Source organism: Pseudomonas putida, from assembly GCF_001941965.1.
Classification (GTDB): Bacteria; Pseudomonadota; Gammaproteobacteria; order Pseudomonadales; family Pseudomonadaceae; genus Aquipseudomonas; species Aquipseudomonas putida_L.
Window position 1 is genome coordinate 57672 of the sequence record NZ_MKZO01000002.1, and the last position, 56365, is coordinate 114036.

Consider the following 56365-nt stretch of genomic DNA (forward strand, 5'->3'; position numbering starts at 1 on the left):
CATGTGGAAACCCGCGACATGATCGAGGAAATGGGGCTCTACTATTTCCTCGGCAACCCGCAGCAGGCACTGGTGGACGAGTTGCTGCTGCGCTTCAAGCCCAACCTGATGGACCCGTTGCCGCTGTACATCCTGCTGCTGCTCGGCCTGCCGCTGGTGCTGCCGTTGCTGATGAGGAAGGCGGAGTACGTGGTCGGGGTGTCGGCGGCGCTGTACCTGATGGCGCCGATGTTCCAGTGGAACCTGGCGGCCCAGGAAGGCGGGGTGTGGTTCTTCAATCCGCTGGCCTGGCAGTTGCTGTTCATCCTCGGCGGTGCGGTGGCGATTAACGGGCAGCGCGCGCAGGCGCCGGAGTTACGGCCATTGCTGCGTCAGCCGTTGTTCGTGGTCTCGGCGGTCTACGTAGCGGTCTGTGCGGCGATCGCCCTGTCGTGGCGTTGGCCCGAGGTGCATGACGCGGTGATGCCGAAGGTGCTGGCGGAGTGGTTGTACCCGATCAGCAAGACCAACCTGTCGCCGGCGCGCTTGCTGCATTTCCTCGCCTTGGCGTACTGCACGGCGAAGCTGCTGCCGAGCGGGCCCTGGGTGGAAACCTGGCTGGCGCGGCAGAGCTGCCGGATGGGACGGTATTCGCTGGAGGTGTTCTGCTTCGGCGTGCTGCTGGCACCGTTGGCGGATATGGGCAATGCGCTGGCGGGTGATCATTGGGCGATGCAGGTACTGACCGCATTGCTGGGGCTTGGGTTGATGATGGGGCTGGCTTTGTGGCTGGACTGGAACAAGCAACTGACCCGAGTCGTGCCAGCCAGGGCGGTGTGAGCCTTTTGGGGCCGCTTTGCGGCCCTTCGCGGGCAAGCCACGCTCCTACTTTGGAACGCGATCTCCTGTAGGAGCGTGGCTTGCCCGCGAAGGACCGCAAAGCGGTCCCCATCAAATCTTCAGCCAGTGATAAATACCCGCCAACCCCAGCAAAAAAACCGGCCCCACATACAGCGCCACCCGCAGATCCCCGAAATACCCCATCACCCCCAGCACCAGCCCGAGAAACCCCAGGGCCAGGTACGAACTCCACGGCCACAGCCACATCGGATAGCCCAGCCGCCCGCGTTCTTCCGGGCTCAACCCGGCACGGAACCTGAGCTGCGCCAGCAGAATCACCGCCCAGGTCCAGATCGCACCAAAGGTGACGATGGCTGTGGCCCAGAGAAACACCTGCTCCGGCACCAGGTAATTGCCCAACACGCCCAGCAGCAACACGGCAAGCGACAGCAGCAAGGCATTGCGCGGCACGCCATTCGCGGTGGTGCGCCCAAGCAACGCCGGTGCCTGGCCCTTCTCCGCCAGCGCACAGAGCATTCTCCCGGTACTGAAGATCGCCGCATTGCACGCCGACAACGCCGCGGTGATCACCACGAAATTGATCAGCCCCGCCGCCGTGCGGATCCCCAGGCGCTCGAAGGTCAGCACGAACGGGCTGCCACCACTGCCAATGCCGTGCCAGGGATAGATCGACAGGATCACCAGCAGCGCGCCGACATAGAACAGCAGCACCCGCCAGAACATTGAGCCGATGGCCCGGGGAATGGTGGTTTCCGGCTGTTTCGTCTCTCCGGCAGCCAGGCCGACCAACTCAGTGCCGAAGTAGGCGAACATCACCAGTTGCAGCGACATCAGCACCCCGCCCCAGCCATTGGGCATGAAGCCGTCATGCCGCCAGAGGTTGGCGATCCCCGTGGCCACGCCGTCGTTGCCCAGACCAAAGGCGATGATGCCAATCCCGCCGAGGATCAGGGCGATGATGGTGACCACCTTGATCAGCGCGAACCAGAACTCGAATTCACCGAAGGCGCGCACCGCCAGCAGGTTGATCGCGCCCATGCTGCCCAGCGCCGCCAGGGCCCAGAGCCAGCGCGCTGTATCGGGGAACCAGACGCCCATGTAGATGGCCACCGCGCTGATTTCCGCGACGCAGATCACCATCAGGGCGAACCAGTAGTTCCAGCCGGTGAGAAAGCCCGCCAGCGGGCCAAGGTAGTCGTGGGCATAACGGCTGAACGAACCGGCCACGGGGTTGTGCACCGCCAGTTCGCCAAGGGCGCGCATGATCACCAGGATCACCAGGCCGCCGGCGAGGTAAGCCAGGAGAATTGCCGGCCCGGCCATTTCGATGGCCTTGGCCGAGCCGAGAAAAAGACCGACGCCGATACAGGCACCGAGGGCGATCAGGCGCACATGGCGCTCGCCCAGTTCACGCTTCAGGGTGGACATTAGGGAATCCTCGCTGTTCAGGACAGGAACCAGCCCACCACCCTAGTCAGACGAGGCGCGTGCAAACGATCAACCATCAGAACAGGACATTTCCCACCACGTTTTGGGAAATGCCCGACGATCCCCAACAATTTTTTCCCGCCCCCCGGCCAGCGTCTAAGCTTCAGCCAAAGCAAGAGAAATAACGAAATCAGGCTTAAGACTATGGGCGCACAGTGGCACTCGGATAACGGCAGTAACCTGGCAGCCGCTGAACAATCGGAAGTACCGCCGTCCCCACCGCCACCGCCGCGCCGCTCCCGGTTGCGTTTCCTGTGGTGGCTGATCCTGTTGATCGTGCTGATCACCCTGGGCCTGCTGGCCTACGCGGCGAGCAAGGAAATGCAGACCTCGGCTATCCAGTCCCGAGAATTCAGCCGCTTTGCCGCGACCCTGAGCTATTCGATGCACAAGGGCCCGAGCGACGCCATGGTCTATCCCGGCGACGGCCCCTTCGACAAACGCCTGGGCTACAGCGCCCTTGGCGAATTCATCCCGCGCCTGTTGAAGCGGGACTACGTGGTGGTGGAACAGACGCGCTTTTCCCCGGCGCTGATGAACTACGTCGATCACGGCTTTTTCGTGCCCTATACCGAGAAAATCCAGAGCGGCCTGAGCATCACCGACTGCAAGGGCAGCGTGCTCTACCAGTACCAGTACCCGCAGCACCTGTATCCGGACTTCGCCTCGATCCCGCCGGTGATGGTGCACAGCCTGCTGTTCATCGAGAACCGCGACCTGCTCGACCCCAACGATCCCAAGGGCAATCCGGCGGTGGACTGGCCGCGTTTCGCCAAGGCCGCCTATACCCAGGTCGCCAAGTACCTGGCCCTGCCCGGCCAGTCGGCCGGCGGCAGCACCCTGGCGACCCAGTTGGAAAAATATCGCCATTCACCGGACGGCCTGACCGTCTCCGGCGCCGAGAAGATCCGCCAGATGATCTCCGCCAGCGTGCGCGCCTACCAGGACGGGCCGCAGACCCTGGAAGCGCGCCAGCGCATCGTCCGCGACTACCTCAACAGCGTGCCGCTGTCGGCGGTGCCGGGGCATGGCGAAGTGCATGGCATGGCCGAGGGCCTGCGGGTCTGGTACGGCGCCGACTTCGCCGAGGTCAACCGCCTGCTGGCGTCCACCGCCACCGACCCGGACACCCTTGCCGCCCGCGGCCTGGCCTTGCGCCAGGTGCTCTCGCTGATGATCGCCCAGCGCCGGCCTTCGCACTTCCTGTCCAAGGGCCGCAACGAGCTGGCGACCCTGACCGACAGCCATATCCGCCTGCTCGCGGCCAACAACATCATCGACAAACCGCTGTCTGACGCCGCCCTGGCAAGCAAGGCGATCTACCGCGACTGGGTGGCCCAGCCGACCATCGTGCCGATCGTCACCAACAAGGGCATCAGCGTGGCCCGCAGCCGCCTGTCGAGCATGCTCAACCGGCCGCTGTACGACCTCGACCGCCTCGACCTGTCGGCCACCAGCACCTTGCAATCGGATTTGCAGGAACAGATCAGCCAGTACCTGCGTGACCTCGCCAACCCCGAGTTCGCGGCGAAAATGGGCCTGTTCGGCGAGCGCCTGCTGACCCCCACCAGTACCACCCAGGTGCGCTACAGCTTCACCCTGATGGAGCGCACCCCGGACGGTTCGCGGGTGCGGGTGCAGACCGACAGCACCGACCAGCCCTTCGATATCAACGAAGGCAGCAAGCTGGAACTGGGCTCCACCGCCAAGCTTCGGGTGCTGACCAGCTACCTGGAGATCATCTCCGAGCTGCATGACCGCTACGGCAAGATGTCGGTGCCGGAGTTGAAGAAGGTCGAGGTCGCCGATGTCGACTTCATCACTCGCTGGGCCATCGACTGGCTGATCCAGAACAAGGACCGCGATATCAGCGCGATGCTCGACGCTGCCCTGGAACGCAAGTATTCCGCCAGCCCCGGCGAGGCCTTCTTCACCGGCGGCGGCCTGCATGTATTCAACAACTTCCGCAAGGAAGACAACGGGCGCATCCCGACGCTCAAGGACGCCTTGCGCGAGTCGATCAACCTGCCGTTCATCCGTCTGATGCGCGACCTGGTGCGCTACAGCACCTACCAGGCGCCGGGCAACAGCGCGGCCTTGCTGAAAGACGATGCCGAACCGCGGCGCCAGGAGTACCTGGCCCGTTTCGCCGACCGCGAAGGCACAGATTTCCTGCGCCGCTTCTGGAAAAAGTACCAGCGCAAGACCTCGCAGGAACGCCTGGATACCTTCCTCGATGGCCTGCGGGTCACGCCGATCCGCCTCGCCGCCGTGCATCGCTACCTGTTCCCGGAAGCCGACCAGACCACCTTCAACGCCTTCGTCCGCGCCCATATGAAAAAAGAGGGCGTGGTCGCCAAGCCGGCCGGCGGCAAGAAGGATCCGCTCAGCGACGAGCGCCTGGAAACCCTCTACGCTTCCTACGGCCCGGGCAAGTACGACCTGCCGGACCAGGGCTTTATCGCCAAGTCGCATCCGCTGGACCTGTGGCTGGTCGGCTACCTGCTCAAGCACCCCAGCGCCAGCTTCCAGGAAGCGACGATGGCCAGCCATTTCGAGCGCCAGGAAGTCTACGGCTGGCTGTTCAAGAGCAAGCACAAGGGCGCGCGCGACAGTCGTATCCGCACCCTGGTGGAGGTGGAGGCGTTCCTCGATATCCATCAGCGCTGGAAGCGTGTCGGTTATCCCTTCGATCACCTGGTGCCCTCGCTGGCCACCGCCATCGGCAGCTCCGGCGACCGTCCGGCGGCCCTGGCCGAGCTGATCGGGATCATCCAGAACGATGGCGTACGTTTGCCGGTGTTGCGCATCGATACCCTGCATTTCGCTGCGAGTACGCCGTATGAAGTGAGCCTCGCCGGGGACCCGGATCGGGGCGAGCGGGTGCTGTCCGTGGACGTGGCCCGGGCGTTGCGCGGCGCGCTGTCGCAGGTGGTGGATGCCGGTACGGCGCGCCGGGTGTCGGGGACCTTCAAGCTGGATGACGGCACCGTGCTGACCATGGGCGGCAAGACCGGGACCGGGGATAACCGGATCGAAAGCTTTGGTGCGGGAGGCCGGCTGATCGGCTCGCGCTCGCTGAACCGCACGGCGACCTTCGTGTTCTATCTCGGCGACAACCACTTCGGCACCCTGACCGCATTCGTACCGGGGCGGGCGGCGGAGTCGTTCAAATTCACCTCGGCGCTGCCGGTGCAGGTGCTCAAGGGCATGGCGCCGATGCTGCTGCCGTATCTCAAGCCGGGCGGCAATACCCAGTGCTCGGTGCCGTTGACGGCGGAGCCCGGGTCGAGTGTTACCCAGGCACATTAATCTTTGTTGTTCTTGAGGGCCTCATCGCTGGCAAGCCAGCTCCCACAGGGTTCAGCAGCGCTGCGGACACTGTGGGAGCTGGCTTGCCGGCGATGAGGCCCTTTGCTTCAACACACCTTTCAGCCCTTGAGCTTGCAATAAGATATATCTTGAGTAATATCTTGAGACATATCGTAAGCAACCCGGAGCCCCTCCCATGCGCGATCACCCTCACTCCCACCGCGAACCCGAAGGCCTCGAACGCCGTCGTGAGCGCGGCGACCGTGGCCCGCGGGTCTTCGCCCCGGGCGATCTGAAACTGCTGTTGCTGGCCATGCTGGCCGAGCAGCCGTGCCACGGCTACGACCTGATCCGCCAGATCGAATCCCTGTTCGACGGCAACTACAGCCCGAGCCCCGGGGTCATCTATCCGACCCTGACCTTCCTGGAAGAAAGCGAGCTGATCACGGGCGAAGTCCATGGCAGCAAGAAGCTGTACCAGGCCACCGAGGCCGGTCGTGAATCCCTCAAGGAGCAGGCCGTCGCCCTCGACGGCGTGCGCACCCGCATCGAAGTGAGCAAGCGCTCGCTGCGCGGCCACGACCGTCCGCCGGAGATCCACGAGGCCGTGCATAACCTGCGCCATGCCCTGCAGATGCACAGCGGGCGCTGGAACCCACAAGAAATAGAGCGGGTACGCACCCTGCTCAATGAAACCGCGAAAGCCATCGTTGCCGGACCTGTCACCTCCCCTTCCCAGGAGCTTTCCGAATGACTTCGAGCGAAAACACCATCCACCGCGTCATGCACGAGATCAAGCACCGTCAGCTGACGGTACTCAAGGTGGTCGACCTGACCCCGCGCATGCGCCGCATCACCCTCGGCGGCGCGCAACTGCAAGGCTTCATCAGCCTGGGCAGCGACGACCACGTCAAGCTGCTGTTCGCCAACAACCCCGCCGAACAGGCCGCCATGGACGCCCTCGACCTGCCCAAGGAAGGCGTCAAGCCGACCATGCGCGAGTACACCCCGCGGCGCATCGACCTGGTCAACAATGAACTGGACCTGGATTTCGTCCTGCATGGCGACGGCCCTGCCTCGACCTGGGCAGCCCAGGCCAAACCCGGTCACACCCTGAATATCGCCGGGCCACGGGGCTCGCTGGTGGTCCCGGATATCTTCGACAGCTACCTGCTGGTGGGCGATGAAACCGCGATTCCGGCCATCGGCCGGCGCCTCGAAGAACTCTCCGCCGGGCGCAAGGTGCTGGCGGTGATCGAGATCGAGGACGCGCAAGAGCGCCAGCCGCTGCCGAGCAAGGCCGATGTGCATGTGATCTGGGTCGAGCGGCACGCGCAGTCGGTGCTGGAGGTGCTGGCCGGCCTGCAACTGCCGGCCGGCGAACTGTATGCCTGGGTCGCCCTGGAAAAGGCCCTGACCCGCAAGGCCAAGGCGCTGCTGCTGGAGGAGAAAGGCGTCGCCGATGACCGGCTCAAGGCCGCTGCCTACTGGCGCCTCGATCCGCACGACGACGAGTGATAACTGCTGTCAGGGACGCGTCCTGGCCTTGGCCAGGCGTCGGCCCTGCCAGCGGTCCAGGCCGATGACAGCCAGCCCGAGCAGCATGAACGCGGCGAACATCACCAGCGCATTGAGCACCACCCGCCCGTAGCCGAGCGCGGCTACGTCGATGAACGGATAGGGATAGAACCCGATTATCTGCCCGCGCAACAGCGCATAGCCGAAATACACCAGCGGATACACCGACCAGGCCAGCACATGGCCAATCCGCAAGGTGCCCTTCTCCACACGCCACCACCAATACAGCGCGAACAGCAGCGGCATCACGTTGTGCAGCAGGTTGTCGGCGATCCATTGCCAGCCTTGCGGCTGCCAGAGATGGCGCAGCAGCAGGTTGTAGGCGATGCCCACGAAGAGAATGCTCGCCAGCACCCCGGACGCCACCCAGGGCGCCTGCCAGAAACGCCGGGCCGCCGACTCGCGGCCGAACGCATCGGAGGTGAGCACGGTGGCGACGAGGATATTGCTGAGCACGGTGAAGAAGCCGAAGAAATTCACCAGCCCGCCCAGCAGGCTGGCGTCGTCCTGCCAGCGGGCGAGCAGGATCAGGTACAGCTGCACCGTCAGGCCGAACCAGCCAAGCACTGCAGCGGCGGCGGTCATCGGTTTACTGCTCGCGCTTGATATCACGCAGCATCTTCAGATACAGGCTTTCCACCTTCTCCCTTGCCCACGGCGTCTTGCGCAGGAAGGTCAGGCTCGACTTGATGCTCGGGTCGCTCTTGAAGCAGCGGATATCGATGCGCTGCGCCAGCCCGGGCCATTCGTAGCGGGCCACCAGGGCAGTGAGGATCTGTTCCAGGGTCATGCCATGCAGCGGGTTCTTGTCAGTGGCGGTCATGCCAGTGCTCCAGCCAAACGAAGGTGCGCACCTTAGGTCCCTTTTGACATCAGGGCAAATGCTTCCAGCAGTCTAGTTCGCGGGATGGCCTTCACGGCGGATTGCAATTTGATTTCATTGCAATGTTATAGTGTAACCAAACATAACCTCTGCCAAGGACCCCGCATGCGTTACCTGTCCCTTCCCCTCTCCCCCCTCGCCGTCGCGCTCTGGCTGGCCTCCTCGCCCAGCCAGGCGCTGGAACTCGAGCCCCAGGTGATCACCGCCAACCCGCTGGGCAACGCACAACTGGCGACCCCGAGCAGCGTGCTCGAAGGCGATCAACTGCTGCTGCAACAGAAAGGCAGCCTCGGCGAAACCCTGAATGGCGAGCCAGGCGTGTCGTCCACCTGGTTTGGTCCGGGCGCCAGCCGCCCGATCATTCGCGGCCTGGATGGTGATCGGATTCGTCTCCTGCGCAATGGCGTCGGCGCCCTGGACGCGTCGTCGCTGTCCTACGACCACGCCGTGCCGCTGGACCCGGTGAACGTCGAGCGCGTGGAAATCGTCCGCGGCCCGGCGGCCCTGCTCTATGGCGGCAGCGCCATTGGCGGGGTGGTCAACACCTTCGATAACCGCATCCCGACCGAGGCCATCGAGGGCATCCACGGTGCCGGCGAGCTGCGCTACGGCGGCGCCGACACCACCCGCAGCGCGGCGGGCAAGCTGGAAGCCGGCAACGGCCAGTTCGCCCTGCACCTGGATGCCAACAGCCGCCAGTTCAACGACCTGCGCATTCCCGGTTACGCGAAAAGCTCGAAGGTCCGCGACGCCGACGAGCCGGGCAGCCGCCATCGCCTGGAAAACAGCGACGGTCGCCAGGACGGCGGCGCCATCGGCGGTTCCTACACCTGGGAGCACGGCTACACCGGCGTGTCCTACAGCCGCTACGACGGCAACTACGGCTCGGTGGCCGAGTCCGGCGTACGCCTGGCCATGGAGCAGGACCACTACGGTTTCGCTTCGGAAATCCGTGATCTGGAAGGGCCGTTCAGTTCGGTCAAGGTCGACCTCGGCTACACCGACTACAAGCACAGCGAGCTGGAGGAAGGCGAGGTCCACACCACCTTCAAGAACAAGGGCTACGAGGCCCGGGTCGAAGCCCGTCACCAGCCGCTAGGGCCGGTGGAAGGGGTGATCGGCGCGCAGGTCAACCGCAACGAATTCTCCGCCCTCGGCGAAGAAGCCTTCGTACCGCAGACCGATACCGACAGCGTCGCCCTGTTCGTCCTCGAACAATGGCAGGCCACCGACCGCCTGGCCCTGAGCCTGGGCGGGCGCCTGGAACACACCAAGGTCGATCCGGACGCGAAAGGCAACGAACGCTTCGCCGAAGCCGACAGTTCCAGCAGCTTCACCGCCGCCAGCCTGTCGTCCGGTGCGGTCTACCAGTTGACGCCGATCTGGTCGCTGGCCGCCAGCCTCGGCTACACCGAGCGCGCGCCGACCTTCTACGAGCTGTACGCCAACGGCGCCCACGTCGCCACCGGGGCCTACGAAGTGGGCGATCCGAACCTGTCGAAGGAAAAGGCGATCTCCGGCGACCTCGCCCTGCGCTTCGACAACGGCACGCACAAGGGCAGCGTGGGCGTGTTCTACAGCCACTTCCGCAACTACATCGGCCTGCTGTCCAGCGGCGAACTGCGCGAAGGGCATGACCATGGCGACGACGATCATGACCACGACCATGATCATGATCACGACGGCGGCGATATTCCCGAGTACTTGTACAGCGGCGTGCGTGCGCGCTTCTACGGGATCGAGGCGCAGGACCGCTGGCAGTTGCTGGAAAACCGCTACGGCAGCTTCGCCCTGGAGCTGTCCGGCGACTACACCCGGGCCAAGAAACTGGATACCGGCGAGGACCTGCCGCGCATTGCGCCGCTGCGCCTGAACAGCGGGCTGGTGTGGAACCTGGATCGCTGGCAGGCGCGGGTCGACGTGCAGCATGCCGCGTCGCAACACCGCAAGCCGGCCAACGAGACCAGCACCGATGGCTACACCACCCTGGGGGCCAGTGTCGGGTATCGGTTCAATGTGGGTGAAAGCGAGTGGCTGGCGTTTGTCCGCGGTGAAAACCTGACTGACCAGACTGTGCGCTATGCCAGCTCGATCCTGCGGGATGTGGCGCCGGCTGCGGGGCGGAGTGTGGAGGTGGGGCTGCGTACGACCTTCTGATCCGGGGCGCCCCCAATCGCTGGCAAGCCAGCTCCCACAAGGTCTTGCACTGCTCTCGAGGGCAGCGGTGAACCTGTGGGAGCTGGCTTGCCAGCGATGAGGCCCTGATGATCACCACAGGATTATTACCAATCCCACAAAACACCCCGACAACCTCCAACCTTTCCAACCCCATCAATCCTCTATATCCTCCCCGCCCCAAGCTGAAACGCTTAATCACCCCGAATTTACCGAAGAATCCTGGCGAACTCCCCCCGCCGGGATATCTGCCGTTTTCTTCAACAATCAAAAGATAGCGCTATCTCATGCCCTGCCACACTGCTTCCCGTCTCCTCGTTGCGCCGCTGTTATGCGCCCTGGCCGCCACCAGCCAGGCCACCCCGATGTTCGACGCCGACTCCCCCTGGATGCTCGGCGACTGGAACGGCACCCGCAGCGACCTGGCCGAACGCGGCTACGATTTCAGCCTCGACTACACCGGCGAGATGGGCAGCAACCTGCACGGCGGCTACGACCATGACCGCACCGCACGCTACAGCGACCAGTTCGCCTTCGGCAGCCATCTGGACCTGGAGAAGATCCTCGGCTGGAACGCCACCGAGTTCCAGCTGACCGTCACCGAGCGTCATGGCAACAACATCAGCAACGACCGCATCAACGACCCGCGGGTCGGCGGCTTCACCTCGGCCCAGGAAGTCTGGGGCCGCGGCCAGACCTGGCGGCTGACGCAACTGTGGATCAAGCAGAAGTACTTCGACGGCGCCCTCGACGTGAAACTCGGCCGCTTCGGCGAAGGCGAGGACTTCAACAGCTTCCCCTGCGACTTCCAGAACCTGGCCTTCTGCGGCTCCCAGGTCGGCAACTGGGTCGGCGACAGCTGGTACAACTGGCCGGTCAGCCAGTGGGCGGCACGGGTGCGCTACAACCTCACGCCCGAGCTCTACGCCCAGGTCGGCGCCTTCGAGCAGAACCCGTCCAACCTGGAGCGCAACAATGGCTTCAAACTCAGCGGCAGCGGCACCCAGGGCGCCATGTTCCCGGTTGAACTGGTCTGGAGCCCGGCAATCAGAGGCCTTAAAGGGGAATATCGGGCGGGCTACTACTACAGTAATGCCAATGCCAAGGATGTTTACCGCGACGACAACGACCAGTCCGCCGCACTGAGCGGCCAGAACTACCGCAGCCGTTCGAGCAAGCACGGGTTCTGGCTGGGGGCACAGCAGCAGGTGACGTCGTTGGCCAGCGATCATTCCCGTGGCCTGAGCGTTTTCGCCAATGCCACGCTGCACGACAAGAAGACCAATGCCATCGACAACTACGTTCAGGCAGGTGTGGTGTACAGGGGGCCGTTCGACGCCAGGGCGCAGGACGATATCGGTTTCGCCGTGGCCCGCGTGCACGTCAACCCCGCCTTCCGCAAGAACGCCCAGGCGCACAACCGCGCCGCCGGCCTCGACGATTTCGACGATCCCGCCTTCCTGCCGGTCCAGGACACCGAATACAGCGCCGAGCTGTATTACGGCATCCACCTGGCCAACTGGCTCACCCTGCGCCCGAACCTGCAGTACATCCGCCATCCGGGCGGGGTACAGGCGGTGGACGATGCGCTGGTCGGCGGTTTGAAGATCCAGAGCCACTTTTAACCGGCCCGCGGGCCTGACGATTTCAACACTGATGGAGAACCTTCAATGAGCGCAGACGGAACCCGCTGGCTACCGAGACTGCTCGGTGTGCTGCTGTTGCTGATGGGCATGGCCCTGGTCGCCGGCGGCATCAAGCTGATGCAACTGGGCGGCTCGCTGTATTACCTGATCGCCGGCATCGGCTTCGCCGTGTCCGGGATCATGCTCCTGGCCCTGCGCAAGCACGCCCTCGGCCTGTACGGCCTGGTGCTGCTGGCCAGCACGGCATGGGCCCTGTGGGAAGTGGGCCTGGACTGGTGGCAACTGGTGCCGCGCCTGTCCCTGTGGTTCGCCCTCGGCGTGGTCCTGCTGCTGCCCTGGGCGCGGCGTCCGCTGCGCGGCCTGGCCGGCCAGCCGGCGCGTATCAACCTGGCGATCCTCGGTGTCGCCGTGATCGCCTCCGGCGCCACCGCCATTGGCAGCCAGTTCACCCACCCGGGCGAGATCAAGGGCGAGCTGGGGCGTGACACCACCACCCTGTTCAACACCGCCCCGGACATGCCTGCCGGCGACTGGCAGGCCTATGGTCGCACCGAGTACGGTGACCGCTATTCGCCACTGCGGCAGATCACCCCGACCAACATCTACCAGTTGGAAGAAGCCTGGCGCATCCGCACCGGCGACATGCCCAGCGCGGATGACCCGGTCGAGCTGACCAACCAGAACACCCCGCTCAAGGTCAACGGCAAGCTCTACGCCTGCACCGCGCACAGCAAGGTGCTGGCCCTGGACCCGGACACCGGTGCGGAAATCTGGCGCTTCGACCCGCAGGTCAAGAGCCCGACCGGCAGCTTCAAGGGCTTCGCCCACATGACTTGCCGCGGCGTTTCCTATTACGACGAGAACAGCTACGTCAACGCCGACGGCAGCCCCGCGCCGAAGATCAGCGAAGCCGGTCAGGCCGTGGCCCGCGCTTGCCCGCGCCGCCTCTACCTGCCGACCGCCGACGCCCGCCTGATCGTGCTCAACGCCGACAACGGCAAGGTCTGCGAAGGCTTCGCCAACCAGGGCACCATCGACCTGACCCAGGGCATCGGCCCGTTCACCGCCGGCGGCTACTACTCCACCTCGCCGGCGGCGATTACCCGCAGCCTGGTGATCATCGGTGGCCACGTCACCGACAACGAATCGACCAACGAGCCGTCCGGCGTGATCCGCGCCTATGACGTGCACGACGGCCACCTGGTGTGGAACTGGGACAGCAACAACCCGGACGACACCAAGCCGCTGGCCCCGGGCAAGACCTACAGCCGCAACTCGGCGAACATGTGGTCGCTGGCCAGCGTCGACGAGAACCTCGGCATGGTCTACCTGCCCCTGGGCAACCAGACCCCGGACCAGTGGGGCGCCGACCGCACCCCAGGCGCGGAGAAATTCAGCGCCGGTATCGTCGCCCTGGATCTGGCCACCGGCAAGGTGCGCTGGAACTACCAGTTCACCCACCACGACCTGTGGGACATGGACGTCGGCAGCCAGCCGACCCTGCTCGACCTGAAGACCGCCGATGGCGTCAAGCCGGCGCTGATCGCCCCGACCAAGCAAGGCAGCCTGTACGTGCTTGATCGTCGCGACGGCACCGCCATCGTGCCGATCCACGAGATCCCGACGCCGCAAGGCGCGGTGCCGGGCGACCACACCTCGCCGACCCAGGCCCGTTCCGACCTCAACCTGCTCGGCCCGGACCTGACCGAACAGGCCATGTGGGGCGCCAGCCCGTTCGACCAGATGCTCTGCCGCATCCAGTTCCGCCAGTTGCGCTACGAAGGCCAGTACACCCCGCCGTCGGAGCAGGGCTCGCTGGTCTATCCGGGTAACGTCGGGGTGTTCAACTGGGGCAGCGTGTCGGTGGATCCGGTGCGCCAGTTGCTGTTCACCAGCCCGAACTACATGGCCTTCGTCTCGAAGATGGTGCCGCGTGCCGAGGTGGCCGAGGGCAGCAAGCGCGAGAGCGAGACCAGCGGCGTGCAGCCCAATACCGGTGCGCCGTATGCGGTGACCATGCACCCGTTCATGTCGCCGCTGGGCGTGCCCTGCCAGGCCCCGGCCTGGGGCTATGTGGCGGGCATCGACCTGCTCAGCAACAAGGTGGTGTGGAAGCACAAGAACGGCACCAGCCGCGACAGCTCGCCGATCCCGATTGGCCTGCCGATCGGCGTGCCGAGCATGGGCGGCTCGATCGTCACCGCCAGTGGCCTGGGCTTCCTCAGCGGGACCCTGGACCAGTATCTGCGGGCGTATGACGTGAATACCGGCAAGGAACTGTGGAAATCGCGACTGCCGGCGGGTGGGCAGGCGACGCCGATGACCTATACCGGGAAGGACGGGAAGCAGTACGTGTTGGTGACTGCCGGCGGGCATGGCTCGCTGGGGACCAAAATGGGCGACTACATCATCGCTTACAAATTGCCTAACTGATTGCTCTTGAGGGCCTCATCGCTGGCAAGCCAGCTCCCACAGGGACCGCGTGCACCGCGAAACCTGTGGGAGCTGGCTTGCCAGCGATAGGGCCCTCAAACCCACTGCAAATCTACATGGCAAACGTCCGGGTCCACTCCCGCGCCGTCTTGTCGAACTGCGCCCGCACCCGCTGATACTCCCCGGCCGCCTCCAGATTCAGCGCCCCCCGCGGCTCCGGATCCGCCAGCAGCGCCTGCACGCTCAACAGCACCTTCGACAAGGTCAACGCCGGGCTCCAGTTCTCGTCGAGCACCTCCAGCCCGATCTCTCCGTTCTCACCGATATTCGGATGCCAGACCCGGGTCTCGAAGGCCAGCTTCAGCGGCTTGAACGGATAGTCCTTGGGAAACTGCACATCGAGAAAAAACACCCCGCCCTCGTAGGGCGTGTTCATCGGCCCCATCATCGTGGCCTTCCAGTGAAACAGGCTTTCGCCTTGGGGCCCTGCCGAGCAATTGGCCGGCGGATCCTTGCTGATGTCCTGCAGTTCCCGCGTGATGCGCTTCAGTGCAGCTTCCATTGGCGACTCCTTTGGCCCGACACGGGCGACAGACGCCAACAGTAGCACTTCGCGATCAACTCTCCGTACATGCACTAAGCTCCTTGTTTCCTTCGGCCTTCCCGACAAAAGCCGTCAGGCATTGAAACCACCCTTCTACCGCCCCATCTAAGCACCATAGTCATTCACGCAGGTGCCCCATGAGCGACCAGCAGGATCTCCCGGAACATCCCGACGAATACGCCGAAGTCGAGCATCTCGACGACACCGACCCGACCGGCCGCACCCTCGCCCTGCCCGGCCAGCAACTGCCGGACAAGGTCTATGTGATCCCGATCCACAACCGCCCGTTCTTCCCCGCGCAGGTGCTGCCGGTGATCGTCAACGAAGAACCCTGGGCGGAAACCCTCGATCTGGTGGCCAAGACCCCGCACCACAGCCTGGCCCTGTTCTTCATGGACGAGCCGCTGCAGGACCACCGGCATTTCGACACCTCGGCGCTGCCGCTGTATGGCACCCTGGTCAAGGTGCACCACGCCAGCCGCGAGAACGGCAAGCTGCAGTTCGTCGCCCAGGGCCTGACGCGGGTGCGCATCCGCACCTGGCTCAAGCACCATCGCCCACCGTACCTGGTGGAAGTCGAATACCCGCACCAGAGCCCCGAGCCCACCGACGAGGTGAAGGCCTACGGCATGGCGCTGATCAATGCGATCAAGGAACTGCTGCCGCTCAACCCGCTGTACAGTGAAGAGCTGAAGAACTACCTCAACCGCTTCAGTCCCAACGACCCGTCGCCGCTGAGCGATTTCGCCGCCGCGCTGACCTCGGCCACCGGCCAGCAACTGCAGGAAGTGCTGGACTGCGTGCCGATCCTCAAGCGCATGGAAAAAGTCCTGCCGATGCTGCGCAAGGAAGTCGAAGTCGCGCGCCTGCAGAACGAGATTTCCGCCGAGGTGAACCGGCAGATCGGCGAGCACCAGCGCGAGTTCTTCCTCAAGGAACAGCTCAAGGTCATCCAGCAGGAGCTGGGCCTGACCAAGGACGACCGCAGCGCCGACCTCGAACAGTTCAAGCAGCGCCTCGACGGCAAGACCCTGCCGGCCGCCGCGCAGAAGCGCATCGACGAAGAGATGGGCAAGCTGGCGATCCTCGAGACCGGCTCGCCGGAGTACGCCGTCACCCGCAACTACCTGGAATGGGCCACCGCCCTGCCCTGGGGCGTGTATGGCGAAGACAAGCTGAGCCTCAAGCACGCGCGCAAGGTCCTCGACCAGCACCATTCCGGGCTGGATGACGTCAAGGACCGCATCCTCGAATTCCTCGCGGTCGGCGCCTACAAGGGCGAGATCAGCGGCTCCATCGTGTTGCTGGTGGGCCCGCCGGGGGTGGGCAAGACCAGCATCGGCAAGTCCATCGCCGAGTCCCTGGGCCGGCCGTTCTACCGCTTCAGCGTCGGCGGCATGCGCGACGAGGCCGAGATCAAGGGCCACCGCCGCACCTACATCGGCGCCCAGCCGGGCAAGCTGGTGCAGGCGCTCAAGGACGTGGAGGTGATGAACCCGGTGATCATGCTCGACGAGATCGACAAGATGGGCCAGAGCTACCAGGGCGACCCGGCCTCGGCGCTGCTGGAAACCCTCGATCCGGAGCAGAACGTCGATTTCCTCGACCACTACCTGGACCTGCGCCTGGACCTGTCCAAGGTGCTGTTCGTGTGTACCGCCAACACCCTCGACTCGATTCCCGGCCCGTTGCTTGATCGGATGGAAGTGATTCGCCTGTCCGGTTATATCACCGAGGAAAAACTGGCGATCGCCAAGCGCCACCTGTGGCCCAAGCAGTTGCAGAAGGCCGGCGTGGCCAAGACCAGCCTGAGCATCAGCGATGCCGCGCTGCGCACGGTGATCGAGGGCTATGCCCGCGAGGCCGGGGTACGCCAGTTGGAGAAACAGTTGGGCAAGCTGGTGCGCAAGGCGGTGGTGCGCTTGCTCGACGAGCCGGACGCGAACATCAAGATCGGCCCCAAGGACCTCGAAGCGGCCCTCGGCATGCCGGTGTTCCGCAGCGAGCAGGTGCTGGCCGGCAAGGGCGTGATCACCGGGCTGGCCTGGACCAGCATGGGTGGCGCCACGTTGCCGATCGAAGCGACGCGGATCCACACGCTGAACCGCGGCTTCAAGCTCACCGGGCAACTGGGTGACGTGATGAAGGAATCAGCGGAAATTGCCTATAGCTACATCAGCTCGCACCTGAAGCAGTTCGGCGGCGATCCGACCTTCTTCAACGAAGCCTTCGTCCACCTGCATGTACCGGAAGGAGCGACGCCGAAGGATGGCCCGAGTGCCGGCGTGACCATGGCCAGCGCGCTGCTGTCGCTGGCCCGGGACCAGGTGCCGAAGAAAGGCGTGGCGATGACCGGCGAAATGACCCTGACCGGGGCGGTCCTGCCGATTGGCGGGGTACGCGAGAAGGTGATCGCGGCGCGGCGGCAGAAGATCTTCGAGCTGATCCTGCCGGAAGCGAACCGGGGTGATTTCCTGGAGTTGCCGGAGTACCTGAAGGACGGGCTGACAGTGCATTTCGCCAAGCGCTTCGGGGATGTGGCAAAGGTCTTGTTCAGCTGAGTTTTTGAGGGCCTCATCGCTGGCAAGCCAGCTCCCACAGGGATCGCATGCACCGCGGACCCTGTGGGAGCTGGCTTGCCAGCGATAGGGCCCTCGAAGTCACCCGATCACTTCGGGTAGAACCCGACAACCCATCCGGTTTAAGCTCCGGAGCCGATACCAAAGCCCATCGCGCTCCGGAGTGCTGCATGACGATCCGCCGTACCGCCCTGCTGTCGGGCCTCACCCTGCTCGCCGCCTGCTCCCACGACACCACCCGCACCGAACCGGTGGTGGTGGAAAAGCAGAGCCAGTGCCCGATCGACCTGAACATCGGCCAGGCCCTGACCCTCACCCTGCCCAGCAACCCCAGCACCGGCTATCGCTGGCAGTTGCAGGACTCCGCGTCAGCGCTACTCGGCGCCCTGGGCCCGGAGGTCTATCGCAGCAACGACAGCGACGGCATGGTCGGCAGCGACGGCCTGTCCACCTGGCGCTTCCGGGCCAAGGCCGCCGGCGAGGGCCATCTGGTCCTGGTCTACCAGCAACCCTGGGCCCCGGAAGAAGCACCAGCGCGCCATCTCGACTGCGTGATAAAGGTGCGTTAGAGCTCTTCGTAGCGCCGCCGTACCGCCAGCAGCCACGTCTCCATTACGCACAGGGCGTCGGCCATGGCCTGCAGTTCGGTCTGCTCGCCAACCGCCTCGACCCGCTCGGTCCAGCCCCGGGTCAAGGTCCCGGCCTGTTCCAGCCACTGGTCACGCACGCCGCCCAGGGCCGCGACCTTGGGCAGTTGCCCCAGTTCGCACTCCAGCGCCGCACGGCGGGCAATCCAGTCACAGACTTCGTCGGTCAGTACCCCGCGCTCGTGCACCTTGCGCGTGCGCAGCCTGATCACCTCGCTCAGCTTGCGCCCTTCGAGCAGCCCGGCCACCTTGTCGACGAAGATCCGCGCCGCCGCGACCAGGTTGTCCGGGTCCACGCCCTTGAGCAGCAGTTTCTGTACCAGGGCGATTTCCGCCTCGGTCGGGATCATGCTCTTGAAGATCCTTTGCACGTCCGGCACCTCGAAGGCGCGGATCACTTCGCTCATGGCATCGATCTGTACCGTGAAGTCGTCGATCCGCGCTTCCTGGTTGGCGATCGAGGCACTCAGCGCGTCGCGCTGTTCGGCGAGCGAGTCGCTGCGCTCATCCACCACAGGAAGCCGGGTCTTGCCCAGCAGCGCCAGGGCCTCGGCGATTTCCTCGCCCTTGGCTTGCAGGCGCTGCCTGTCGCGCAGGGCATCCTGCTCCAGCACCTGGGCCTGCCCGGGATTCTGCGCGAGGACCAGCGCCAGGTCGGCCCATTTGTGGTTGCCGACCAGCACCAGGCCGCTGAGCACCCGTTCGGACAGCAGGCGATCGGTGTCGAGCAGCCGAGTGGACAGGCCGTTCAACTGCTCACGCAGCGACGGCAGCAGGGCCCCGTTGGTGCTGTAGAGCTGCTTGAGAAAATCTTCCTTCAGGTCGTTCATCCGGCTGATATCGGGCAACGACTGGGCGTTCGGCTGGTTCATGAGAAGGTTCCTTCCTTGCTGATCTCGTCCACGGTTTCATTGAAGAGCTTCGACAGTTGCGAAGAGATGTCACGGATGTTCTGCCACGGGCGCAGGACCCGCTCGAAGCGCAGGATGAAGGTCGCCAGTTCGACGTCGGTGCCGATCAGGCCCAGCTCTTCGCCGGACTGTTCGACATACACGCCCAGCATGCTCCAGACATCCTCGAGGTTCTTCGCGGCGGTCTGCACTTCGGTCAGGCGGAATTTCAGGTCGGCGATCTGCAGGGTGGTGGTTTCGAATACCCCGACCATCGGGCTGATCGCCTTGATCTGCTGCACCAGCCATTCGCGCTCGAGGCGCAGGCGCTTGTTGGTCGAACGTGCCGCCTCGGCCTGGGCGCCGTAGATGCCGCCGGTGATCGCCACGCCGATGGGGCCGAAGACCAGCCCGGTGAAGGCCAGGCCGACGAGCTTCTGGTAGGCGATATCCATCTCCTCGATTTCCTTGTCCAGCGGGGCGAGTTGCTGGCGCAGTTCATCGATGACCCTTTCCGGGCTGATGTCCTTGATCTGGCGGGTCAGCGCATCGGTTTCCGGGCGCAACTGACGGACCACGGCATCGGTGAACCATTGCGCGCGGTCCTTGACCGCGGTGATATCCCGGCGCACTTCGGCAATGTCCTCGCTGATGAACTGGAGGTGGTTGCCGAAGCTGGCGACCTGCCGGCGCTCTTCCTCGCCGAGACGCCGATAGGTCACCCCGGCCAGGGCGGCTTCGTCGACCGCATCGCGCACACGGGCCTTGAGCGTGCGATACGCCTCGGTGGTGGCGAGCTTGTCGATCAGTTTCCGGCCATCCTCGATAAAGGACTCGGCGAACAGACCGAGGCGGGTGCCGAGGTCCTTGGTTTCCCGTTCCAGCACGCCCCAGGCGCCGACATGGGTACGCAGGTTGGTGTAGAGCCGGTGCACCTGCTCGGCATCGATGCCGAGCAAGGACAGGTCATGGGCGCCGTTGATCGCCTCGACGCTGTTGGGCAGGCGTAGCACATAGTGGGCGTAGCGCTTGATGCTTCTCAGGTTGTCGGCGGTGAAGATCAGCGCCGGCTGCATGCGGTTGTTGTCGACGCTCCTGGAAATGACGTCGAAATACTGCTTGGGCACGAATTCGGCACGCTGCTGGGCATCGAGGGCCTGCAACGACTCGTTTTCCTTGGTGGTCATGGTCTGGTCCTTGGCAAAAATGGCTGCCCTGTTGCACAAGGCAGGTGGACCACCCTAGGCGCCGCCGGGTCGGGCCGAAGCCGGCGGGATTCGCCGCACAAGGCGGGAAAGCTCCGGCAAACCCGGGCGAAGCCGGGCATCCGTCCGGCAACGCATAGGCACGGCTTCCCCACTTGGCTAGAATGTCGCCCCGTTTTCGACCATCCCGTGTACAGACCGTGAGCCAAGAACCCGATCGTCTATTCTCCGCCGCGCTGGATCAGGTGCCCGACTTCACCTTCAACGAAGATGTAGTGCGGGTGTTCCCCGACATGATCAAGCGCTCGGTGCCCGGCTACCCGACCATCGTCGAGAACATCGGCGTGCTCGCCGCGCAGTTCGCCCAGCCCGACACCCTGCTCTACGACCTCGGCAGTTCCCTTGGCGCGGTGACCCAGGCCCTGCGTCGGCATGTGCGCAGCGAAGGCTGCCGGGTGCTGGCCGTGGACAACTCGGCGGCCATGGTCGAACGCTGCGCGGAATACCTGAAGGCCCAGGACGCCATGTACCAGGAGGTGCTCCCGGTGCAGGTACTGAAAGCCGATATCACCGCGCTGGAGCTGCAACCGGCCTCGGTGGTGGCGATGAACTTCACCCTGCAGTTCATCGAGCCGGCCGCGCGCCTGGCCTTGCTCGGCAAGATCCGCCAGGCCCTGGTGCCGGGCGGCGCGCTGATCCTCTCGGAAAAACTGCGCTTCGAAGACGAAGGCGAGCATGCCCTGCTCACCGACCTGCATATCGCCTTCAAGCGCGCCAACGGCTACAGCGAACTGGAAATCGCCCAGAAACGCAGTGCCATCGAAAACGTGATGAAACCCGACAGCCTCGAAGAACACCGCGCGCGCCTTGAAGCCGCCGGGTTCTCCAAGGTGGTGCCGTGGTTCCAGTGCCTGAACTTCGCCTCCCTGATTGCCCTGCCATGATCGATCTTTCTCCTCTGGTCCGCCGCCTGGCGGGTACTCCTCTGGCCCAATGGTCGCAAGGCCTGCAAGCGCAACTCGATGCCAAGCTGGAAAAAGGCCATGGCGACCTGGAGCGCTGGCAAAGCGCGCTGGATCGGCTGCCGGCGCTGATGCCGACTGAAGTCGACCTGGTCAACGGCCTGCGCCTGGACTTCGCCTGCGATGACGCCACCCGCGAGCAGGCCCGTACCGCGCTGATGGGCCTGTCGCCGTGGCGCAAAGGGCCGTTCGACCTGTTTGGCGTGCATGTGGACACCGAATGGCGTTCGGACTGGAAATGGTCGCGGGTCGCCCCGCACCTCGACCTGCGTGGCAAGCGCGTGCTGGATGTCGGCTGCGGCAATGGCTACTACCAGTGGCGCATGCTCGGCGCCGGTGCCGACAGCGTGATCGGCGTCGACCCCAACTGGCTGTTCTTCTGCCAGTTCCAGGCGGTGCAACGCTACCTGCCGGACCTGCCGGCCTGGCACCTGCCCTTCGCCCTGGAAGACCTGCCGGCGGCGCTGGAAGGCTTCGACACGGTGTTCTCCATGGGCGTGTTCTATCACCGACGTTCGCCGATCGAGCACTTGCTGGCACTCAAGGACTGCCTGGTCAAGGGCGGTGAACTGGTGCTGGAAACCCTGGTGATCGAGGGTGACGAGAACCAGGTGCTGGTGCCGGAAGACCGTTATGCGCAGATGCGCAACGTCTGGTTCCTGCCGTCGGTGCCGGCGCTGGAGCGCTGGCTGCGGCGGGCCGGGTTCAGCGATGTGCGTTGCGTGGATGTGAGCACCACCAGCGTGGAAGAGCAGCGCAGTACCGAGTGGATGAAGTATCAGTCGCTGGGGGACTTCCTCGATCCGCAGGATCACAGCCGGACCATCGAAGGCTTGCCGGCGCCTCGGCGGGCGGTGCTGGTAGCCCGCAAGTAAGGTTGCCAGTTCCGGCCTCATCGCTGGCAAGCCAGCTCCCACAGGTCCGGCGGTGCACGCGGTCACTGTGGGAGCTGGCTTGCCAGCGATGAGGCCCGAGAGAACACCTAACCCCTAAATGGCTGCAACATTACAAATCCGTAACCTTCCCCCTCTCTGCAACACCCTGTCATACCATACCCCTCCCCTCGCTTGACTCTGAAGCTACTTCAGGCTCGAGAATCGCCGCCTTTCCCCTGCCAGAGCCTGCCATGCGCCTACTGATCATCGAGGACGAAGTCCGCACTGCCGATTACCTGCAACAGGGCCTGAGCGAAAACGGTTATGTGGTGGACTGCGCCCGCACCGGCGCCGACGGGCTGCATCTGGCCCGGCAACAGGCCTACGACCTGGTGATCCTCGACGTCAACCTGCCGGAACTGGACGGCTGGACCGTGCTGCAGCGCCTGCGCGCGCAGTCGGCGACGCGGATCATGATGTTGACCGCCCACGGCCGCCTGTCCGACCGGGTCAAGGGCCTCGACCTGGGGGCCGACGATTACCTGCTCAAGCCCTTCGAATTCCCCGAACTGCTGGCCCGGGTGCGCAGCCTGCTGCGCCGCAGCGAACAACCCTTGCAACCCACCACCCTGAAAGTCGCCGATCTGGAGCTCGACCCCGGCCGCCACCGCGCCTGGCGCAACGGCCAGCGCATCGACCTGACCGCCAAGGAGTTCTCCCTGCTGCACCTGCTGATGCGCCAGAGCGGCGAGGTGCTGTCGCGCACGCAGATCATCTCGCTGGTCTGGGACATGAACTTCGACTGCGACACCAATGTGGTGGAAGTCTCGATCCGCCGCCTGCGGGCGAAGATCGATGATCCCTTCGAGAACAAGCTGATCCACACTCTGCGCGGCGTCGGCTACGTGCTGGAAGCCCGCGAATGAAACCGGCGCGGCTGTCCCTGCGCCTGGGCCTGAGCGTGATCCTGATGGGCGCGGCGCTGGTTTTGCTGCTGGCAGCACTGGCGGTGTTCGCCCTGGACCGCGAGCTGGACCAGCGCGCCCGCGACCATCTGGAACGCAAGATGGAGCAGATCGAGCACAGCCTGAATATCGACCTCAAGGTCAGCGACCTCAGCGCCCGCGCCCATCCGCTGCTGGATGTGGTGATGGGCCATGACAACCTCAGCCTCAGCGTGGTCGAGCATAGCGCCCGGCACCCGGCGCGCCTCAGTCTGGGGCCGATACTGGAGGCCCCCGTCGAAGCAATCATCGTGGGACCGCGCCTTGGCTTCAGCGAATGGCGCGACAGCCAGAACAACCAGCTGCTCACCGCCGCCCGCAGCATGCGCCTGCAGGACGGCACGGCGGTGCAGGTATTGCTGACGGTCAACCGCAGCGAAGACCTCGACCTGCTCCACGCCTACCTGCGCTCTACCCTGTACGCCCTGCCTTTGCTGCTGTTGCTGATCGGCGTCTGCGCCTGGCGCCTGGTACAGGGCGGGCTGGCGCCGCTGCGGCGTTTCCGGCGGATTGCCGAGCAAGTGTCGGCCCAGGAACTGAACCATCGCCTGCCGGAAGACGGCCTGCCGCTGGAGCTGCAAACCCTGGCGCGGAGCATCAACGTCATGCTCGATCGCCTGGAAAACGGCGTCGGCCAGCTCGCGCAGTTCTCCGACGATCTCGCCCACGAGTTGCGCACGCCGATCAGCAACCTGATGGGCAAGGCCCAGGTGACCCTGAGCCGCGCACGGCCGCCGGAGGACTACAAGGTCGCGCTGGAGGACAGCATCGAGGAACTGACCCGGCTGACCCGGATCATCACCGACATGCTGTTTCTCGCCCAGGTAGAGCAGCCGTCGACCCGGGTGCCGTTGAATCCGGTGGCGCTGGGCGAGGAGGTGCGACGGGTGGTGGAGTTGTTCGAGCTGAGTGCGCAGAGCAAGGGTATCGAACTGAAGGTGCGCGGCTGGGGCACGGTGCGTGGGGATCGGTTGATGATCCAGCGGGCGCTGTCGAACCTGCTGAGCAATGCCATCCGGCATGGCGCCGAGGGACAAGCGGTGCGGATCGGGATAGAGCCGCAGGAAGCCGGGCTGAGCTGCTGGGTCGAGAATCAGGGACCGGGAATTGCGGCGGAGCACGTACCGCATCTGTTCGAGCGGTTTTACCGGGTGGGCTGCGGTCGTTCGCGGCTGGACGGGGGAACCGGGCTGGGGCTGGCGATCGTCAGGTCGATCATGCAGGTGCACGGCGGACGGGTCGAGGTGATCAGTGCGGTGAATGGGCCGACCCGGTTCAGCCTGGTTTTTCCTGAATGAATTTCAGGGCCCTATCGCTGGCAAGCCAGCTCCCACAGGTTCAGCGGTGCACGCGGTCCCTGTGGGAGCTGGCTTGCCAGCGATGAGGCCCGAAAGATCAACCCCGGCTGGCAGCCAGGATCAGAGCCTTCATTTCCGCCACAGCACCCTTGAACCCAACGAAGAGCGCATGGGCCACCAGCGCGTGGCCGATGTTCAATTCATTGATCCCCTTGATCGCCGCCACCGCCTCGACGTTATGGTAATGCAGGCCATGCCCGGCATTGACGATCAACCCCTGGCTCAAGCCGAACGCCACACCATCGGCAATGCGCTTCAGCTCATCGGCTTCTTCCGCCGGGGTATGCGCATCGGCATAACGCCCGGTATGCAACTCGATAGCCGGCGCACCCACCCGGCGCGACGCCTCGATCTGCCGCTCGTCGGCATCGATGAACAGCGACACCTCCGAACCCAGCTTCGACAGGCGCTCCACCGCCGCCTTGATCCGCGCTTCCTGCCCCGCCACATCCAGGCCACCCTCGGTGGTCAGCTCCTGACGGGTCTCGGGCACCAGGCAGATATGCGCCGGACGGATGCGCTCGGCGAAAGCCATCATCTCTTCGGTGACACCCATCTCGAAGTTCATCCGCGTCTGCAGCACGTCCTTGAGCACCAGCACGTCGCGCTCCTGGATGTGCCGGCGGTCTTCGCGCAGGTGCACGGTGATGCCGTCGGCACCCGCCTCTTCGGCGTCCAGCGCGGCCTTGACCGGGTCGGGGTATCGGGTGCCACGGGCCTGGCGCAGGGTCGCCACGTGGTCGATGTTGACGCCGAGAAGGATGCGGTTGCTGTGGGTCACGAAGAAGCTCTCCTGAAAGTTGAGCCCGACAGCATACGTCGTGCTCAGCGCTTGCGAAACAGTTCGCGGCTGACCAGCGGACGACCGCCCAGGTGCACCGCCAGCGCCTGGCGCATCAGGCGCTTGGCCGCAGCCAGCGCACCCGGTGCGTCCCAGTCGGCCTCGGCCATGGCCGCCAGGTCGCGGCCGCTGAACAGCCCCGGTTGCAGCAGGTAGACCCGCTCCAGCCCGGCATCCACCAGCAGGCGGTACCAGCCGTCCGGCTCCAGGACGTCGCCGTTGACGTCCTGGTCGAGGGCGAAGGCGTAGCCCAGTTCGTCCAGCAGGCGCCATTCGAAACTGCGCAGCAGCGGCTCGAGGGGGCGCCCTTCGGCGAGAGCCTGCAAGGTCGCGGCGTAGTGGGCGAACAAGGCGGGATGCGGGTCTTCGGCCGGCAGCAGGCGGATCAGCAGTTCATTCAGGTAGAGCCCGCTGAACAGCGCATCGCCATTCAGCCAGGCGGCCACGCCGACACTGTCCAGGCGCCCGACGTTCTTCAGCTCGCCGCGCCCGCGCAGCTCGACCTCGAGCGGCAGAAACGGTCGCGCCAGGCTGCCGCCCTTGCCCCGGGCCCGGCGCATGACCGCACGAAAGCGCCCCTGCGGCGTGAGGAAATCCACCAGGGCACTGGTTTCGCGATAGGCACGGTTATGCAGAACGTAGGCCGGCAGGGCCTCTGGCTGTTCCATGATGGCGTTCGCAGGAAAGTCGGCCCGCTACCGGACGGTAGCGGGCCCGGGGGATTACAGGTCGCCGTAGCCCAGGGAACGCAGGGCGCGTTCGTCGTCGGACCAGCCGCCCTTGACCTTGACCCAGAGGTTGAGCATGACCTTGGCGTCGAACAGCACTTCCATATCCTTGCGCGCTTCGGAACCGATGCGCTTGATGCGCTCACCCTTGTCGCCAATGATGATCTTCTTCTGCCCGTCACGTTCGACGAGGATCAGCGCATGGATGTGCAGGACATGACCCTGCTGCTTGAATTCCTCGATTTCCACGGTGATCTGGTACGGCAGCTCGGCACCGAGCTGGCGCATGATCTTCTCGCGCACCAGCTCGGCGGCGAGGAAGCGGCTGCTGCGGTCGGTGATCTGGTCTTCCGGGAAGAAGTGCTCGTTCTCCGGCAGGTGCTTGGCGATCAGCGCTTCGAGGGATTCGAGGTTGTGCCCCTGCTGCGCGGAAATCGGCACGATCTCGGCGTTCGGCAGTTGCTCCTGCAGCCACTGCAGGTGCGGGATCAGGTCGGCTTTCTCTTCGATGCGGTCGGTCTTGTTGATCGCCAGGATCACCGGGCCCTGCACGTACTGCACGCGTTCGAGAACCAGCTGGTCCTCGTCGGTCCAGCGGGTGCGGTCGACCACGAAGATCACCACGTCGACGTCCTTCAACGCCGCCGAGGCGGTCTTGTTCATGTAGCGGTTGAGCGCCTTTTCGTTGCTCTTGTGCATGCCCGGGGTATCGACGTAGATCGCCTGGACATCACCCTCGGTCTTGATCCCGAGCATGTTGTGCCGTGTGGTCTGCGGCTTGCGCGAGGTGATCGCCAGCTTCTGCCCGAGGATATGGTTGAGCAGCGTCGACTTGCCCACGTTGGGACGGCCGACGATGGCGACGTAGCCGCAACGGGTAGTGTTCTGTTCAGTCATTGCCATTCTCCACGCCCAGGGCGATCAGTGCCGAAGCGGCAGCAACCTGCTCGGCGATACGCCGGCTGACACCCTGCCCCCGGCTTTTTTCGGTCAACAGGGTCACTTCGCACTCGACGAAGAACGTCCGGCAGTGCGGTTCGCCCTGGATATCCACCACTTCATAGCGGGGCAGTTCGCAGGCCCGGGATTGCAGAAATTCCTGCAGGCGGGTTTTCGGGTCCTTGTTGGTGTCCACCAGGGTCAGGCTGTCGAACTCGCCCGCCAGCCAGGACAGCACGCGCTCGCGGGCGGTCTGCATGTCGGCGTCGAGGTAGATCGCACCGATCAGCGCCTCGAGGGCGTCGGCAAGGATCGACTCGCGACGGAAACCGCCACTCTTCAACTCGCCGGAACCCAGGCGCAGGTAGTCGCCGAGTTCGAAACCGCGGGCCAGCAGGGCCAGGGTCTCACCCTTGACCAGGCGCGCACGCAGGCGCGACAGCTGGCCTTCGCGGGCTTGCGGGAAGCGCTCGAAGAGGGCTTCGCCGGCGACGAAGTTGAGGATGGCGTCACCAAGGAACTCCAGGCGCTCGTTGTTGCGTCCGGCGTAGCTGCGGTGGGTCAGGGCCAGCAGCATCAGCTCCTGGTTCTTGAAGGTGTAGCCGAGCTTGCGCTCCAGGCGACTCAGGGAAGGGCTCACAGTGACCCCACACGAGGTTCGTGGTGGTTCAGCGGCGACGCCGATGCGCCGGTGCCGTTCGGTTCAGTCCGGCCGGCGGCCGTCGAAATCAAAGCCTTGTTCAAATGCGGATCCTGAAAAACGTTTTGGATTCATTGCTGCTGGCCTGGATGGCTGGGAACCGCGTCCGGTCCCTCGTTACAGCCTATGCCAGAAAAGCATTCGGCGCCGTCCGGGAGGACAGCGCCGTGAAGGTGTTACTTGATCAGCCCGACCCGGGACAGGCTCGGGAAGTGGCTGAGCTTCGGCTCGGGCCAGCTCATCCATACGGCAAAGGCCTTGCCGACGATGTTCTGGTCCGGAACCATGCCCAGCAGCTCCTTGGGAATCGACGGATCGTCCCAGTAGCGGCTGTCGTTCGAGTTGTCGCGGTTGTCGCCCATCATGAAGTAGTGCCCGGCAGGCACGGTCCATTGCTGGTCAGGCGGCATGCGGTAGCGGCTCATCTCCTTGCGGATCAGGTGCTCGGCCTCGCCCAGTTTTTCCTTGTACAGCTCGGCGCTGCCCAGGGTGCCCGGCTCGGTGCCGATCAACTGCTCGGCGACCTGCTGGCCGTTGACGTACAGCCGCTTGTCGCTGGTGTAGCGCACCACGTCGCCCGGCAGGCCGACCACACGCTTGATGTAGTTGACGTTCGGGTCGCTCGGGTAGCGGAACACCATCACATCGCCGCGCTGCGGGTCACCGACCTCGATGACCTTCTTGTCGATCACCGGCAGGCGGATGCCGTAGGAGAACTTGTTGACCAGGATGAAGTCGCCCACTTCCAGGGTCGGCTTCATCGACCCCGAAGGGATCTGGAACGGCTCGACCAGGAACGAGCGCAGCACCAGCACGATGAACAGCACCGGGAAGAACGACTTGCCGTACTCGACCAGCAACGGCTCCTTGTTCAACTGCTCGACCACCGCCACGTCGGGCTGGCTGACGCTGCCCTGGTAGGTGGCGATGGCGGTCCGCCGACGCGGGGCCAGGAACAGCAGATCGATCAACGCCAACAGTCCACAGACAAAGACTGCGATGACCAGCAACAGCGGGAAATTTAGTGACATAGGACCTAGCTATCCAACCGGAGCACGGCGAGGAAGGCTTCTTGTGGAATTTCCACGTTGCCCACCTGTTTCATGCGTTTCTTACCAGCCTTCTGTTTCTCCAGCAGCTTGCGCTTACGGCTCACGTCGCCACCGTAACATTTGGCCAGTACGTTCTTTCTGAGCGCCTTGACCGTGGTCCGGGCAACGATCTGGCCGCCAATGGCTGCCTGGATCGCGACATCGAACATCTGCCGAGGAATCAGTTCCTTCATCTTCTCGGTCAACGCGCGACCTTTGTAGTGCGCGTTGTCGCGGTGCACGATCAATGCCAGGGCATCGACCTTGTCGCCGTTGATCAGTACATCGAGCTTGACCAGGTTGGCCGACTGATAACGGTCGAAATGGTAATCCAGCGAAGCATAGCCACGGCTGGTGGATTTGAGGCGGTCGAAGAAGTCGAGGACCACTTCGTTCATCGGCAGGTCGTAGCGCACCTGCACCTGCGAGCCGAGGAACTGCATGTCGCGCTGCACGCCACGCTTCTCGACGCACAGGGTGATGACGTTGCCCAGATGCTCCTGCGGCACGAGGATGGTCGCGGCGACGATCGGCTCACGGAAGTCTTCGACCGAGGACACGTCCGGCAGTTTCGACGGGTTGTCGACGTAGATGGTTTCGCCGGTCTTGAGCTTGACCTCGAAGATTACGCTCGGTGCGGTGGTGATCAGGTCCAGGTCGTATTCGCGCTCCAGGCGCTCCTGGATGATCTCCATGTGCAGCATGCCAAGGAAGCCGCAACGGAAGCCGAAGCCCAGGGCGTCGGAGCTTTCCGGGGTGTACTGCAGCGACGAGTCGTTCAGGGTCAGTTTCTGCAACGCATCACGAAAATCTTCGAAATCGTCGGAACTGACGGGGAACAGGCCGGCATACACCTGCGGCTGGATCTGTTTGAAACCTGGCAGCACTTCGACTTCGGGGGTCGAGGACAGGGTCAGGGTGTCGCCCACTGGCGCACCGAGAATTTCCTTGATGCTGGCGATGATGAAGCCCACTTCACCGGCCTTGAGGTCGGCGGTGACGGTATGTTTCGGGGTGAATACGCCGACGCTGTCGACCAGGTGCACCTTGCCGGTGGACTTGACCAGGATCTTGTCGCCCTTCTTCACGCGGCCGTGGCGCACGCGAACCAGGGACACGACGCCCAGGTAGTTGTCGAACCAGGAGTCGATGATCAGCGCCTGCAGCGGTGCGTCGATCTCGCCTTCCGGCGCCGGGATGGTCTGCACCAGGCGCTCGAGCACCTCGTCCACGCCCATGCCGCTCTTGGCCGAGCAGGCCACGGCGTCGGTGGCGTCGATGCCGATGATCTTCTCGATCTCGTCCTTGACGCGGTCCGGGTCGGCCTGGGGCAGGTCCATCTTGTTCAGGACCGGCATGACTTCCAGGCCCTGTTCGATGGCGGTGTAGCAGTTGGCGACCGATTGCGCCTCGACGCCCTGGCCGGCATCGACCACCAGCAGCGCACCCTCGCAGGCGGCCAGCGAGCGGCTGACTTCATAGGTGAAGTCGACGTGGCCGGGGGTATCGATGAAGTTCAGCTGGTAGGTTTTGCCGTCGCCTGCCTTGTAGTGCAGGGTGACGCTGTGGGCCTTGATGGTGATCCCGCGCTCGCGCTCGAGGTCCATGGAATCGAGGACCTGCGCCTCCATCTCACGGTCGCTCAGGCCGCCGCACATCTGGATGAACCGGTCAGCCAGGGTCGACTTGCCGTGGTCAATGTGGGCGATGATGGAGAAATTGCGGATATGACTCAAATCACTCACGGATCAACACTCAAAAAGGCCGCGGGCCGGACGCCCGCCGAAAAATAGCCGGGAATTGTACCTGATGCCGAAGGGTTGTGGGAGATTCGTTCGCCGGGGCGGTCTGTTTGTCGAAGCGGCAAGCTTCAAGCTTCAAGCTGCAAGAAACAGCAGTTCGCGGCGTTTCTACAGCTCTTTGCAACCTCGCCCCACATAAAAGCGAAAAGCTGCAAGAAGAAGCGGAGGCAACGCAATCCGCTCTTTCTTGCAGCTTATGGCTTACAGCTTGTGGCTATCTGTTATTCGGCGAGCTTGAAGGTAATGAAGCTCGCACGCCCCTGGCGCAGCACGCGCATGGACACCGAACGGTTCTTCGGCAGCTCCTTGGCGATCTCGGTGAACTGCTTGGCCGAGGTGATCGCCTGGTTGTTCAGGTGGCTGATCACATCGCCCGGACGCAGGCCGATCAGCGCCGCCGGACCATCCTGGACGTCCTTGATGACCACGCCGCCCTGCAGTTCGAGGGTTTTCTTCTGCTCGGCGGTCAGGTCCGACACGCTCACGCCCAGACGGTTGCTGCTGCGCTCCACGGCGCCGCCCGGGGTGGTGGTGACTTCGGCATCTTCATCCGGCAGTGCGCCGATGGTCACGTCGAGGTCCTGGCGCTTGCCGTTACGGATGATTTCCAGCTTGGCCTTGGCGCCATCCTTCAGACCGCCGACCAGATGCGGCAGGTCGGCAGACATGACGATCGGCTGGCCATTCAGGCTGAGGATCACGTCACCCACCTGCAGGCCGCTTTTGGCTGCCGGGCCGTTTTCCAGGACCTGGGCCACCAGGGCACCGGCCGGTTTGTCCAGGCCGAAGGATTCAGCCAGGTCCTTGTTGACCTCCTGGATCACCACGCCCAGCCAGCCGCGGCTGACCTTGCCGTCCTTCTTCAGTTGGTTGGAGACGTCGATGGCGACGTCGATCGGGATGGCGAACGACAGGCCCATGAAGCCGCCGGAACGGGTGAAGATCTGCGAGTTGATACCCACCACTTCGCCGTTCATGTTGAACAGCGGGCCACCGGAGTTGCCCGGGTTGATCGCCACGTCGGTCTGGATGAACGGCACGTAGGTGTCGTTCGGCAGGGTGCGGCCCTTGGCGCTGACGATACCCTTGGTCACCGAGTGATCGAAGCCAAATGGCGAACCGATGGCCAGTACCCACTCTCCAACCTTGAGTTTCGACGAGTCGCCCAGTTTCACGGTCGGCAGGTTCTTGCCCTCGACCTTGAGCAGGGCCACGTCGGTGCGCGGGTCGGTGCCGACCAGCTTGGCCTGCAGTTCGCTGCGGTCGGAGAGGCGGACGATGATTTCATCGGCGTCGGCGATCACATGGTTGTTGGTCAGCACATAGCCGTCATCGGAAATGATGAAGCCCGAGCCCAGCGACTGCGCTTCGCGCTGGCGGTCACCGCGCGGCTGGCGTGGTTGCTGCGGGATGCTGCGCTCGAAGAACTCGCGGAACATCGGCGGCAGGCCTTCCAGGTCCGGCATCTGCCCGGTGGCATACTTGCGCTCCGGCAGCTTCTGCTTGGTACTGATATTCACCACCGCTGGCGAGGCCTGCTCGACCAGGGTGGTGAAGTCCGGCAGGGCTTCGGCTTGCGCAGCGGCCATCTGGCCGAGCATGAACACGGCGGCAAACAGCGATAGATAGGATTTCAAGCGTGGTATTGACATACGGCTCCCGTCACAACGAGCGTGGTTAAGCAGTAGGGACCTGCCAATGAAAAAGGCCCGGCGGCAACCCGAAGGCTGCGACCAGGCCTGGAACATCGGCATTTCTTGAGGCTGCAACAGCAGGAAAGGCCAGACCCCGGAAGGCCTGACCTATAGAAAAAACTGGATGGATTTGCAAACTTGAAGGCTTACCAATCATGTCAGCGGCTCTGGAACATGCCTTTCATCCTTTGTCGTCCATGTACGTGTGCCACTCCAGATCGTTACTTGCTTGCCTGGGCGTCCTGCGGGCGCATCGACAAGGCCACGCGTTCGGCGGTACCGATGGGGATTTCCCCCACCACCGTCACCATCACTTCGCCTTTAGGCGTCGTCAGTTGCCGCGAAACCGCAACCGTCGGACCGAGCTGGGTGCGCGTGTCGAAACCGCCACCGCCGTCCAGCGCCTCGAGGAACACCGAGAACCGCGCCAAGCCGTCGTCATACATTAGACTGCTGACGCTGTGTTTGCCGTCGGCATCCTTGCGCACGCTGCTGTTGACCAGTTCGAAGCCCGGCGGCAGCCAATCCGAACGCCAGCCGGCAACCGCCTCGTGGGCCTCGCCATCGGCCTGGGCAACCCCCCGGCAATTGGCGCTGGGCCTGAGTTCGGCGTCGTCGGGAATATCGCGGGTGTCCAGACGGGTGAACTGGAAGCGCTCCAGCAACTGCTCCTTGTCGTTGATCAACAGGGACTTCAGCGGCAAGGCGGTCTGCTTGTCCAGATGCAGCTCGAAGGCATAGCGGTGCTGATCACGCGGACGCAGGGTCACGATCACTACATCGCGCCCGGCAACCCGGGATTGCCCGGCAACGCTCAGATCGTACCAATTCATCAGCTTCAGGGGGTCGAGCACACGTGCCGACGACTGCGTCGCGTTGCCCACTCCGGCAACCAGGGCTCCGCTCACGCACTGGGTCCGGCCATCCACGCGCACGACTTCCTGGGCCGGGCCATCGAGTTGCAGGAGCCGCTCGCTGACCTTGCCGTTCTGGACGCGATGCCAGATATCGTGGGTGGAAAAACTGCCGTTGCGTTCGTAAACGAAAGTACCCTGGTAACTCTGCTCCTGTTCGGCCCGGGCCAGTCGGTTGAGCCAGTCAGCGGCTTCGGTCGACGAGTTGGCGGCATGGGCCGGCAAGATCAGACAGCCGCTGAGCAGGAGCGGTATGAGAGGTAGCGCGCGCATGATCCTCCTTACGGGTGTACCAGGTCTCAGCGATTTTCCAGGCTGGCGGCACGAGCGTATGGCAGCGCGCTTTCAGTACCTTTCACGGCAGCTTCCTGAGCGTGCTGGCGCAGGTAGCCTGGCAGACGCTGGTCTTGCCAGCCGCTCTGGCCTTGCAGAACACCGTTGGCCATCGGGCCTGGAGCCTGCTCGGAGCTTTCGCTGTAACCGGCCAGGACTGCCGGGCCCTGTACCTGTGGGGTCACCAGCCCTTGGGTAGCCGGTTGCTGGGCAGCCAGCTGCGCACCGGTGATTTCGTCCTGGTTGTACAGGCGAACACCCGCCAGCACCGCGAGGGTGACCGAGGCCGCCACGGCCAGGCGACCGACACTGCGCCATGGGCCGCGAGCGACCTTGGCGGGCGTGGCTTCGTCGGCCAGCGCTGCGGAGACTGCCGAGGCGATGTCCAGTTTCGGCATCAGCAGTTCCTTGTGCATCGCTGCACGGGCTACCTGGTAACGCGACCAGGTGGCACGGGTTTCGGGGTCGTCGACGGCACTCAGTACCCGACGCAACTCCAGTTCGTCCGCTTCGTTATCCATCACCGCGGACAGCGATTCCTGCAAAGCTTCACGACTCATGGCGGTTCCTCTCTTGGCTGTCGCCGCTGTCTCAGGTTTCCTGCAACAGAGGCTGCAGGGCTTTGTCTATGGCCTCCCGAGCGCGGAAAATCCGAGAGCGCACGGTACCCACCGGACACTGCATGACGCTGGCAATGTCCTCGTAACTCAGACCATCGAATTCACGTAAAGTTAACGCCGTACGCAAATCTTCTGGCAGTTGCTGGATGGTTCGATGGACGGTGCCTTCGATCTCATCGCGCAACAGCGAGCGTTCGGGGGATTCGAGATCCTTGAGGCCATGATCGCCGTCGTAAAACTCTGCATCCTCAGAACTCACATCGCTGTCCGGTGGCCGCCGACCGCGGGACACCAGATAGTTCTTCGCCGTGTTGATCGCAATCCGGTACAGCCAGGTGTAAAACGCGCTGTCACCCCGGAAATTGCCAAGAGCACGGTAGGCCTTGATGAACGCTTCCTGCGCCACATCCTGGGCCTCATGGGTGTCGTGCACGAATCGCACGATCAACCCGAGAATCTTGTGCTGATACTTCAGCACCAACAGATCGAAAGCTCGCCTGTCGCCGCGCTGTACGCGCTCGACCAGCTGCTGATCCTCTTCCTGGGTTAGCATGGACACTCCTCGGTGAACCTGGAGGAGTGTCGCTTTGGCCATCGTTCAGGCTTGCAACCATAGACTCGGGCTTTGTGCAAAAGTTCTCCCCCTCCAGACAAGTTTCCTGCGGCCCTTGATTGGCTCGCACGAAAAACGCAGCGCGGTCGTGGCCGGCTGCGTCGATAAATCAGTCTTCTATACATGGGCAACGGCTGAAACCGGCTGTTGCCTCCCGTCATCACGGCTGCTGACCTACAGGCAACCCTCTATGGATATTCATGATTCCAGGAAAGTTCCCACATGATGCAGGCAGAACTGTGTCATGACATGGAAATCAAGGTGTCGGGACTGCTATAAAGGCACCCCACCCAGATTCACGATAGTTTCACAATGCCATAAACGCTTGACCATTGTGCCGATACCACTGCCCTTATTCCAGTGTCCTACGTGGTCGCCCCGCGCGGAAAATCCAAGACATGAGCCAACAATTACAACATGACGTCCTCGTGATCGGCAGCGGTGCCGCGGGCCTGAGCCTTGCGTTGAACCTGCCATCGCACCTGCGCATCGCCGTCCTGAGCAAGGGCGACCTGGCCAACGGCTCGACATTCTGGGCCCAGGGCGGCGTCGCCGCGGTGCTCGACGACACCGATACCGTGCAATCCCACGTGGAAGACACCCTCAATGCCGGCGGCGGCCTGTGCCATGAAGACGCCGTGCGCTTCACCGTCGAGCACAGCCGCGAGGCGATCCAGTGGCTGATCGACCAAGGCGTGCCCTTTACCCGCGACGAGCACGCCAGCGTAGACGACGGCGGTTTCGAGTTCCACCTGACCCGCGAAGGCGGCCACAGCCACCGGCGCATCATCCATGCTGCCGATGCCACGGGTGCGGCGATCTTCAAGACCCTGCTCGACCAGGCCCGCCAACGCCCGAACATCGAGCTGCTGGAACAGCGCGTGGCGGTGGACCTGATCACCGAACGCCGCCTCGGCCTCGATGGCGAACGCTGCCTGGGCGCCTACGTGCTCAACCGCGCCAGTGGCGAAGTAGACACCTTCGGCGCGCGTTTCACGGTGCTGGCGACCGGCGGCGCGGCCAAGGTCTACCTCTATACCAGCAACCCCGACGGTGCCTGCGGCGACGGTATCGCCATGGCCTGGCGCGCCGGCTGCCGGGTAGCCAACCTGGAATTCAACCAGTTCCACCCTACTTGCCTGTATCACCCGCAAGCCAAGAGCTTCCTGATCACCGAGGCCCTGCGCGGCGAAGGCGGCCTGCTCAGGCTGCCCAACGGCGAGCGCTTCATGGAACGCTTCGACCCGCGCGCCGAACTGGGCCCGCGGGACATCGTGGCCCGGGCCATCGACCATGAAATGAAGCGCCTGGGCGTCGATTGCGTGTACCTGGACATCAGCCACAAGCCGGCGGAGTTCGTCAAAAGCCACTTCCCCACAGTCTACGAGCGCTGCCTGACCTTCGGCATCGACATCACCCGCCAGCCGATCCCGGTGGTCCCGGCGGCCCACTACACCTGCGGCGGGGTGATGATCGACCAGGACGGCCGCACCGACGTGCCGGGCCTCTATGCCATCGGCGAAACCAGCTTCACCGGCCTGCACGGTGCCAACCGCATGGCCAGCAACTCGCTGCTGGAATGCTTCGTCTATGGCCGCTCGGCGGCGGCCGACATCGTTGCCCAGCTCGATCAGGTCGAGATGCCCAGGGCCCTGCCCTGCTGGGACGCCAGCCAGGTCACCGACTCGGACGAAGACGTGATCATCGCGCACAACTGGGACGAATTGCGGCGGTTCATGTGGGACTACGTCGGCATCGTGCGCACCAGCAAGCGCCTGCAGCGCGCCGAACACCGGGTGCGCCTGCTGCTGGACGAGATCGACGAGTTCTACAGCAACTACAAGGTCAGCCGCGACCTGATCGAGTTGCGCAACCTGGCCCAGGTTGCGGAGCTGATGATTCACTCGGCGATGCAGCGCAAGGAGTCCCGCGGGCTGCATTACACCCTGGACTATCCGGGGATGCTGCCCGAGGCGCTGGACACTATCCTGCAGCCGCCCACCTTTTCCGACTGAACTTCAAGCGCAGCCGCAGGCGCCGGTGCTGCACCGGCTCCAGCGCGTCATGGCCGATGCACTGGCTGCGGGCGAACCACTGTCCCGCCCGTCGAAACCTCAATATGACCAACCCCGGCAGCGCCATGCTGTCGGGGCGCAGCTGTACCGGGTGCCAGCCACGGGCGGCGCTCCACAACTGCCAGCCAAGGGCATCGCGGCGCAGGCCGGTGATCGCATGGGGGTGAGTCAGGAGAATCTGCCGTGGAATGACCCAGCAGGCATGGCCCAGGCACAGCGCCAGGCCGAAAACGCATAACGGCAGGGGAATCGCCAGCAGGCTCAGGGCCGTGATGGCCAGCGCCAGGCAGGCAAGGTAGAGCGCCAGCAGGACCTTCGAGCCCTGCCAGCGACACTCGAAGCGGTCACTTGGGCTGGACACGGTCCAGGATGATGCGGACCATGCGTTGCAGCTCCGGATCTTCCGACTCGGTGCGCTCCATGAACCAGCCGAACATGTCCTGATCCTCACAGCTCAGCAGACGCACGTACAGTTCGCGGTCCGTCTCGTTCAGGGTCGGGTAGACCTCCTGGGTGAAAGGCACCAGCAGTACGTCCAGCTCCAGCATGCCGCGGCGGCTGTGCCAGAACAGGCGGTTGAGTTCAGTTTGATCGACCATGGGGCCCTCCTCGGAAAGGCGGCCAGTATACAGAGCGAACCGGCGAAGGGCACACGGCGTTGGTCGAGTGGGCCGTGAGTCTGCTACCTATTTTGCCCATCGCACTCTATGATGGCCGCCAGTCCTGAATTACCTGCGATGAACCATGGCCGATTCCGCTTTTTTCTGCACCCTGTCCCATGAAGGTGTCCTCGCCGTCCGCGGTTCCGATGCCGGCAAATTCCTGCAAGGTCAGCTGACCTGCCATCTCGGTTATCTCGACGAACGCACCTCCAGCCTCGGCTCGCGCTGCATGCAGAAGGGCCGGATGCAGTCGAGCTTCCGCATCCTGCCGGAAGGCGACGGCTTCCTCCTGGCGATGACCCGCGAACTGCTCGAGCCACAGATGGCCGACCTGAAGAAGTACGCGGTGTTCTCCAAGGCGAAGCTGACCGACGAGAGCGACGCCTGGGTACGCTTCGGCCTGACCGGCGGCGACGCTGCCCTCGCCGCCCTGAACCTCGAAGCCCCTGCCGAAGCCGGCGCCACGGTGCGTCACGACGGCCTGATCGCTGTTCGCGTCTCCGACGACCGCGTCGAACTCTGGGCCCCTGCCGTCCAGGCTGACGCCGTGCGCACCCAACTGGTCGCGCATCTGCCCGAAGGCGAGCTGGACGACTGGCTGCTCGGCCAGATCCGTGCCGGTATCGGCCAGGTCATGGAGCAGACCCGCGAGCTGTTCATCCCGCAGATGATCAACCTGCAGGCCGTTGGTGGTGTGAGCTTCAAGAAAGGCTGCTATACCGGGCAGGAAATCGTCGCGCGCATGCAGTACCTGGGCAAGCTCAAGCGTCGCCTGTACCGCCTGGCCCTGGCTGAAGGCGAAATGCCGGCGCCGGGCAGCGAGATCTTCTCGCCGACCCACGCCTCGTCGGTTGGCGAAGTGGTGATCGCCGCCCGTGGCGAGCTGCTGGCCGTGCTGACCGCCGATTCCGTGGAAGACGGCAACCTGCACCTGGGCAGCCTCGAAGGCCCGCGCCTGAGCCTGCTGACCTTGCCTTACGAACTGGACCGCGACCGCGAGATCCAGCGCTGAACCCGCCCTGCCCCGCCGCGTGCCGGCGGGGCCATCCCTGAACGCGGGAGAAAGACACGCATGAACACGCTGGCCAAGATGGTGCAAACGCAGTTGCTGCGCGCCATCGACAACGACGACCTGGTCCTGCCGACCCTGCCCGAGGTTGCCTTGAGCATCCGCGAAGCCGCGGAAGACACCGAGATCAGCGTCGCCGACCTGAGCAAGGTCATCGGCCGCGACGCCGCCCTGGCCGCGCGCCTGATCAAGGTGGTCAACAGCCCGCTGCTGCGGGCGATCACCGAGGTCACCGACCTGCAGACCGCCATTACCCGGCTTGGCGTCAACTACAGCTGCAACCTGGCGATCGGCCTGGTGATCGAGCAGATCTTTCACGCCCGCTCGGAGACCGTTGAACAGAAGATGCGCGAAATCTGGGCGAAAAGCCTGGAAGTGGCGGGCGTCAGTTATGAACTGGCTGCGCGTTATACCGAGTTGAAGGCCGACCAGGCAGCCCTGGCCGGGCTGGTGCACCAGATCGGCGTGCTGCCGATCCTCACCTATGCCGAGGAACACAACGAGCTGCTGTCGGACCCGGTGTGCCTGAACCATGTGATCGAGCAGATCCACCCGGTGCTGGGGGACAAGATCCTCAGCGTCTGGGAGTTTCCGGATCAACTGGCCAATCTGCCGGGGGAAGTGCAGGACCTGGACCGGCACTCGGCGCAGGTGGATTACGTGGATATCGTGCAGATTGCGCGGGCCTTGTGCGACAACACCGGGCGCGAGCGGCCTGCCACGGTATTGCCAGCCTATCGGCACCTGGCGGTGCCGGCGGCGGGGTTGTTCTCGGAGGATGACCTGCTCGATGCCAGACTGATGTTCAGATGAAATCCTGACGGCCTCATCGCTGGCAAGCCAGCTCCCACAGGGTTCTGCAGCGACGCGGACACTGTGGGAGCTGGCTTGCCAGCGATGAGGCCCTGAAGAACACTACTGGACCGGATTGAAACTGACCCGAACCTTCAATCCACCCTTCTCCCCATCGTGCAGACTGATCTCTGCCAGATGCGCCCGGCAGATCTCCCCGACGATCGCCAACCCCAGCCCAGTGCCCTGCACCCCACGCCGGTAGAAGCGTTCGAACACCTTCTCCCGCTCCTCCGGCGGAATCCCCGGCCCGTCATCCTCGACTTCCAGCTCGCACGGCGCGGTGACCCGCAAAATCACATTGCCGCCCTTGGGCGTATGGGCCAGGGCGTTGTCCACCAGGTTGCTCAACAACTCGTTGAGCAAGGTCGGCTCGCCCTTCACCCACACCGGCGCCTCGGCCTCCAGGGCCAGGGCAATCCCCCGGGCATGGGCCAGTGGCGCCATGGCCATGCCCAGTTCCCGGGCCAACTGGCTGAGATCGAGCAGCTCCGCGCCACCCTCGGCCACCGCCCGCGCACCATTTTCCACCCGCGCCAGGGACAGCAACTGGTTGGCCAGGTGGGTCAGTTTGTCAGTGCTCTGCGCGGCATCCTCGAGGGTTTCCCGCCACACCTGCGGCGCCTGCGAACGCAGGCCCAGCTCGACCCGGGCCTTGAGCACCGCCAGCGGCGTGCGCAGTTCGTGGGCGGCATCGGCGATGAACTGGCCCTGGCGCTCGAACTGCCGGCGCAAGCGCTCGGTAAAGTGATTCAAGGCCCGCACCAGCGGCCCCAGCTCATGCTGCACCTCCACCTCCGGCAATGGCCGCAGGTCATCCGGCTGGCGCTCTTCCACCTCGCCGCGCAGCCGCTCCAGCGGACGCAACGCCGCACTGACCGCGAACCACACCAGCAACAATGCACCGAGCGCCAGCATGCCCAGGCGCAGCAGGGTGTCGGCCATCAGGCTGCGAGCCATGCGCACCCGCGCCTCGGTGGTCTCGGCCACGCGGATCTCGGCCATGCCGCTCATATTCGGGTCGGACATCGCCTTGAGCAGGCTGACCACGCGCACGTCCTGGCCGCGGTAGCTCGCATCGTAGAACCGCGCCAGCGCCGGATAGTCATCGGTGCGCGGCGTACCGGGAGGTGGGCCGGGAATGTTCTCGTAGCCGGAAACCAGGCGCCGCTGGGTGTCGTTGACCTGGTAGTAGATGCGCCCGACGCTGTCGTAGTCGAAGGTGTCGAGGGCGACGTAGGGCACGTCGGCGCTGAGGGTGCCATCGCGCTGGAACAGGCCGGCGGCGATGGTCCGCGCCGAGGCCAGCAGGGTGCGGTCGTAGGCGATGTCGGCCGCCTCGCGACCGTTCCAGTAGGCGCTCAGGCCGCTGGCGATCATCAGCACCACCAGCAGCAGCGCCAGGTTCCACAGCAGGCGCCCGCGCAGGCTGCCGACGTTACGCATCACGGTGCTCGAGCAGGTAGCCGAGGCCGCGGAAGGTGACGATGGCCACCGCATGCCCGTCGAGCTTCTTGCGCAGGCGGTGGACATAGATCTCGATGGCGTCGGCGCTGGCTTCCTCGTCCAGGCCGAACACCTGCGAGGCCAGTTGCTCCTTGCTCATCACCCGGCCGGGACGGGCGATCAGCGCTTCCAGCACCGCCTGCTCGCGGGAAGTCAGGGTCAGCAGTTCGTCATTCAGGGTGAAGCGCCGGGTATCCAGGTCATACACCAACGGCCCGCAGCGCTGCTGGCGCTCGCCCCCGAGCACGCTGCGGCGCAGCAGGGCCTTGACCCGGGCTTCCAGCTCGGTCAGTTCGAACGGCTTGGCCAGGTAATCATCGGCGCCGAGATTGAGCCCATGGACCCGGTCCTTGACGTCGCTGCGTGCGGTCAGCATCAGCACCGGCACGGTCTTGCCGCGGGCACGCAGGCGCGCCAGCACCTCGAAACCGTCCATCCGCGGCAGGCCCACGTCGAGCACCGCCACCGCGTATTCCTCGCTGGCCAGGGCCAGGTCGGCCGCCACCCCGTCGTGCAGCACATCGACGGTCAAACCCGTGCTTTTCAGGGCCTGGGCCACGCTTTCGGCCAGTTGCAGATGGTCTTCGACGAGCAGCACTCGCATGGGTTTCTCCCGGTCGCGTCGCGTTCAGTGGCGCGGAGTTTACAGAGGAAGCGGCCCCTGTGAAGCCGGCGCAGGAATGAAAGTGAATTGAAAGGTTAGCGAAAGGTTGAGCCCCTAGCATCGCTTCACGGCTTCTTCCGGGAGTCGAAGAACGAACCACAGTGTTCGACCAAATAAGAACAATAAACGGGGTTTATCCAGATGCTGTCAGCACAGCCTCGGGCGTTCGCGCCTATCCGTCGTCCTTTTTCCAGCCGTCACTCCCTCGCCAGCGCCATCGCCCTGTGCAGCGTCGCACCGCTGAGCCAGGCCGCCTTCATCGAAGACAGCAGCGCCACCTTCGAAACCCGCAACATGTACTTCAACCGCGACTTCCGCGACGGCACCAGCGCCCAGCAATCCAAGCGCGACGAGTGGGCCCAGGGCTTCATGCTCAACCTGCAGTCGGGCTACACCGAAGGCACCGTCGGCTTCGGCGTCGATGCCCTGGGCATGCTCGGGGTCAAGCTCGATTCCAGCCCGGACCGCACCGGTACCGGCCTGCTGCCGACCCACGATAACGGCCGCGCCGCCGACGAATATTCCAAGCTCGGCCTGACCGGCAAGGTGAAGATCTCCGCCACCGAGCTGAAGATCGGCACCCTGATCCCCGAACTGCCGACCCTCAAGCCCAACGACGGGCGCATCCTGCCGCAGACCTTCGAGGGCGGCCTGGTGACCTCCAAGGAGATCAAGGGCCTGACCTTCACCGGCGGCCGCCTGGAAAAGGCCAAGGACCGCGATGACACCAACAAGGAAGACATCGCGCTGAACAACAAGAACGGTCGCTTCCTCGGCACCGTCGCCGGCAACCACTTCGACATGGCCGGCCTGGACTACAAGTTCACCGACCGCATCACCGGCAGCTATCACTTCGCCCAGCTCGACGACGTCTACCGCCAGCACTTCGCCGGCCTGACCGCGACCCAGCCATGGGGCCCGGGCACCTTCGGCGCCGACCTGCGCCTGGCCCTCAGCGATGACCAGGGCCAGGCCCGCGGCGGCAAGATCGACAACACCTCGCTCAACGGCATGCTCAGCTACGGCCTCAACGGCCACAAGTTCAGCGCCGCCTACCAGAGCATGTCCGGCGACAGCGCCTTCCCCTATGTGGATGGCTCCGACCCGTACCTGGTCAACTTCGTCCAGATCAACGACTTCGCCGGGGCCGACGAGCGCTCCTGGCAAGTGCGTTATGACTACGACTTCGCCAAACTGGGCGTTCCTGGCCTGACGTTCATGACCCGTTATATCAACGGCGACAACGTCAGCCTGGCGAACGGCAGTGAAGGCAAGGAATGGGAACGCAACACCGAGCTCAAGTACGTGGTGCAGAACGGCACGTTCAAGAACGTGGCTGTCCGCCTGCGCAACGCCACCTACCGCTCCAGCTTCGCCCGCGACGCGGACGAGGTCCGGCTGCTGGTGAGCTACAGCGTCGCCCTGTGGTAATCCGCCTATAACAACTAAAGCTACGGAGACTGAAGATGACCTTTTCACTGCGCCGAATCGCCATTGCCACCGGCTGCCTGCTGTTCGCCGGCCAGGTCCTGGCCGCCGAACCGAAACGCCCTGAATGCATCGCCCCGGCCTCGCCGGGCGGTGGCTTCGACCTGACCTGCAAGCTGGTGCAAAGCGCCCTGGTCAACGAGAAGATCCTGACCAAGCCAATGCGCGTCACCTACATGCCCGGCGGTGTCGGCGCGGTGGCCTACAACGCCGTGGTCGCCCAGCGCCCGGGCGATGCCGGGACCCTGGTGGCCTGGTCCAGCGGCTCGCTGCTGAACCTGGCCCAGGGCAAGTTCGGCCGTTTCGATGAAAACGCCGTGCGCTGGCTGGCGGCGGTCGGCACCAGCTACGGTGCCATCGCAGTGAAAAAGGACTCGCCCTACAAGACCCTCGACGATCTGGTCGCGGCCCTGAAGAAGGATCCGGGCAAGGTGGTGATCGGTTCCGGCGGCACCGTCGGCAGCCAGGACTGGATGCAGACCGCACTGATCGCCAAGGCCGCCGGGATCAACCCGCGCGACCTGCGCTACGTCGCCCTGGAAGGCGGCGGCGAAATCGCCACCGCCCTGCTCGGTGGTCATATCCAGGTCGGCAGTACCGACATTTCCGACTCCATGCCGCATATCCAGAGCGGCGACATGCGCCTGCTCGCGGTGTTCTCCGAGCAGCGCCTGGACGAGCCGGAGATGAAGGACATCCCGACCGCCAAGGAACAGGGCTACGACATTGTCTGGCCGGTAGTGCGCGGTTTCTATGTCGGGCCGAAGGTCAGCGACGAGGACTACCAGTGGTGGAAAGCCTCGTTCGACAAACTGCTGGCGTCCGAAGACTTCGCCAGGCTGCGTGACCAGCGCGAACTGTTCCCCTTCGCCATGACCGGTGAAGAGCTGGACACCTACGTCAAGAAGCAGGTCGCCGACTACAAGTCGCTGGCCCGGGAATTCGGGTTGATCCAGTAACCGCAATCGCTGGCTTGCCAGCGATGAGGCCCTCAAGACAGCCAAAATGCCTCCGGCATTGCCTGAAATCACCCTCCCCAAGAGGATTTCTTGATGATCCTGCAACGCATCTTCGCCCTGGCCCTGCTGGCGGTCTGTGCCGCCCTGGCCGTGATGGCCTGGCCCTACCAGGCCGCCTTCTCCTATGAACCGGTGGGCCCGCGCGCCTACCCGCTGCTGATGCTCGGCCTGATGGGCCTGGCCCTGCTCTACCTGGCGTTCCGCCCCACGCCCATCGTGCGTGGCGAGGACGAGCCCGAGCTGGACCGCGAAACCCTGAACAAGATCGGCCTGTGCGTCGCCCTGCTGCTGGTCTTCGCCGCGACCTTCGAAAGCCTCGGCTTCATCATCAGCAGCATTCTCGTCGGTGTGCCCATGGCCCGGCTGTACGGCGGTCGCTGGTCCTCCAGCGCACTGATCGTGGGCCTCATGAGCATTGCCCTTTACGTACTGTTCGACCGGGTAATGGACGTACCACTGCCCCTCGGCCTGCTCGACGTCGTGGAGAATTGATATGGATACCTTGAGTTACCTGGGCCAGGGCTTCGGCGTGGCCCTCAGCCCGTACAACCTGGTCACCGCCCTCAGCGGCACCCTGATCGGTACCGTGGTCGGCCTGCTCCCGGGCCTGGGCCCGATCAACGGCGTGGCCCTGCTGATCCCGATCGCCTTCGCCCTCGGCCTGCCGCCGGAGTCGGCGCTGATCCTGCTAGCCGCGGTCTACCTGGGCTGCGAATACGGCGGGCGGATCAGCTCGATCCTGCTGAACATCCCGGGCGAAGCCTCCACCGTGATGACCACCCTCGACGGCTACCCGATGGCCCGCCAGGGCCTGGCCGGCGTAGCGCTGTCGCTGTCGGCCTGGAGTTCGTTCATCGGCGCCTTCATCGCCACCTGCGGCATGGTTCTGTTTGCGCCGTTATTGGCGAAATGGGCAATCGCCTTCGGGCCCGCGGAGTACTTCGTGCTGATGGTCTTCGCCATTGTCGCACTGGGCGGCATGGCCGGTGACAAGCCATTGAAGACCTTTATCGCGGCCCTGATCGGCCTGTTCCTGTCCAGTGTCGGCATCGACGCCAACAGCGGCGTGTACCGCTTCACCGGTGACAGCGTGCACCTGGCCGACGGCATCCAGTTCGTCGTGCTGGTGCTGGGCCTGTTCTCCATCAGCGAAATCCTCCTGCTGCTGGAAAAGACCCACCACGGCCATGAAGCGGTGAAAGCCACCGGGCGCATGTTGTTCAACCTCAAGGAAGCGGCCTCGGTGTTCGTGGTGAATATCCGTTGCGGCCTGCTCGGCTTCATCATGGGCGTACTGCCCGGCGCCGGCGCGACCCTGGCCAGTGCCGTGGCCTACATGACCGAGAAACGCCTCGCCGGTGCCAGCGGCAAGTTCGGCAAGGGCGACGCCCGCGGCCTGGCCGCGCCGGAAACCGCGATCGGCGCGTCCTGCTGCGGTGCCCTGGTGCCGATGCTGACCCTCGGCGTTCCGGGTTCCGGCACGACCGCAGTGATGATCGGCGCCCTGACCCTGTACAACATCACCCCCGGCCCGCTGCTGTTCGAACAGCAACCGGACATCGTCTGGGGCCTGATCGCCTCGCTGTTCATCGCCAACATCATGCTGGTGATCCTGAACATCCCGATGATCCGCATCTTCACCCGCATCCTTGCCGTACCGAACTGGGCGCTGGTGCCGGTGATCGCGATCATCACCGCGATCGGCGTCTACGCCGTGCACGCCACCACCTTCGACCTGTTCCTGATGGTCGGCATCGGCATCATGGGCTACATCCTGCGCAAGCTGGACTTCCCGCTGTCGCCGATCCTCCTCGGGTTCATCCTCGGCGGGCTGATGGAGCAGAACCTGCGCCGTGCGCTGTCGATCTCCAACGGTGCCCTGGACATCCTCTGGTCGAGCCCGATCAGCCTCGCGGTCTGGGCGGTCACTGCGCTGATGCTGGCCCTGCCGCTGATCCGCATCTGGCGTCGTCGCGTCCTGCAGCGTCGCGCCCTGGCCAATGTCTGATTCATCCTTCAGGCAATGGTGGGCAACCCCGCTGGTCGGCCTGGCCGGCGGGTTCGCGGCCAGCGCCATCGGCTGGCCGTTGCCGTTCATGGTCGGCTCGCTGCTGGCGATCATCCTGGTGCGCTGCCTGACACCCTGGCAGCTCGCCGAGATTCCCGGCGGACGCAAATGCGGGCAGTGGATCGTCGGCATCGGTATCGGCCTGCATTTCACCCCGCACGTGGCCGAACAGGTCGCCAGCCATTTCGGCCTGATCTTTTTCGGCGCGCTGATCACCAGTCTTTCCAGCGTGGTCGGCGTCTGGCTGCTGCGGCGTACCGGTGAAGATCGCGCCACGGCGTTCTTCTCCAGCATGCCGGGCGGTTCCGGGGAGATGGTCAACCTCGGTGCGCGCAATGGTGCCAACCTCAGCCGCGTGGCAGCGGGACAGAGCCTGCGGGTGCTGGTGGTGGTGCTGTGCGTGCCGGCGGCGTTCAAATACTTGCTGGGTGAAGGCGTGCCTTTGAGCCATGCCGGAGCGGTGGACTGGGTCTGGCTGGCCGTGGTGTTTCCTCTCGGCGGGCTGGTGGCCTGGGGTTGGCAGCGCTTGAAGCAGCCCAACCCGTGGCTGTTCGGGCCCTTGCTGGTGGCGGGTGTCGCCAGTATCGGCTGGAACCTGCACCTGGGGTTGCCGGACGGCGCCAGCCAAATCGGCCAATGGCTGATCGGCAGTGGCCTGGGTTGTCACTTCAACCGGGCGTTCTTCCGCCGGGCGCCGTCGTTTCTCGCCCGGACCCTGGCGGCAACGGCACTGACCATGGGCATTGCCGCGATCGCCGCCCTGGCGCTGAGTGCGGCGACCCGGCTGGACCTGCGCTCGCTGACCCTGGGCATGATGCCTGGCGGTATTGCCGAGATGAGCCTGACGGCAGAGACGCTGCAACTGTCGGTGCCGCTGGTGACGGCGTTGCAGATGATGCGCCTGCTGTTCGTGCTGTTTCTGGCAGAGCCGTTGTTCAGGCACTGGATGGCGGGGGACGCCGAAAGGCCGGTGTAAATACTGATGGCCTCATCGCTGGCAAGCCAGCTCCCACAGGTTACGCGATCCCTGTGGGAGCTGGCTTGCCAGCGATGAGGCCCTCAGCAACAACAAGACTTTAAAGGGCAGGCACCTGCCAATCGATCGGCGCTATCCCGTGCTGTTCGAGGAACTTGTTGGTCCGGCTGAAATGCCCGCAGCCCAGGAACCCGCGATACGCCGACAGCGGCGACGGGTGCACCGAGGTCAGCACCAGGTGCTTGCTGGCATCGATCAGCTTGCGCTTGCCCTGCGCATGCGAGCCCCACAACAGGAACACCGAGTTCGGCTGGTGCTCGCTGACCACCTGGATGATCCGGTCGGTGAAGAACTGCCAGCCCTTGTTGGCATGGGACGCGGCGTTGGCGCGCTCCACGGTCATGGTGGTGTTGAGCAGCAGCACGCCCTGGTCGGCCCAGGATTGCAGGTAACCGTGCCGCGGAATCTCGATGTTCAGGTCGCGGTGCAGTTCCTTGTAGATATTCACCAGCGACGGCGGCGTCGGCACCCCCGGCTGCACCGAGAAACACAGGCCGTGGGCCTGGCCCGGGCCGTGGTACGGGTCCTGGCCGAGGATCACCACTTTCACCTGGTCCAGCGGCGTAGAATTCAGGGCATTGAAGATCAGCGGGCCGGGCGGGTAGATCTCCTTGCCGGCGGCCTTCTCCTGGCGCAGGAATTCACGCAGTTCGTGCATGTAGGGCTGGTCGAATTCGGCGCGCAGGGCCTCCTTCCAGCTGGGTTCGAGCTTGATGCGGTCGTCGTCGGTCATGGGGTCATCCGGTGAACAATGGGGCGGACACTAGGAAAGCTCTTCCCTCTTGTCAATCGATCCGACCGGCAACCGCCGCGATCTGGCACAGCGACCATACTTGTCAGCTCCACCCGAGCGAGGTCTTCCATGGCTGTGCAGTTCGAAGTTCTGACCGGTGTCGATGGCGCCCGGCTGGCCATCGCCACCCTGGATGCGCCGGCAAGCCTGAATGCCCTGTCGCTGCCGATGATCGAGCAACTGGGCACGCACCTGCGGGCCTGGGCGCAGGACCCGGCGATCGTCTGCGTGTTGCTGCGCGGCAACGGCAGCAAGGCCTTTTGCGCCGGCGGAGAGGTCCGCCAACTGGTCGAAGCCTGCCGCGCCCACCCCGGCGAAGTTCCACCGCTGGCGGCGACCTTCTTCGCTGCCGAATACCGCCTGGATTATCTGTTGCACCATTATTCCAAGCCACTGCTGTGCTGGGGCCACGGCCATGTGCTGGGTGGCGGCATGGGCCTGTTGCAGGGTGCAGGGGTGCGAATCGTCACGCCATCGAGCCGGCTGGCGATGCCGGAGATCAGCATCGGCCTGTACCCGGATGTCGGTGGCAGCTGGTTTCTCTCGCGCCTGCCCGGACGGCTGGGCCTGTTCCTCGGCCTGACCGGTGCGCCGATCAATGCCCGCGATGCCCTCGACCTGGGGCTTGCCGACCGCTTCATGAAAGAAGACCAGCAGGACCAGTTGATCGACGGCCTGCTGCAACTCAACTGGCAGGAACAGACCACCCTGCAGTTGAACAGTCTGCTCAAGGCCCTGGAGCAGGAGGCTCGCGAACACGTGCCGGCGGCGCAGTGGCTACCGCGCCGGGAACAGATCGACCGGGTGCTGGATGTCAGTGATCCGGCCTGTGCCTGGCGGGCCATCGGGCAGCTCGAACATCAGGCCGATGTAGTCCTGGCCAAGGCGGCGGGAACCTTGCTCAAGGGCTGTCCGTTGACCGCCCATCTGGTCTGGCAGCAACTGCAGCGCGCACGCTACCTGTCCTTGGGCCAGGTGCTGCAAATGGAATATGCGATGAGCCTGAACTGCTGCCGTCACCCGGAATTCAGCGAAGGCGTGCGCGCGCGATTGCTGGACAAGGACAACGCGCCGCGCTGGCACTGGCCGGATATCGCGCAAGTGCCGGCCGCAGTGGTGGAAGCGCATTTCAGCAAGGTATGGGAAGGAAGACACCCCCTCGCCGATCTGGCGTAGGGGGTGTCAGACTCACTCAGTGATAACGGCCGCGACCGCGGTCGTCCTGGTCACCCTGGCGATTCTGACGGTCTCGCCAGTCGCCGCGGTTGTCGCGATGGCCGCGGTTGTCACCGCGGTCATGGTCGCGTTCCCAGCCACGGTTCCAGCCGTGGTTGTCGGGACGTCCCGGTCCGCGTGCATCCCAACCGCCACGCGGTGGCGGCGCAGGACGGTAGTAAGGCACCGGCGCCGGACGGTAATAGCGCGGCGCCGGCGTGTAATAGCGCGGCTGCGGCGCAACGTAGTAGCCACGGTTGTAGCCATAGGGATAGGCCGGATACGAGTAACGATCAACGGAATAGACATCGGTTCGATAGTAGCCACCGCCCCCATAAGGCGCACAGGCGGCAAGCATCAGACCCATTACGGCAAGCAAAGCAAGTCGGCGATACATGGCGGCCTCCTGGACCGCGAAACTGCCACTCCCAGCGGCGCTGGTCGGCGTCGATCGGCAAGCGTTCATCGACACAGAATCTGACAACGAAAAAGACGTGCAGTGCGATTTTCGAAATACTTTGTTGCCATCCTTTAACCCCGAAAATCGTAAAGTTATTTTTCCCCGCGGCCTCTAGAATAGGGAGCATTGGTTTGCCGCCCCCGGGATTGTCATGCCCCTTCGTTCCGCCCTGTTTTCGCAACGGTCCTTGCTGCTGACATTGCTGCTGTTGCTTGGCTGCGGCTTCCTCGCGACTTCGCTGGTGAGCTACTACGCCTCGCGCAGCGCGATCCGCGACGGCATCATCAATACCGAACTGCCGCTGACCTCCGACACCGTCTATTCGGAGATCCAGAAAGACCTGATCCGCCCCATCGTGGTCTCGTCGATGCTGGCGCAGAACACCTTCCTGCGCGACTGGACCCTGGCCGGCGAGCAGGACCCGGCGCAGATGACCCGCTACCTCAGCGAAGTGGAGCGCCAGCAGCGCGCCTACACCGCCTTCTATGTGTCAGAAGCCAGCGGCATCTATTACCAGGCCAAGGGCATCCTCAAGAAGATCGACCCGAGCACCGAGCGCGACCGCTGGTATGCCCGGGTCAAGCAGATGCAGGCGCCCTACGAAATCAACGTCGACATGGACATGGCCAACAAGGACCGCATGACCGTGTTCATCAACTACAAGGTGCTCGACGAGCAGCAGCGCTTCATGGGTGCGGCCGGGGTCGGCCTGACGGTGGATGCGGCAGTCAAGCTGATCGATGCCTACCAGTTGCGCTACAAGCGCTCGGTGTATTTCGTCGATCCGCGCGGGCAGATCGTCCTCACCGGTTCGTCCGGCGGCCCCGACGGCGCCCGCGCCGGCACCACGCTGGAGAGCATCCCGGCGCTGGCCCGGTTGCTGACCCATATGCCCACGCCAAGCACCGGCAGCCGCGAGTACCAGCGGGATGACCAGGTGCACTTCCTCAATGTGCGTTTCATACCCGAACTGAACTGGTACCTGTTCGTCGAGAAACCCGCCGGCGACAGCCTCGACGGGGTCAAGCAGTCGCTGTACCTGAACCTGGCGATCTGCGCGATCATCTCGGCGGTGGTGCTGGCGATGATCAACGGCATGATCCGCCGCCACCAGGACGGCATCCAGGAACTGGCGACCCTCGACAGCCTGACCCACCTGCACAACCGCCGCGCCTTCGACCTGCTCGCCGCCCAGGCGCTGCTCGATGCCGAGCGCGGCGCCCTGCCGCTGACCGCGTTGCTGATTGACCTCGATCACTTCAAGGAGCTCAACGACACCTACGGCCATCTGGCCGGGGACGAGGTGCTGCGCCAGTTCGCCCGCCTGCTCGAAAGCAGCCTGCGCCAGGCCGATATCCTTTGCCGCTGGGGCGGGGAAGAGTTCGTCGTGCTACTGAAGGACACCGAGGCGAGCCAGGGCCATTGGGTCGCGGAAAAGATCCGCCAGCGCACCGAACTGAGCGAATTCACCTGCGACGACACCCGCCTGTCGCTGACCGCCAGCATCGGCGTGACCGGGCTGAGCGCCAGCGATACCCTGCGCAGCCTGATCGCCCGTGCCGACCAGGCGCTGTACCGCGCCAAGCAGAACGGGCGCAACCGCGTCTGCAGCGAACCCCCGAGCTCCGACCATGCCTGACACCAGCCGCTGCCCCGCCTGTGGCGCCAGCAACCAGTGCACCCTCGCCGACCCGCGCACCGCCGGTCGCGCCTGCTGGTGCTACAGCGTGAGCATCGACCCGGCCGTGCTCGCAGCGCTGCCCGCCGAACTGCGCAATGCTGCCTGCCTGTGCCCGTCCTGTGCGCAGGTCGATGCGCAACTGAAAGCTGCCGACGCTGTGCCGAAGCGGTAGACTGCGCGCCCCTTTTCCGCCTCTTTTTCCGCCATGCGCCTCGACCGCTTCCTGTCCAACCTGCCGTGTTTCAATCGCCAGCAAGTGCGCTTGCTGCTGGTGGAGCGGCGTGTGCGGGTGGATGGCGTGGCGGTCAGCGATGCGCAGCACGAGGTGCGGATCTTCAGCAAGGTCGAAGTGGACGACCAGGTGCTGCAGGCCGGACGCCCGGCGCGCTACTTCATGCTGCACAAACCCGCCGGCTGCGTCAGCGCCACCCGCGATCCCGAGCACCGCACGGTTATCGACCTGCTCGACGAGCCGGACAAGGACGAGCTGCATATCGCCGGGCGCCTGGATTTCAATACCACCGGGCTGCTGATCCTGACCAACGACGGCCAGTGGTCGCGACGCCTGACCCAGCCCCGGACCAAGCTGCCCAAGGTCTACTACGTGGAGACCGAGCAGCCGATCCTCGAGGAATACGTCGCGCGTTTTCGCGAAGGTTTCTACTTCGCCTTCGAAGACCTCACCACCCAGCCGGCTGAGCTGATTCCGCTCGGCAGCCACAGTGCCAGGCTGAGCATCATCGAGGGCCGTTATCACCAGGTGAAGCGCATGTTCGGCCACTACGACAACAAGGTCGTGCGCCTGCATCGCGAGCGCATGGGGCCGCTGACCCTCGATCCAGAGCTGTCTCCAGGGCAGTACCGGGCCTTGCGCCCGGACGAGATCCTGCCCATCTGAGCGCGCAAACGGTTGGCCTGAAAAAAATCCGCTAATTGCCCGAACGGCACTTGCGGCATCGGCGAACGGCTGCTTGAATCGAATCGTCGGTCTTCATGTGACTAACCAGTCACGTCCGTAGTCCAAGACACCTTTTCGCTGGCGACCCGCACCTCGATGCGCGGGCGTCCAGTGGAATCGCCCGCCTAAGAACAACACCCGTCGACCAGCCTGCAACGGATCGACATGGGCCCCTCGATTCACTTCAAGGCGTATGCCTACCTGTCACATAGAACGTGCAAGCTTGCTTGGACGGATACCCTTTTTTGCGCCAGGAGTCGATGACATGAGGCCAGAAATAGCTGTGCTGGATATACAGGGGCAGTACCGGGTTTACACGGAGTTCTACCGTTCGCAAGAAGCCGAGAAGACGATCATCCTGATCAATGGCTCGCTGGCTACCACCGCATCGTTCGCCCAGACGGTGCGCAACCTGCATCCGCAGTTCAACGTGGTGCTCTACGACCAGCCGTATGCCGGCAAGTCGAAGCCGCACAACCACCACGAGCGGATGCTGACCAAGGAAACCGAGGGGCAGATCCTCCTCGAACTGATCGACCATTTCGCCGCCGACCAGGTCATGTCGTTCTCCTGGGGCGGTGCCTGCACTCTCATGGCCTTGGCCCACAAGCCGCGGCGCATCGAGCGGGCGGTGGTCAGCTCGTTCTCGCCGGTGATCAACGAACCGATGCGCGACTACCTCGAGCGCGGCTCGAAGTACCTCAGCGAGTGCGATCGCTACCAGGTCGGCAACCTGGTCAACGACACCATCGGCAAGTACCTGCCGCCGCTGTTCAAGCGCTTCAACTACCGGCATGTCAGCAGCCTCGACACCCACGAATACGCGCAGATGCACTTCCACATCCACCAGGTGCTCGACCACGACCTGGAGAAGGCGCTCAACGGGGCCAAGGCCATCGACATCCCGGTGCTGTTCGTCAATGGCGAGTGGGACGAATACACCACCATCGCCGATGCACGGCAGTTCGGCCGGCACGTGCGCAACTCGCAGTTCCGCGAGATCCGCAGCGCCGGGCACTTCCTCGACATGGAAAACAAATCGGCCTGCCGCGATACCCGCGACGTGCTGATGGACTTCCTGAAACCGACGCAGCGTGAACCGCGTGCGCGTTACCAGTACGTGCAGGGCCAGCATGCACTGGCAGTCTGAAGAGAACGGGCGCCTGTAGCCCGGTCAACGGAATCATCGGCCCCAGGCAGAAGGAAGATTCCCGCCCCGGCGCTACAGGTCGCACCACGTTGCAAAGATAAAAGCTTCAAATCGTTTCACGATTCTGGTACAAAGTGGCCCTGCGCGGGTGTCGTATAATGGCATTACTCCAGCTTCCCAAGCTGATAACGAGGGTTCGATTCCCTTCACCCGCTCCAGATTCCCCTCGGTATGTCCCCACATCGCGCCATGCGATCCTCTCGTCTGCATCCCTTCCAGCATTGATCAAAAAAGAGTCATCGCCTAGGATAGGTCTATCGCACACCGCTTCAGGAGGCGGAGATGATCATTCAAACCGCGGCTCCCAAAAAGGTCGTCGCAAAGCGCAAGAAAACCGACAAGCAACTCACGTTCGAAGATGTGCGCACCGCCGCACGTGGTGGTGAGGCTGCGTTCCACTTCTATGTCGAGCACGGAAAGCTTCCGGCCTCCAAGTGAGTATTTTTGTCATCGGTAAAAGTTTCTGACCTGTTCAAAGAGTCCTCAGGCTGGTACGACTTCTTCGTCGATTTCCATAACTACAAGCTCTGTGGTGACCTCCCCGATATCTTCGGCCGGGATGAGGCGCTTGACCTCGAAGACATTTTCCATATCCATCTCGCCGCCACCGAGGCCGTCCAGGCAAGGTGACGAGCTGCAAAGATCCAGTTCAGGCGCACGACAGACCCGGATCGTCCCGACGAAGATTTCTGGCTGGTCTATGCCTATGACCTGCTCCGTGAAGAGTATCTGCTGCTGACCATCATGGGGCCTGACGCGCACAGCCGGCAGCAGTGGGGCTCCTATCTGCGGGATATTCACGCCAAAATCGTAGACCCTTGGATCAAGGGGCAGGTTGTCTATTCGGATCCTGATGAGGAGGATTAGAGCAAGCGCTCTGATCAACGAGCCCCTCCTACCGCGCTTCCAATCTCAGATTCGTATGACATCACTGCTTGCAATTCGCTGCTAGCATCTTCGCCTTGCGCGGTATCGGACGGATAAAAATCCCCCTACAAAACGTCAACTTTTACGAACAGCTAAATCGACCCACTGACAAAAACCGTCGTAAAACTCTCTGAAAACGCCGAAAAAGTCGATAAATCCCCATGAAAGAAAAATAATGTAACGATTTACTTGACGCACCCCACCCCAATCGTTTCTTATTTTTCCCACCTTGCCCTGCGTCCGATACCACCAAGAACAATCAGCGCCGCTCCCCTGACGCCCGCGCGCGTCGTACCTGCACGCTCGTTTTCCCGGTCCGGTCCTTGCCAGTGACACCGGCGCCTCGCCCGCGCCCATTCCAGCTCCAACATAAAAGGTGAACAACATGGAGCCCACCCGTTCGACCCTGTCGTGCCCGCCACAAAACCCTTCCGTGGCCCCGTCCCAGGAGCAACGCGCGCATGCAGCCTGAGCACAGCACCCACTGCAACCTGCAACTTCGCAAGTCCCTGCGCCTGTGGCAGGTGGTGATCATCGGCCTGGCGTACCTCACGCCGATGACCGTGTTCGACACCTTCGGCATCGTCTCCGGCCTCACCTCCGGGCACGTGCCCAGCGCCTACATCCTGGCCCTGCTGGGCATCCTTTTCACCGCCGTGAGTTATGGCGTGCTGGTGCGGCACTTCCCGCAGTCCGGTTCGGCGTACACCTACACGCAGAAGGCGATCAACCCGCATGTCGGCTTCCTGGTGGGCTGGTCGTCGCTGCTGGATTACCTGCTGCTGCCGATGGTCAACGCGCTGCTGGCCAAGCTCTACCTGGGCGCGATGTTCCCCGAGGTCCCGGGCTGGATCTGGGTCACCGCGTTCGTCACCCTGATCACCCTGATCAATATCCGCAGCATCAACCTGGTGGCCAACTTCAACGTCCTGTTCGTCGGCGTGCAACTGGTGATCATGGCGGTGTTCGTCTACCTGTGCCTGCGCGGTCTCGACCAGGGTGAAGGCCAGGGCACGCCGTGGACGCTGATCCCGTTCAGCGATGACAAGACCCAGCTCAGCGCGCTGATGGCCGGGGCGACCATCCTGTGCTTCTCGTTCCTCGGCTTCGACGCGGTCACCACCCTCTCGGAAGAAACCCACCAGCCGGAGAAAGTCATCCCGCGGGCGATCTTCCTCACCGCCCTGATCGGCGGCGCGGTGTTCATCCTCATTTCGTTCTTCATCCAGGCCTACTTCCCGACCATGGAGCGCTTCCAGGACCACGAAGCGGCCCTGCCGGAAATCGCCCTGTACGTCGGCGGCAAGCTGTTCCAGTCGATCTTCATCGCCTGCACGGTGATCAACACCATCGCCTCGGGCCTGGCCTCGCAGACCAGCGTCTCGCGCCTGCTCTACGTGATGGGCCGCGACAAGGTGATTCCGCACGGCCTGTTCGCCCGCCTGCACCCGCGCTACAAGACTCCGGTGCTGAACATCATCGTGGTCGGCCTGATCTCGCTGTCGGCGATTTTCTTCGACCTGGTCACCGCCACCTCGATCATCAACTTCGGCGCGCTGGTGGCCTTCAGCTTCGTCAACCTGTCGGTCATCAACCATTGCTACCTTCGCCAGGGCATGAAGCAGGGCCTGGGCAACAAGCTCAAGCACCTGATCCTGCCGACCATCGGCTTCTGCATCATCGCCCTGCTCTGGCTCGACCTGAACGAGCACTCGCTGCTGTTCGGCGGTGTCTGGGCCCTGGCCGGGGTGATCTACCTGGCGCGGCTGACCAAGTCGTTCCGGGTCGCGCCACCGACCTACATCGCCGAGTGAGACCGCCTGTCGAACACGCCCGCGAGGATCGCGGGCGTGCTTCATGACCGATAA

The 56365-nt window shown here is 64.1% G+C and carries 52 protein-coding genes and 1 tRNA gene (1 of these 53 running past the window's edge); 29 read left to right on the top strand and 24 right to left on the bottom strand.

Annotated features, from left to right (window positions below; genetic code table 11):
- Positions 1 to 819, top strand: partial view of an OpgC family protein gene (locus tag PSEMO_RS01105; RefSeq protein WP_075801341.1) — the 3' portion only. It extends 306 nt beyond the left edge of the window; 819 of the gene's 1125 nt are visible here — the last part of the coding sequence; its start codon lies off the left edge, out of view; the stop codon is at positions 817 to 819.
- 111 nt (positions 820 to 930) lie between these two features.
- Here the strand turns inward: PSEMO_RS01105 and PSEMO_RS01110 are convergent, their stop codons facing one another.
- Positions 931 to 2268 carry an amino acid permease gene (locus tag PSEMO_RS01110; RefSeq protein WP_075801342.1) on the bottom strand — a complete coding sequence of 446 codons (1338 nt, stop codon included), beginning with the start codon at positions 2266 to 2268 and terminating at the stop codon, positions 931 to 933.
- Positions 2269 to 2472: 204 nt separating this feature from the next.
- On the opposite strand from PSEMO_RS01110, the gene PSEMO_RS01115 reads away from it, so the two are divergent.
- The 3 genes from PSEMO_RS01115 (at position 2473) to PSEMO_RS01125 (ending at position 7158) form a co-directional block, all read left to right on the top strand.
- Positions 2473 to 5640: a transglycosylase domain-containing protein gene (locus PSEMO_RS01115; protein WP_075801343.1), complete on the top strand. Its 3168-nt coding sequence runs from the start codon at positions 2473 to 2475 to the stop codon at positions 5638 to 5640.
- Positions 5641 to 5836: 196 nt separating this feature from the next.
- On the top strand, positions 5837 to 6394 hold the full coding sequence (locus PSEMO_RS01120) for a PadR family transcriptional regulator (RefSeq protein WP_075801344.1): 558 nt from the start codon (positions 5837 to 5839) through the stop codon (positions 6392 to 6394).
- The gene (locus tag PSEMO_RS01125) at positions 6391 to 7158 is read left to right on the top strand and encodes a siderophore-interacting protein (protein WP_075801345.1); all 768 of its coding nucleotides are present in this window, start codon (positions 6391 to 6393) and stop codon (positions 7156 to 7158) included. Before PSEMO_RS01120 ends, PSEMO_RS01125 begins: the two co-directional genes overlap by 4 nt.
- A 9-nt stretch (positions 7159 to 7167) precedes the next feature.
- Here the strand turns inward: PSEMO_RS01125 and PSEMO_RS01130 are convergent, their stop codons facing one another.
- Both PSEMO_RS01130 and PSEMO_RS01135 read right to left on the bottom strand, forming a co-directional pair.
- Complete coding sequence (locus tag PSEMO_RS01130; protein ID WP_075801346.1) at positions 7168 to 7803, bottom strand: Pr6Pr family membrane protein; 636 nt, start codon at positions 7801 to 7803, stop codon at positions 7168 to 7170.
- Between the two features lie 4 nt (positions 7804 to 7807).
- The gene (locus PSEMO_RS01135; RefSeq protein WP_075801347.1) at positions 7808 to 8041 is read right to left on the bottom strand and encodes a VF530 family protein; all 234 of its coding nucleotides are present in this window, start codon (positions 8039 to 8041) and stop codon (positions 7808 to 7810) included.
- 165 nt (positions 8042 to 8206) lie between these two features.
- Between PSEMO_RS01135 and PSEMO_RS01140 the strand changes: the two genes are divergently transcribed.
- The 3 genes from PSEMO_RS01140 (at position 8207) to PSEMO_RS01150 (ending at position 14355) form a co-directional block, all read left to right on the top strand.
- A complete protein-coding gene (locus PSEMO_RS01140) occupies positions 8207 to 10258 on the top strand; it encodes a TonB-dependent receptor (protein ID WP_075801348.1) in 2052 nt (683 codons plus the stop codon).
- Positions 10259 to 10563: 305 nt separating this feature from the next.
- Positions 10564 to 11901 carry a carbohydrate porin gene (locus PSEMO_RS01145; RefSeq protein WP_075801349.1) on the top strand — a complete coding sequence of 446 codons (1338 nt, stop codon included), beginning with the start codon at positions 10564 to 10566 and terminating at the stop codon, positions 11899 to 11901.
- A 45-nt stretch (positions 11902 to 11946) separates the two neighbouring features.
- Positions 11947 to 14355, top strand: a complete 2409-nt coding sequence (locus PSEMO_RS01150; protein WP_075801350.1) for a glucose/quinate/shikimate family membrane-bound PQQ-dependent dehydrogenase — start codon at positions 11947 to 11949, stop codon at positions 14353 to 14355.
- A 112-nt stretch (positions 14356 to 14467) separates the two neighbouring features.
- On the opposite strand, the gene PSEMO_RS01155 is transcribed toward PSEMO_RS01150, so the two are convergent.
- Positions 14468 to 14917, bottom strand: a complete 450-nt coding sequence (locus tag PSEMO_RS01155) for a ubiquitin-conjugating enzyme family protein (RefSeq protein WP_075801351.1) — start codon at positions 14915 to 14917, stop codon at positions 14468 to 14470.
- A gap of 179 nt (positions 14918 to 15096) precedes the next feature.
- Here PSEMO_RS01155 and lon point away from each other — a divergent pair, with 179 nt between their 5' ends.
- Complete coding sequence (lon, locus tag PSEMO_RS01160; protein ID WP_075801352.1) at positions 15097 to 17520, top strand: endopeptidase La; 2424 nt, start codon at positions 15097 to 15099, stop codon at positions 17518 to 17520.
- Between the two features lie 188 nt (positions 17521 to 17708).
- Positions 17709 to 18107 (top strand): protease inhibitor I42 family protein, encoded by a 399-nt coding sequence (locus PSEMO_RS01165; protein WP_075801353.1) that lies wholly within the window; start codon positions 17709 to 17711, stop codon positions 18105 to 18107.
- Here the strand turns inward: PSEMO_RS01165 and PSEMO_RS01170 are convergent.
- Positions 18104 to 19057 (bottom strand): hypothetical protein, encoded by a 954-nt coding sequence (locus PSEMO_RS01170; protein ID WP_075801354.1) that lies wholly within the window; start codon positions 19055 to 19057, stop codon positions 18104 to 18106. The two genes, PSEMO_RS01165 and PSEMO_RS01170, sit on opposite strands and share 4 nt — an antisense overlap.
- Positions 19054 to 20262, bottom strand: a complete 1209-nt coding sequence (locus PSEMO_RS01175) for an alpha-xenorhabdolysin family binary toxin subunit A (RefSeq protein WP_075801355.1) — start codon at positions 20260 to 20262, stop codon at positions 19054 to 19056. The genes PSEMO_RS01170 and PSEMO_RS01175 overlap by 4 nt, the downstream gene beginning before the upstream one ends.
- Positions 20263 to 20444: 182 nt before the next feature.
- Here PSEMO_RS01175 and cmoA point away from each other — a divergent pair, with 182 nt between their 5' ends.
- From cmoA to PSEMO_RS01195, 4 genes are all read left to right on the top strand, one after another.
- Positions 20445 to 21224 carry a carboxy-S-adenosyl-L-methionine synthase CmoA gene (gene cmoA / locus PSEMO_RS01180; protein WP_178391949.1) on the top strand — a complete coding sequence of 260 codons (780 nt, stop codon included), beginning with the start codon at positions 20445 to 20447 and terminating at the stop codon, positions 21222 to 21224.
- A complete protein-coding gene (gene cmoB / locus PSEMO_RS01185) occupies positions 21221 to 22177 on the top strand; it encodes a tRNA 5-methoxyuridine(34)/uridine 5-oxyacetic acid(34) synthase CmoB (protein WP_075801357.1) in 957 nt (318 codons plus the stop codon). Before cmoA ends, cmoB begins: the two co-directional genes overlap by 4 nt.
- Before the next feature lie 251 nt (positions 22178 to 22428).
- Positions 22429 to 23103 carry a heavy metal response regulator transcription factor gene (locus PSEMO_RS01190; RefSeq protein WP_075801358.1) on the top strand — a complete coding sequence of 225 codons (675 nt, stop codon included), beginning with the start codon at positions 22429 to 22431 and terminating at the stop codon, positions 23101 to 23103.
- Positions 23100 to 24479 carry a heavy metal sensor histidine kinase gene (locus PSEMO_RS01195; protein WP_075801359.1) on the top strand — a complete coding sequence of 460 codons (1380 nt, stop codon included), beginning with the start codon at positions 23100 to 23102 and terminating at the stop codon, positions 24477 to 24479. The genes PSEMO_RS01190 and PSEMO_RS01195 overlap by 4 nt, the downstream gene beginning before the upstream one ends.
- Before the next feature lie 97 nt (positions 24480 to 24576).
- Here PSEMO_RS01195 and pdxJ read toward each other — a convergent pair whose 3' ends face one another.
- The 10 genes from pdxJ to rpoE form a co-directional block, all read right to left on the bottom strand.
- Positions 24577 to 25320, bottom strand: coding sequence for a pyridoxine 5'-phosphate synthase (gene pdxJ, locus PSEMO_RS01200; RefSeq protein ID WP_075801360.1), 744 nt, complete (start codon positions 25318 to 25320; stop codon positions 24577 to 24579).
- Between the two features lie 44 nt (positions 25321 to 25364).
- A complete protein-coding gene (recO, locus tag PSEMO_RS01205) occupies positions 25365 to 26048 on the bottom strand; it encodes a DNA repair protein RecO (protein WP_075801361.1) in 684 nt (227 codons plus the stop codon).
- Between the two features lie 54 nt (positions 26049 to 26102).
- Positions 26103 to 27005, bottom strand: coding sequence for a GTPase Era (gene era, locus PSEMO_RS01210; RefSeq protein ID WP_075801362.1), 903 nt, complete (start codon positions 27003 to 27005; stop codon positions 26103 to 26105).
- Positions 26998 to 27687: a ribonuclease III gene (rnc, locus tag PSEMO_RS01215; RefSeq protein ID WP_075801363.1), complete on the bottom strand. Its 690-nt coding sequence runs from the start codon at positions 27685 to 27687 to the stop codon at positions 26998 to 27000. The genes era and rnc overlap by 8 nt, the downstream gene beginning before the upstream one ends.
- 236 nt (positions 27688 to 27923) lie before the next feature.
- Positions 27924 to 28778 (bottom strand): signal peptidase I, encoded by an 855-nt coding sequence (gene lepB / locus PSEMO_RS01220; protein WP_075801364.1) that lies wholly within the window; start codon positions 28776 to 28778, stop codon positions 27924 to 27926.
- A 5-nt stretch (positions 28779 to 28783) separates the two neighbouring features.
- Complete coding sequence (gene lepA, locus PSEMO_RS01225) at positions 28784 to 30583, bottom strand: translation elongation factor 4 (RefSeq protein ID WP_075801365.1); 1800 nt, start codon at positions 30581 to 30583, stop codon at positions 28784 to 28786.
- Between the two features lie 278 nt (positions 30584 to 30861).
- Complete coding sequence (locus PSEMO_RS01230) at positions 30862 to 32241, bottom strand: DegQ family serine endoprotease (protein WP_256720924.1); 1380 nt, start codon at positions 32239 to 32241, stop codon at positions 30862 to 30864.
- Positions 32242 to 32555: 314 nt separating this feature from the next.
- Positions 32556 to 33521: a MucB/RseB C-terminal domain-containing protein gene (locus tag PSEMO_RS01235; RefSeq protein WP_075801367.1), complete on the bottom strand. Its 966-nt coding sequence runs from the start codon at positions 33519 to 33521 to the stop codon at positions 32556 to 32558.
- 26 nt (positions 33522 to 33547) lie between these two features.
- A complete protein-coding gene (locus PSEMO_RS01240) occupies positions 33548 to 34141 on the bottom strand; it encodes a sigma-E factor negative regulatory protein (protein ID WP_075801368.1) in 594 nt (197 codons plus the stop codon).
- A 31-nt stretch (positions 34142 to 34172) separates the two neighbouring features.
- The gene (rpoE, locus tag PSEMO_RS01245; RefSeq protein ID WP_003252049.1) at positions 34173 to 34754 is read right to left on the bottom strand and encodes an RNA polymerase sigma factor RpoE; all 582 of its coding nucleotides are present in this window, start codon (positions 34752 to 34754) and stop codon (positions 34173 to 34175) included.
- A gap of 458 nt (positions 34755 to 35212) precedes the next feature.
- Between rpoE and nadB the strand changes: the two genes are divergently transcribed.
- The gene (nadB, locus tag PSEMO_RS01250; protein ID WP_075801369.1) at positions 35213 to 36829 is read left to right on the top strand and encodes an L-aspartate oxidase; all 1617 of its coding nucleotides are present in this window, start codon (positions 35213 to 35215) and stop codon (positions 36827 to 36829) included.
- Here nadB and PSEMO_RS01255 read toward each other — a convergent pair.
- Positions 36798 to 37250: a protein YgfX gene (locus PSEMO_RS01255; protein ID WP_075801370.1), complete on the bottom strand. Its 453-nt coding sequence runs from the start codon at positions 37248 to 37250 to the stop codon at positions 36798 to 36800. The two genes, nadB and PSEMO_RS01255, sit on opposite strands and share 32 nt — an antisense overlap.
- A complete protein-coding gene (locus PSEMO_RS01260; RefSeq protein ID WP_075801371.1) occupies positions 37234 to 37488 on the bottom strand; it encodes an FAD assembly factor SdhE in 255 nt (84 codons plus the stop codon). Before PSEMO_RS01260 ends, PSEMO_RS01255 begins: the two co-directional genes overlap by 17 nt.
- Positions 37489 to 37633: 145 nt before the next feature.
- On the opposite strand from PSEMO_RS01260, the gene ygfZ reads away from it, so the two are divergent.
- Together ygfZ and PSEMO_RS01270 are read left to right on the top strand one after the other, a co-directional pair.
- A complete protein-coding gene (gene ygfZ, locus PSEMO_RS01265; RefSeq protein WP_075801372.1) occupies positions 37634 to 38563 on the top strand; it encodes a CAF17-like 4Fe-4S cluster assembly/insertion protein YgfZ in 930 nt (309 codons plus the stop codon).
- A 60-nt stretch (positions 38564 to 38623) separates the two neighbouring features.
- On the top strand, positions 38624 to 39433 hold the full coding sequence (locus PSEMO_RS01270; RefSeq protein WP_075801373.1) for an HDOD domain-containing protein: 810 nt from the start codon (positions 38624 to 38626) through the stop codon (positions 39431 to 39433).
- 102 nt (positions 39434 to 39535) lie between these two features.
- Here the strand turns inward: PSEMO_RS01270 and PSEMO_RS01275 are convergent, their stop codons facing one another.
- Positions 39536 to 40918 carry a sensor histidine kinase gene (locus PSEMO_RS01275; RefSeq protein ID WP_075801374.1) on the bottom strand — a complete coding sequence of 461 codons (1383 nt, stop codon included), beginning with the start codon at positions 40916 to 40918 and terminating at the stop codon, positions 39536 to 39538.
- Positions 40911 to 41582 carry a response regulator gene (locus PSEMO_RS01280; protein WP_075801375.1) on the bottom strand — a complete coding sequence of 224 codons (672 nt, stop codon included), beginning with the start codon at positions 41580 to 41582 and terminating at the stop codon, positions 40911 to 40913. Before PSEMO_RS01280 ends, PSEMO_RS01275 begins: the two co-directional genes overlap by 8 nt.
- A 201-nt stretch (positions 41583 to 41783) precedes the next feature.
- On the opposite strand from PSEMO_RS01280, the gene PSEMO_RS01285 reads away from it, so the two are divergent.
- The 5 genes from PSEMO_RS01285 to PSEMO_RS01305 all read left to right on the top strand — a co-directional run bounded on the left by PSEMO_RS01285 (position 41784) and on the right by PSEMO_RS01305 (position 47193).
- Positions 41784 to 43073 (top strand): OprD family porin, encoded by a 1290-nt coding sequence (locus PSEMO_RS01285; RefSeq protein ID WP_075801376.1) that lies wholly within the window; start codon positions 41784 to 41786, stop codon positions 43071 to 43073.
- A 29-nt stretch (positions 43074 to 43102) separates the two neighbouring features.
- Entirely contained in the window at positions 43103 to 44089 is a 987-nt protein-coding gene (locus PSEMO_RS01290; RefSeq protein WP_372239086.1) for a Bug family tripartite tricarboxylate transporter substrate binding protein, read from the top strand.
- Between the two features lie 93 nt (positions 44090 to 44182).
- Entirely contained in the window at positions 44183 to 44641 is a 459-nt protein-coding gene (locus PSEMO_RS01295; protein ID WP_075801378.1) for a tripartite tricarboxylate transporter TctB family protein, read from the top strand.
- A 1-nt stretch (position 44642) separates the two neighbouring features.
- A complete protein-coding gene (locus PSEMO_RS01300; RefSeq protein ID WP_075801379.1) occupies positions 44643 to 46157 on the top strand; it encodes a tripartite tricarboxylate transporter permease in 1515 nt (504 codons plus the stop codon).
- A complete protein-coding gene (locus PSEMO_RS01305; RefSeq protein WP_075801380.1) occupies positions 46150 to 47193 on the top strand; it encodes an AbrB family transcriptional regulator in 1044 nt (347 codons plus the stop codon). Before PSEMO_RS01300 ends, PSEMO_RS01305 begins: the two co-directional genes overlap by 8 nt.
- A 100-nt stretch (positions 47194 to 47293) precedes the next feature.
- Here the strand turns inward: PSEMO_RS01305 and ung are convergent, their stop codons facing one another.
- The gene (ung, locus tag PSEMO_RS01310) at positions 47294 to 47986 is read right to left on the bottom strand and encodes a uracil-DNA glycosylase (protein ID WP_075801381.1); all 693 of its coding nucleotides are present in this window, start codon (positions 47984 to 47986) and stop codon (positions 47294 to 47296) included.
- A 129-nt stretch (positions 47987 to 48115) separates the two neighbouring features.
- Between ung and PSEMO_RS01315 the strand changes: the two genes are divergently transcribed.
- A complete protein-coding gene (locus PSEMO_RS01315; RefSeq protein ID WP_075801382.1) occupies positions 48116 to 49222 on the top strand; it encodes an enoyl-CoA hydratase/isomerase family protein in 1107 nt (368 codons plus the stop codon).
- Between the two features lie 16 nt (positions 49223 to 49238).
- Here the strand turns inward: PSEMO_RS01315 and PSEMO_RS01320 are convergent, their stop codons facing one another.
- Positions 49239 to 49658, bottom strand: coding sequence for a hypothetical protein (locus PSEMO_RS01320; RefSeq protein WP_075801383.1), 420 nt, complete (start codon positions 49656 to 49658; stop codon positions 49239 to 49241).
- A gap of 214 nt (positions 49659 to 49872) precedes the next feature.
- Here PSEMO_RS01320 and PSEMO_RS01325 point away from each other — a divergent pair, with 214 nt between their 5' ends.
- The 6 genes from PSEMO_RS01325 to PSEMO_RS33385 all read left to right on the top strand — a co-directional run bounded on the left by PSEMO_RS01325 (position 49873) and on the right by PSEMO_RS33385 (position 54008).
- Positions 49873 to 51360 (top strand): sensor domain-containing diguanylate cyclase, encoded by a 1488-nt coding sequence (locus tag PSEMO_RS01325; protein WP_075801384.1) that lies wholly within the window; start codon positions 49873 to 49875, stop codon positions 51358 to 51360.
- Entirely contained in the window at positions 51353 to 51574 is a 222-nt protein-coding gene (locus PSEMO_RS01330; protein WP_075801385.1) for a cysteine-rich CWC family protein, read from the top strand. The genes PSEMO_RS01325 and PSEMO_RS01330 overlap by 8 nt, the downstream gene beginning before the upstream one ends.
- A 33-nt stretch (positions 51575 to 51607) precedes the next feature.
- A complete protein-coding gene (locus PSEMO_RS01335) occupies positions 51608 to 52300 on the top strand; it encodes a pseudouridine synthase (protein WP_075801386.1) in 693 nt (230 codons plus the stop codon).
- A gap of 325 nt (positions 52301 to 52625) precedes the next feature.
- Positions 52626 to 53510 carry an alpha/beta fold hydrolase gene (locus PSEMO_RS01340; RefSeq protein ID WP_075801387.1) on the top strand — a complete coding sequence of 295 codons (885 nt, stop codon included), beginning with the start codon at positions 52626 to 52628 and terminating at the stop codon, positions 53508 to 53510.
- Between the two features lie 144 nt (positions 53511 to 53654).
- Positions 53655 to 53728, top strand: a tRNA-Gly gene (locus PSEMO_RS01345).
- 124 nt (positions 53729 to 53852) lie between these two features.
- The gene (locus PSEMO_RS33385) at positions 53853 to 54008 is read left to right on the top strand and encodes a hypothetical protein (RefSeq protein ID WP_178391950.1); all 156 of its coding nucleotides are present in this window, start codon (positions 53853 to 53855) and stop codon (positions 54006 to 54008) included.
- A gap of 45 nt (positions 54009 to 54053) precedes the next feature.
- On the opposite strand, the gene PSEMO_RS33390 is transcribed toward PSEMO_RS33385, so the two are convergent.
- On the bottom strand, positions 54054 to 54455 hold the full coding sequence (locus tag PSEMO_RS33390; RefSeq protein WP_178391951.1) for a hypothetical protein: 402 nt from the start codon (positions 54453 to 54455) through the stop codon (positions 54054 to 54056).
- Positions 54456 to 54572: 117 nt separating this feature from the next.
- A complete protein-coding gene (locus PSEMO_RS32630; protein WP_144443517.1) occupies positions 54573 to 54884 on the bottom strand; it encodes a hypothetical protein in 312 nt (103 codons plus the stop codon).
- Between the two features lie 74 nt (positions 54885 to 54958).
- Between PSEMO_RS32630 and PSEMO_RS01355 the strand changes: the two genes are divergently transcribed.
- Positions 54959 to 56311, top strand: coding sequence for an APC family permease (locus PSEMO_RS01355; protein ID WP_075801388.1), 1353 nt, complete (start codon positions 54959 to 54961; stop codon positions 56309 to 56311).
- Positions 56312 to 56365: the final 54 nt, after the last annotated feature.

What these genes read in the sequence shown, in the direction of transcription:
- PSEMO_RS01110 (WP_075801342.1), bottom strand. Translation starts at nt 2,268, where the DNA reads ATGTCCACCCTGAAGCGTGAACTGGGCGAGCGCCATGTGCGCCTGATC.
- PSEMO_RS01115 (WP_075801343.1), top strand. Translation starts at nt 2,473, where the DNA reads ATGGGCGCACAGTGGCACTCGGATAACGGCAGTAACCTGGCAGCCGCT.
- PSEMO_RS01120 (WP_075801344.1), top strand. Translation starts at nt 5,837, where the DNA reads ATGCGCGATCACCCTCACTCCCACCGCGAACCCGAAGGCCTCGAACGC.
- PSEMO_RS01125 (WP_075801345.1), top strand. Translation starts at nt 6,391, where the DNA reads ATGACTTCGAGCGAAAACACCATCCACCGCGTCATGCACGAGATCAAG.
- PSEMO_RS01130 (WP_075801346.1), bottom strand. Translation starts at nt 7,803, where the DNA reads ATGACCGCCGCCGCTGCAGTGCTTGGCTGGTTCGGCCTGACGGTGCAG.
- PSEMO_RS01135 (WP_075801347.1), bottom strand. Translation starts at nt 8,041, where the DNA reads ATGACCGCCACTGACAAGAACCCGCTGCATGGCATGACCCTGGAACAG.
- PSEMO_RS01140 (WP_075801348.1), top strand. Translation starts at nt 8,207, where the DNA reads ATGCGTTACCTGTCCCTTCCCCTCTCCCCCCTCGCCGTCGCGCTCTGG.
- PSEMO_RS01145 (WP_075801349.1), top strand. Translation starts at nt 10,564, where the DNA reads ATGCCCTGCCACACTGCTTCCCGTCTCCTCGTTGCGCCGCTGTTATGC.
- PSEMO_RS01150 (WP_075801350.1), top strand. Translation starts at nt 11,947, where the DNA reads ATGAGCGCAGACGGAACCCGCTGGCTACCGAGACTGCTCGGTGTGCTG.
- PSEMO_RS01155 (WP_075801351.1), bottom strand. Translation starts at nt 14,917, where the DNA reads ATGGAAGCTGCACTGAAGCGCATCACGCGGGAACTGCAGGACATCAGC.
- lon (WP_075801352.1), top strand. Translation starts at nt 15,097, where the DNA reads ATGAGCGACCAGCAGGATCTCCCGGAACATCCCGACGAATACGCCGAA.
- PSEMO_RS01165 (WP_075801353.1), top strand. Translation starts at nt 17,709, where the DNA reads ATGACGATCCGCCGTACCGCCCTGCTGTCGGGCCTCACCCTGCTCGCC.
- PSEMO_RS01170 (WP_075801354.1), bottom strand. Translation starts at nt 19,057, where the DNA reads ATGAACCAGCCGAACGCCCAGTCGTTGCCCGATATCAGCCGGATGAAC.
- PSEMO_RS01175 (WP_075801355.1), bottom strand. Translation starts at nt 20,262, where the DNA reads ATGACCACCAAGGAAAACGAGTCGTTGCAGGCCCTCGATGCCCAGCAG.
- cmoA (WP_178391949.1), top strand. Translation starts at nt 20,445, where the DNA reads ATGTCGCCCCGTTTTCGACCATCCCGTGTACAGACCGTGAGCCAAGAA.
- cmoB (WP_075801357.1), top strand. Translation starts at nt 21,221, where the DNA reads ATGATCGATCTTTCTCCTCTGGTCCGCCGCCTGGCGGGTACTCCTCTG.
- PSEMO_RS01190 (WP_075801358.1), top strand. Translation starts at nt 22,429, where the DNA reads ATGCGCCTACTGATCATCGAGGACGAAGTCCGCACTGCCGATTACCTG.
- PSEMO_RS01195 (WP_075801359.1), top strand. Translation starts at nt 23,100, where the DNA reads ATGAAACCGGCGCGGCTGTCCCTGCGCCTGGGCCTGAGCGTGATCCTG.
- recO (WP_075801361.1), bottom strand. Translation starts at nt 26,048, where the DNA reads ATGGAACAGCCAGAGGCCCTGCCGGCCTACGTTCTGCATAACCGTGCC.
- era (WP_075801362.1), bottom strand. Translation starts at nt 27,005, where the DNA reads ATGACTGAACAGAACACTACCCGTTGCGGCTACGTCGCCATCGTCGGC.
- lepB (WP_075801364.1), bottom strand. Translation starts at nt 28,778, where the DNA reads ATGTCACTAAATTTCCCGCTGTTGCTGGTCATCGCAGTCTTTGTCTGT.
- PSEMO_RS01230 (WP_256720924.1), bottom strand. Translation starts at nt 32,241, where the DNA reads ATGCTCGGCCAGATGGCCGCTGCGCAAGCCGAAGCCCTGCCGGACTTC.
- PSEMO_RS01235 (WP_075801367.1), bottom strand. Translation starts at nt 33,521, where the DNA reads ATGCGCGCGCTACCTCTCATACCGCTCCTGCTCAGCGGCTGTCTGATC.
- PSEMO_RS01240 (WP_075801368.1), bottom strand. Translation starts at nt 34,141, where the DNA reads ATGAGTCGTGAAGCTTTGCAGGAATCGCTGTCCGCGGTGATGGATAAC.
- rpoE (WP_003252049.1), bottom strand. Translation starts at nt 34,754, where the DNA reads ATGCTAACCCAGGAAGAGGATCAGCAGCTGGTCGAGCGCGTACAGCGC.
- nadB (WP_075801369.1), top strand. Translation starts at nt 35,213, where the DNA reads ATGAGCCAACAATTACAACATGACGTCCTCGTGATCGGCAGCGGTGCC.
- PSEMO_RS01260 (WP_075801371.1), bottom strand. Translation starts at nt 37,488, where the DNA reads ATGGTCGATCAAACTGAACTCAACCGCCTGTTCTGGCACAGCCGCCGC.
- ygfZ (WP_075801372.1), top strand. Translation starts at nt 37,634, where the DNA reads ATGGCCGATTCCGCTTTTTTCTGCACCCTGTCCCATGAAGGTGTCCTC.
- PSEMO_RS01270 (WP_075801373.1), top strand. Translation starts at nt 38,624, where the DNA reads ATGAACACGCTGGCCAAGATGGTGCAAACGCAGTTGCTGCGCGCCATC.
- PSEMO_RS01275 (WP_075801374.1), bottom strand. Translation starts at nt 40,918, where the DNA reads ATGCGTAACGTCGGCAGCCTGCGCGGGCGCCTGCTGTGGAACCTGGCG.
- PSEMO_RS01280 (WP_075801375.1), bottom strand. Translation starts at nt 41,582, where the DNA reads ATGCGAGTGCTGCTCGTCGAAGACCATCTGCAACTGGCCGAAAGCGTG.
- PSEMO_RS01285 (WP_075801376.1), top strand. Translation starts at nt 41,784, where the DNA reads ATGCTGTCAGCACAGCCTCGGGCGTTCGCGCCTATCCGTCGTCCTTTT.
- PSEMO_RS01295 (WP_075801378.1), top strand. Translation starts at nt 44,183, where the DNA reads ATGATCCTGCAACGCATCTTCGCCCTGGCCCTGCTGGCGGTCTGTGCC.
- PSEMO_RS01300 (WP_075801379.1), top strand. Translation starts at nt 44,643, where the DNA reads ATGGATACCTTGAGTTACCTGGGCCAGGGCTTCGGCGTGGCCCTCAGC.
- PSEMO_RS01305 (WP_075801380.1), top strand. Translation starts at nt 46,150, where the DNA reads ATGTCTGATTCATCCTTCAGGCAATGGTGGGCAACCCCGCTGGTCGGC.
- ung (WP_075801381.1), bottom strand. Translation starts at nt 47,986, where the DNA reads ATGACCGACGACGACCGCATCAAGCTCGAACCCAGCTGGAAGGAGGCC.
- PSEMO_RS01315 (WP_075801382.1), top strand. Translation starts at nt 48,116, where the DNA reads ATGGCTGTGCAGTTCGAAGTTCTGACCGGTGTCGATGGCGCCCGGCTG.
- PSEMO_RS01320 (WP_075801383.1), bottom strand. Translation starts at nt 49,658, where the DNA reads ATGTATCGCCGACTTGCTTTGCTTGCCGTAATGGGTCTGATGCTTGCC.
- PSEMO_RS01325 (WP_075801384.1), top strand. Translation starts at nt 49,873, where the DNA reads ATGCCCCTTCGTTCCGCCCTGTTTTCGCAACGGTCCTTGCTGCTGACA.
- PSEMO_RS01330 (WP_075801385.1), top strand. Translation starts at nt 51,353, where the DNA reads ATGCCTGACACCAGCCGCTGCCCCGCCTGTGGCGCCAGCAACCAGTGC.
- PSEMO_RS01335 (WP_075801386.1), top strand. Translation starts at nt 51,608, where the DNA reads ATGCGCCTCGACCGCTTCCTGTCCAACCTGCCGTGTTTCAATCGCCAG.
- PSEMO_RS01340 (WP_075801387.1), top strand. Translation starts at nt 52,626, where the DNA reads ATGAGGCCAGAAATAGCTGTGCTGGATATACAGGGGCAGTACCGGGTT.
- PSEMO_RS33385 (WP_178391950.1), top strand. Translation starts at nt 53,853, where the DNA reads ATGATCATTCAAACCGCGGCTCCCAAAAAGGTCGTCGCAAAGCGCAAG.
- PSEMO_RS32630 (WP_144443517.1), bottom strand. Translation starts at nt 54,884, where the DNA reads ATGTTGTTCACCTTTTATGTTGGAGCTGGAATGGGCGCGGGCGAGGCG.
- PSEMO_RS01355 (WP_075801388.1), top strand. Translation starts at nt 54,959, where the DNA reads ATGCAGCCTGAGCACAGCACCCACTGCAACCTGCAACTTCGCAAGTCC.